Origin of the sequence: Acinetobacter sp. ACZLY 512 (genome assembly GCF_023614015.1) — a bacterium.
Classification (GTDB): Bacteria; Pseudomonadota; Gammaproteobacteria; order Pseudomonadales; family Moraxellaceae; genus Acinetobacter; species Acinetobacter soli.
Window position 1 is genome coordinate 115,344 of sequence record NZ_JAKIVI010000008.1, and the last position, 53,731, is coordinate 169,074.

At 42.8% G+C, this 53,731-nt stretch carries 51 protein-coding genes, 6 tRNA genes, 1 other RNA gene and 1 riboswitch (1 of these 59 running past the window's edge); of the genes, 29 read left to right on the top strand and 29 right to left on the bottom strand.

Going from position 1 to position 53,731, the window contains the following annotated elements:
• The 5 genes from L2096_RS10410 to rpoD form a co-directional block, all read right to left on the bottom strand.
• Window positions 1-1,068, bottom strand: the 5' portion of a protein-coding gene (locus L2096_RS10410; protein ID WP_151746561.1) for an iron-containing alcohol dehydrogenase. Its footprint begins 117 nt before the window's first position; the window shows 1,068 of its 1,185 coding nt (coding positions 1-1,068); its start codon is at window positions 1,066-1,068; the stop codon falls past the left edge of the window.
• 1 nt (window position 1,069) lies between these two features.
• Window positions 1,070-1,603, bottom strand: a complete 534-nt coding sequence (locus tag L2096_RS10415; protein WP_004941050.1) for a hypothetical protein — start codon at window positions 1,601-1,603, stop codon at window positions 1,070-1,072.
• Between the two features lie 76 nt (window positions 1,604-1,679).
• Window positions 1,680-2,339 carry a lipoyl(octanoyl) transferase LipB gene (gene lipB, locus L2096_RS10420; protein WP_104124873.1) on the bottom strand — a complete coding sequence of 220 codons (660 nt, stop codon included), beginning with the start codon at window positions 2,337-2,339 and terminating at the stop codon, window positions 1,680-1,682.
• 86 nt (window positions 2,340-2,425) lie between these two features.
• Window positions 2,426-2,713 carry a YbeD family protein gene (locus L2096_RS10425; RefSeq protein ID WP_119026072.1) on the bottom strand — a complete coding sequence of 96 codons (288 nt, stop codon included), beginning with the start codon at window positions 2,711-2,713 and terminating at the stop codon, window positions 2,426-2,428.
• 104 nt (window positions 2,714-2,817) lie between these two features.
• Window positions 2,818-4,704 carry an RNA polymerase sigma factor RpoD gene (rpoD, locus tag L2096_RS10430; protein ID WP_004941043.1) on the bottom strand — a complete coding sequence of 629 codons (1,887 nt, stop codon included), beginning with the start codon at window positions 4,702-4,704 and terminating at the stop codon, window positions 2,818-2,820.
• Window positions 4,705-5,068: 364 nt separating this feature from the next.
• On the opposite strand from rpoD, the gene L2096_RS10435 reads away from it, so the two are divergent.
• Both L2096_RS10435 and L2096_RS10440 read left to right on the top strand, forming a co-directional pair.
• Window positions 5,069-5,281, top strand: coding sequence for a PA3496 family putative envelope integrity protein (locus L2096_RS10435; protein ID WP_004941040.1), 213 nt, complete (start codon window positions 5,069-5,071; stop codon window positions 5,279-5,281).
• 73 nt (window positions 5,282-5,354) lie between these two features.
• Window positions 5,355-5,879, top strand: a complete 525-nt coding sequence (locus L2096_RS10440) for a YecA/YgfB family protein (protein WP_004941036.1) — start codon at window positions 5,355-5,357, stop codon at window positions 5,877-5,879.
• Window positions 5,880-5,990: 111 nt separating this feature from the next.
• Here L2096_RS10440 and tmpT read toward each other — a convergent pair whose 3' ends face one another.
• Together tmpT and L2096_RS10450 are read right to left on the bottom strand one after the other, a co-directional pair.
• On the bottom strand, window positions 5,991-6,638 hold the full coding sequence (tmpT, locus tag L2096_RS10445; protein ID WP_151746563.1) for a thiopurine S-methyltransferase: 648 nt from the start codon (window positions 6,636-6,638) through the stop codon (window positions 5,991-5,993).
• Window positions 6,639-6,675: 37 nt separating this feature from the next.
• On the bottom strand, window positions 6,676-7,152 hold the full coding sequence (locus L2096_RS10450; RefSeq protein WP_088459613.1) for a DUF2938 family protein: 477 nt from the start codon (window positions 7,150-7,152) through the stop codon (window positions 6,676-6,678).
• A 64-nt stretch (window positions 7,153-7,216) separates the two neighbouring features.
• On the opposite strand from L2096_RS10450, the gene L2096_RS10455 reads away from it, so the two are divergent.
• Window positions 7,217-7,627, top strand: a complete 411-nt coding sequence (locus L2096_RS10455; protein ID WP_004941025.1) for a MerR family transcriptional regulator — start codon at window positions 7,217-7,219, stop codon at window positions 7,625-7,627.
• Window positions 7,628-7,652: 25 nt separating this feature from the next.
• On the opposite strand, the gene L2096_RS10460 is transcribed toward L2096_RS10455, so the two are convergent.
• Window positions 7,653-8,258, bottom strand: a complete 606-nt coding sequence (locus tag L2096_RS10460) for a DedA family protein (RefSeq protein WP_151746564.1) — start codon at window positions 8,256-8,258, stop codon at window positions 7,653-7,655.
• Between the two features lie 294 nt (window positions 8,259-8,552).
• On the opposite strand from L2096_RS10460, the gene L2096_RS10465 reads away from it, so the two are divergent.
• Complete coding sequence (locus L2096_RS10465; RefSeq protein ID WP_250365374.1) at window positions 8,553-9,104, top strand: GNAT family N-acetyltransferase; 552 nt, start codon at window positions 8,553-8,555, stop codon at window positions 9,102-9,104.
• A 48-nt stretch (window positions 9,105-9,152) separates the two neighbouring features.
• Here the strand turns inward: L2096_RS10465 and trhO are convergent, their stop codons facing one another.
• Window positions 9,153-10,085 (bottom strand): oxygen-dependent tRNA uridine(34) hydroxylase TrhO, encoded by a 933-nt coding sequence (gene trhO, locus L2096_RS10470; protein WP_004943210.1) that lies wholly within the window; start codon window positions 10,083-10,085, stop codon window positions 9,153-9,155.
• A 275-nt stretch (window positions 10,086-10,360) separates the two neighbouring features.
• Between trhO and L2096_RS10475 the strand changes: the two genes are divergently transcribed.
• Complete coding sequence (locus tag L2096_RS10475) at window positions 10,361-10,849, top strand: DUF1289 domain-containing protein (RefSeq protein WP_250365375.1); 489 nt, start codon at window positions 10,361-10,363, stop codon at window positions 10,847-10,849.
• 39 nt (window positions 10,850-10,888) lie between these two features.
• Here L2096_RS10475 and ribB read toward each other — a convergent pair whose 3' ends face one another.
• From ribB to L2096_RS10535, 12 genes are all read right to left on the bottom strand, one after another.
• Entirely contained in the window at window positions 10,889-11,548 is a 660-nt protein-coding gene (ribB, locus tag L2096_RS10480) for a 3,4-dihydroxy-2-butanone-4-phosphate synthase (RefSeq protein ID WP_111812160.1), read from the bottom strand.
• 98 nt (window positions 11,549-11,646) lie between these two features.
• Window positions 11,647-11,793, bottom strand: a riboswitch (FMN riboswitch).
• Between the two features lie 143 nt (window positions 11,794-11,936).
• Window positions 11,937-12,317 (bottom strand): aspartate 1-decarboxylase, encoded by a 381-nt coding sequence (gene panD / locus L2096_RS10485; RefSeq protein WP_004941003.1) that lies wholly within the window; start codon window positions 12,315-12,317, stop codon window positions 11,937-11,939.
• A gap of 136 nt (window positions 12,318-12,453) precedes the next feature.
• Entirely contained in the window at window positions 12,454-13,035 is a 582-nt protein-coding gene (pth, locus tag L2096_RS10490; protein WP_004941001.1) for an aminoacyl-tRNA hydrolase, read from the bottom strand.
• Between the two features lie 19 nt (window positions 13,036-13,054).
• The gene (rplY, locus tag L2096_RS10495; protein ID WP_004941000.1) at window positions 13,055-13,351 is read right to left on the bottom strand and encodes a 50S ribosomal protein L25; all 297 of its coding nucleotides are present in this window, start codon (window positions 13,349-13,351) and stop codon (window positions 13,055-13,057) included.
• A gap of 96 nt (window positions 13,352-13,447) precedes the next feature.
• Entirely contained in the window at window positions 13,448-14,401 is a 954-nt protein-coding gene (locus tag L2096_RS10500; RefSeq protein ID WP_004929444.1) for a ribose-phosphate pyrophosphokinase, read from the bottom strand.
• A gap of 37 nt (window positions 14,402-14,438) precedes the next feature.
• A tRNA-Gln gene (locus tag L2096_RS10505) sits at window positions 14,439-14,513 on the bottom strand.
• 91 nt (window positions 14,514-14,604) lie between these two features.
• A tRNA-Gln gene (locus L2096_RS10510) sits at window positions 14,605-14,679 on the bottom strand.
• 17 nt (window positions 14,680-14,696) lie between these two features.
• A tRNA-Gln gene (locus tag L2096_RS10515) sits at window positions 14,697-14,771 on the bottom strand.
• A gap of 23 nt (window positions 14,772-14,794) precedes the next feature.
• Window positions 14,795-14,869, bottom strand: a tRNA-Gln gene (locus L2096_RS10520).
• Window positions 14,870-14,882: 13 nt separating this feature from the next.
• Window positions 14,883-15,704: a 4-(cytidine 5'-diphospho)-2-C-methyl-D-erythritol kinase gene (gene ispE / locus L2096_RS10525; RefSeq protein ID WP_250365376.1), complete on the bottom strand. Its 822-nt coding sequence runs from the start codon at window positions 15,702-15,704 to the stop codon at window positions 14,883-14,885.
• Window positions 15,705-15,717: 13 nt separating this feature from the next.
• Entirely contained in the window at window positions 15,718-16,299 is a 582-nt protein-coding gene (lolB, locus tag L2096_RS10530; protein ID WP_025094365.1) for a lipoprotein insertase outer membrane protein LolB, read from the bottom strand.
• 3 nt (window positions 16,300-16,302) lie between these two features.
• Window positions 16,303-18,006 (bottom strand): tetratricopeptide repeat protein, encoded by a 1,704-nt coding sequence (locus tag L2096_RS10535; RefSeq protein ID WP_212515021.1) that lies wholly within the window; start codon window positions 18,004-18,006, stop codon window positions 16,303-16,305.
• A gap of 87 nt (window positions 18,007-18,093) precedes the next feature.
• Here L2096_RS10535 and hemA point away from each other — a divergent pair, with 87 nt between their 5' ends.
• On the top strand, window positions 18,094-19,386 hold the full coding sequence (hemA, locus tag L2096_RS10540; RefSeq protein WP_004940989.1) for a glutamyl-tRNA reductase: 1,293 nt from the start codon (window positions 18,094-18,096) through the stop codon (window positions 19,384-19,386).
• A gap of 6 nt (window positions 19,387-19,392) precedes the next feature.
• Here the strand turns inward: hemA and L2096_RS10545 are convergent, their stop codons facing one another.
• Together L2096_RS10545 and L2096_RS10550 are read right to left on the bottom strand one after the other, a co-directional pair.
• Window positions 19,393-21,279 (bottom strand): DNA primase, encoded by a 1,887-nt coding sequence (locus tag L2096_RS10545; protein ID WP_025094362.1) that lies wholly within the window; start codon window positions 21,277-21,279, stop codon window positions 19,393-19,395.
• 148 nt (window positions 21,280-21,427) lie between these two features.
• Complete coding sequence (locus L2096_RS10550) at window positions 21,428-22,477, bottom strand: outer membrane protein assembly factor BamD (RefSeq protein ID WP_250365377.1); 1,050 nt, start codon at window positions 22,475-22,477, stop codon at window positions 21,428-21,430.
• A 72-nt stretch (window positions 22,478-22,549) separates the two neighbouring features.
• Here L2096_RS10550 and rluD point away from each other — a divergent pair, with 72 nt between their 5' ends.
• The 3 genes from rluD to L2096_RS10565 are packed head-to-tail and all read left to right on the top strand — an operon-like array spanning window position 22,550 to window position 24,957.
• Entirely contained in the window at window positions 22,550-23,602 is a 1,053-nt protein-coding gene (rluD, locus tag L2096_RS10555; protein WP_025094360.1) for a 23S rRNA pseudouridine(1911/1915/1917) synthase RluD, read from the top strand.
• A 22-nt stretch (window positions 23,603-23,624) separates the two neighbouring features.
• Window positions 23,625-24,365: a peptidoglycan editing factor PgeF gene (gene pgeF / locus L2096_RS10560; RefSeq protein ID WP_004940977.1), complete on the top strand. Its 741-nt coding sequence runs from the start codon at window positions 23,625-23,627 to the stop codon at window positions 24,363-24,365.
• A gap of 40 nt (window positions 24,366-24,405) precedes the next feature.
• Window positions 24,406-24,957: a flavodoxin family protein gene (locus L2096_RS10565; RefSeq protein ID WP_004940973.1), complete on the top strand. Its 552-nt coding sequence runs from the start codon at window positions 24,406-24,408 to the stop codon at window positions 24,955-24,957.
• A gap of 36 nt (window positions 24,958-24,993) precedes the next feature.
• Here L2096_RS10565 and smpB read toward each other — a convergent pair whose 3' ends face one another.
• Window positions 24,994-25,470 (bottom strand): SsrA-binding protein SmpB, encoded by a 477-nt coding sequence (smpB, locus tag L2096_RS10570; protein WP_004940972.1) that lies wholly within the window; start codon window positions 25,468-25,470, stop codon window positions 24,994-24,996.
• A gap of 141 nt (window positions 25,471-25,611) precedes the next feature.
• Here smpB and coaD point away from each other — a divergent pair, with 141 nt between their 5' ends.
• The 6 genes from coaD to L2096_RS10600 all read left to right on the top strand — a co-directional run bounded on the left by coaD (window position 25,612) and on the right by L2096_RS10600 (window position 28,541).
• Window positions 25,612-26,103 carry a pantetheine-phosphate adenylyltransferase gene (gene coaD / locus L2096_RS10575; RefSeq protein WP_004940969.1) on the top strand — a complete coding sequence of 164 codons (492 nt, stop codon included), beginning with the start codon at window positions 25,612-25,614 and terminating at the stop codon, window positions 26,101-26,103.
• A gap of 1 nt (window position 26,104) precedes the next feature.
• Window positions 26,105-26,368 (top strand): YfhL family 4Fe-4S dicluster ferredoxin, encoded by a 264-nt coding sequence (locus L2096_RS10580; RefSeq protein ID WP_025094358.1) that lies wholly within the window; start codon window positions 26,105-26,107, stop codon window positions 26,366-26,368.
• A gap of 27 nt (window positions 26,369-26,395) precedes the next feature.
• An RNA gene (rnpB, locus tag L2096_RS10585) (RNase P RNA component class A) lies at window positions 26,396-26,751 on the top strand.
• Between the two features lie 63 nt (window positions 26,752-26,814).
• Window positions 26,815-26,891: transfer RNA gene (locus L2096_RS10590), tRNA-Met, on the top strand.
• Between the two features lie 249 nt (window positions 26,892-27,140).
• Window positions 27,141-27,217, top strand: a tRNA-Met gene (locus tag L2096_RS10595).
• Window positions 27,218-27,362: 145 nt separating this feature from the next.
• On the top strand, window positions 27,363-28,541 hold the full coding sequence (locus L2096_RS10600) for a porin (RefSeq protein WP_250365378.1): 1,179 nt from the start codon (window positions 27,363-27,365) through the stop codon (window positions 28,539-28,541).
• Window positions 28,542-28,582: 41 nt separating this feature from the next.
• Here the strand turns inward: L2096_RS10600 and L2096_RS10605 are convergent, their stop codons facing one another.
• Window positions 28,583-29,617, bottom strand: a complete 1,035-nt coding sequence (locus L2096_RS10605; protein ID WP_250365379.1) for a hypothetical protein — start codon at window positions 29,615-29,617, stop codon at window positions 28,583-28,585.
• The gene (locus L2096_RS10610; protein WP_004943175.1) at window positions 29,610-31,235 is read right to left on the bottom strand and encodes an NAD+ synthase; all 1,626 of its coding nucleotides are present in this window, start codon (window positions 31,233-31,235) and stop codon (window positions 29,610-29,612) included. Before L2096_RS10610 ends, L2096_RS10605 begins: the two co-directional genes overlap by 8 nt.
• A 272-nt stretch (window positions 31,236-31,507) precedes the next feature.
• Between L2096_RS10610 and L2096_RS10615 the strand changes: the two genes are divergently transcribed.
• Window positions 31,508-31,963, top strand: coding sequence for a type IV secretion protein Rhs (locus L2096_RS10615; protein ID WP_250365380.1), 456 nt, complete (start codon window positions 31,508-31,510; stop codon window positions 31,961-31,963).
• 51 nt (window positions 31,964-32,014) lie between these two features.
• On the opposite strand, the gene gltA is transcribed toward L2096_RS10615, so the two are convergent.
• Window positions 32,015-33,289: a citrate synthase gene (gene gltA, locus L2096_RS10620; protein WP_004940950.1), complete on the bottom strand. Its 1,275-nt coding sequence runs from the start codon at window positions 33,287-33,289 to the stop codon at window positions 32,015-32,017.
• 1,041 nt (window positions 33,290-34,330) lie between these two features.
• On the opposite strand from gltA, the gene sdhC reads away from it, so the two are divergent.
• From sdhC to sucD, 9 genes are all read left to right on the top strand, one after another.
• A complete protein-coding gene (gene sdhC / locus L2096_RS10625; RefSeq protein WP_088459624.1) occupies window positions 34,331-34,732 on the top strand; it encodes a succinate dehydrogenase, cytochrome b556 subunit in 402 nt (133 codons plus the stop codon).
• Complete coding sequence (gene sdhD / locus L2096_RS10630) at window positions 34,732-35,097, top strand: succinate dehydrogenase, hydrophobic membrane anchor protein (protein ID WP_004940945.1); 366 nt, start codon at window positions 34,732-34,734, stop codon at window positions 35,095-35,097. Before sdhC ends, sdhD begins: the two co-directional genes overlap by 1 nt.
• Window positions 35,098-35,109: 12 nt before the next feature.
• Window positions 35,110-37,005: a succinate dehydrogenase flavoprotein subunit gene (gene sdhA / locus L2096_RS10635; protein WP_004940941.1), complete on the top strand. Its 1,896-nt coding sequence runs from the start codon at window positions 35,110-35,112 to the stop codon at window positions 37,003-37,005.
• Window positions 37,006-37,019: 14 nt separating this feature from the next.
• Window positions 37,020-37,730 (top strand): succinate dehydrogenase iron-sulfur subunit, encoded by a 711-nt coding sequence (locus L2096_RS10640; protein ID WP_004940938.1) that lies wholly within the window; start codon window positions 37,020-37,022, stop codon window positions 37,728-37,730.
• A gap of 558 nt (window positions 37,731-38,288) precedes the next feature.
• Entirely contained in the window at window positions 38,289-41,129 is a 2,841-nt protein-coding gene (locus L2096_RS10645) for a 2-oxoglutarate dehydrogenase E1 component (protein WP_004943169.1), read from the top strand.
• Window positions 41,129-42,346, top strand: coding sequence for a 2-oxoglutarate dehydrogenase complex dihydrolipoyllysine-residue succinyltransferase (gene odhB, locus L2096_RS10650; protein ID WP_004940933.1), 1,218 nt, complete (start codon window positions 41,129-41,131; stop codon window positions 42,344-42,346). The genes L2096_RS10645 and odhB overlap by 1 nt, the downstream gene beginning before the upstream one ends.
• A gap of 57 nt (window positions 42,347-42,403) precedes the next feature.
• Window positions 42,404-43,837 carry a dihydrolipoyl dehydrogenase gene (gene lpdA, locus L2096_RS10655; protein WP_004940928.1) on the top strand — a complete coding sequence of 478 codons (1,434 nt, stop codon included), beginning with the start codon at window positions 42,404-42,406 and terminating at the stop codon, window positions 43,835-43,837.
• Between the two features lie 174 nt (window positions 43,838-44,011).
• Entirely contained in the window at window positions 44,012-45,178 is a 1,167-nt protein-coding gene (gene sucC, locus L2096_RS10660; RefSeq protein ID WP_004940924.1) for an ADP-forming succinate--CoA ligase subunit beta, read from the top strand.
• Window positions 45,179-45,190: 12 nt separating this feature from the next.
• Entirely contained in the window at window positions 45,191-46,081 is an 891-nt protein-coding gene (gene sucD / locus L2096_RS10665; RefSeq protein ID WP_004940921.1) for a succinate--CoA ligase subunit alpha, read from the top strand.
• 561 nt (window positions 46,082-46,642) lie between these two features.
• On the opposite strand, the gene trpS is transcribed toward sucD, so the two are convergent.
• On the bottom strand, window positions 46,643-47,656 hold the full coding sequence (gene trpS, locus L2096_RS10670) for a tryptophan--tRNA ligase (RefSeq protein ID WP_119026061.1): 1,014 nt from the start codon (window positions 47,654-47,656) through the stop codon (window positions 46,643-46,645).
• Window positions 47,657-47,862: 206 nt separating this feature from the next.
• Between trpS and L2096_RS10675 the strand changes: the two genes are divergently transcribed.
• Both L2096_RS10675 and ypfJ read left to right on the top strand, forming a co-directional pair.
• On the top strand, window positions 47,863-48,783 hold the full coding sequence (locus tag L2096_RS10675) for a DUF808 domain-containing protein (RefSeq protein WP_004940916.1): 921 nt from the start codon (window positions 47,863-47,865) through the stop codon (window positions 48,781-48,783).
• A gap of 17 nt (window positions 48,784-48,800) precedes the next feature.
• Window positions 48,801-49,703, top strand: coding sequence for a KPN_02809 family neutral zinc metallopeptidase (ypfJ, locus tag L2096_RS10680; protein WP_250365381.1), 903 nt, complete (start codon window positions 48,801-48,803; stop codon window positions 49,701-49,703).
• 23 nt (window positions 49,704-49,726) lie between these two features.
• On the opposite strand, the gene L2096_RS10685 is transcribed toward ypfJ, so the two are convergent.
• The gene (locus L2096_RS10685; protein ID WP_004943159.1) at window positions 49,727-50,284 is read right to left on the bottom strand and encodes a hypothetical protein; all 558 of its coding nucleotides are present in this window, start codon (window positions 50,282-50,284) and stop codon (window positions 49,727-49,729) included.
• A 198-nt stretch (window positions 50,285-50,482) separates the two neighbouring features.
• Here L2096_RS10685 and L2096_RS10690 point away from each other — a divergent pair, with 198 nt between their 5' ends.
• Together L2096_RS10690 and L2096_RS10695 are read left to right on the top strand one after the other, a co-directional pair.
• Window positions 50,483-51,982: a cation:proton antiporter gene (locus tag L2096_RS10690; protein ID WP_004943155.1), complete on the top strand. Its 1,500-nt coding sequence runs from the start codon at window positions 50,483-50,485 to the stop codon at window positions 51,980-51,982.
• Window positions 51,983-52,477: 495 nt separating this feature from the next.
• A partial coding sequence (locus tag L2096_RS10695; RefSeq protein WP_250365382.1) for a BapA/Bap/LapF family prefix-like domain-containing protein occupies window positions 52,478-53,731 on the top strand: 1,254 nt, incomplete at its 3' end.

The window sequence follows — 53,731 nt, forward strand, 5'->3', positions numbered from 1 at the left end:
TATCTTGCCTGTTTCACGTAAGGTACGTGGCAGTTTGGTCATGCTGAATAAACGATCACGCATGGCCAAAATGGTGGAAATGGCCTTGTCTGCACGTTGATTGGCTGGAGTCTGAGCGTATATATCAGCGCCAGCCAGTGGCAGCAAGAGGTCGGCAATTTTTGGACCATTCACGTCTTTGTTGTATTCAAGCACGTACGGTAAGAATAGATTCATACATAAACCGTGCGGCAAATGCGCAACTGCACCCAAAGCATGACCGAGTGAATGCACCAGACCGACCATCGAATTTGAAAAAGCAATGCCGGCCATGGTAGAGGCTTGTGCCAGTTCAAGACGGCCTTGGGCATCGTTTGGATTTTCAATGACTTGAAACAGATGCTCGCTGATTTTTTTAATTCCGGCGCTGGCGTAAGCATCGCTAATTGGATTTGCGGCTAGGCAGGTATAGGCTTCGACACAGTGGGTTAAAGCATCCATGCCAGTCATTGCAGTGAGATGAGCGGGTAACGTTAGGGTCATGCGCGGATCTAAAATGGCAGCATGTGGCATCAAATAGTTCGAAGCAAAGGCCATTTTGACATTTTTTTCCGTATCTGACACAACGGCCACCATAGTGGCCTCAGAGCCTGTACCTGAGGTGGTCGGAATAACAAAAAACGGCTTTAACGGTTTAGGTAGATTGTGGGCACCTGAATATTTTAAGAGATCATCACCGCCCTCAGAAACCAGAATATTGGTGGCTTTCGAGGTATCAATCACGGAGCCGCCACCAATGGCAATAATGGCATCACAGCCATGCTCACGATACAACTCTGCTGCACGTCGAACCGTTTGCAGGCTAGAGTCGGGTGGAACATCATCAAAAATATAACCAATTACCGTATCGGTTGAGCCAAATGCTGCTTCGATGGGTTCGAGTAACTTGTTGGCACGCACGCCTTTGTCGGTAATGATAAAGGCTTTTTTTGCGCCCAAGGTAGCCAGTTCAAACGGAATATGTTCAAGCGCGGCATGGCCAGCAATCACTTTGACAGGACAGAAAAACTCATAGTAAGGCTTGGCCATGTTAAATACTCCGTTTTAAGTATGATTGTGCGACTTTAAGATAAATATGGGCGGCGCCGGTCAATTTGTCCTTCAATGCCAGCTCGCTTGGGTACTCTTTTACTGCAAGTGAAGCCACGACTTTAGGTAAAATCAAGGCTTCCATTTTATTTAGACACCGTACCAGACGAATTGCATACGACAGATCACCATCAGCAATCATACGGTCATTGGCAAATGCCTGTGCGGTACTTTCCTGAAAAGAAAATACTAAAAAAGCATGACTTAAATGCTTAAAGGTAATGGTGAGATCGGGTTTGATGTCGGTATTGGAAAGTAACTGAAGGCGTTTATCTGGTGTTACACGCGCCACGAAAGCTGGACCATGTGGAAAAACGTTCATCGACAAAACAAAATTGGCTGGAAACTTGGCAACTTCCTGTTGAATCTCTTGATCGACTTCACTTGCCATGGCAAGCCCGCGCCCAATCACATCCATCATGAGTTTGACGTAGCTCAGCTGTAATGCAGGTTTAACGGCTTTTATTGGAATCACTCTACTTTCCCTTTGCAGTTTCTAATTTTATTTAGAGTATTTACTCTAATTGATTTTTTGATGATCGAAAAGTGATTTATCGTGTGATGACTTGTACGTCACTAAAATCTTCGCGGGATTTAAAATAGTTCACTACCTGATCGCATAACTGTTCAAAGCTAGGATACGCAGCCAGTAAGTCACATAACCGCACCATTTCGAGCCCAGCATAACCACAAGGATTAATACTTTGAAAGCCACTCAGGTCGCAATCGATATTTAAAGCCAGCCCATGATAACTGCGTCCGCGACGAATTTTAAACCCCAGTGAACCAATTTTACGGCCTGCAACATACACACCCGGGGCATCAGCTTTGGCATAAGCTTCAATGCCATAAGCTTGAAGCAGATCAATCATGAGTTGTTCAGCAAAAGAAACCAGCGTTCGGACATTCCATTTCAAACGGTTCAGATCAAATAAAAAGTAGATCACCATTTGTCCCGGACCATGCCACGTAACCTGACCGCCTCGATCAGATTGAACTACAGGAATGTCGGTTTGCAGCAAGATATGTTCTGGCTTTCCAGCTTGACCTTGAGTTAAAACAGGCTGATGTTGCAAAATCCACAATTGATCGGGAGTATCGGCATCTCGCTCATTGGTGAGGGTTTTCATTTCATCAAACAGATCGGCATAGGGATGCAACTGGGTGTATTGTCGAATGACGAGTGTAGGTTTTAAAACAGTATCATTCACAGATCGTATCTCTTCGTGTTTGAAGTGAAAGCAGAAATTAGATAGGCAAATAAAGAAAAACACGCCACAGGGCGTGTTTTAAAAGCTTAAAGTGCAGTACGAATCAGTGGGCAAGCCGCCAAATCTGCATACAGTGCGTGCACTTGTTCAAGTTCTTCAAAGCGTAATTGCGCTGTTAAAGAATGATATTTTCCTGTACGTGATGGTTGCACCTTGATTGATGCAGCATCAAATTCAGGAAAGTGCTTCTGCAAAATATCAACAACAGCTATGCGAAGCTCATCTCCTGCATTACCAATCAATTTGATTGGATAATCCATTGGAAAAACCCAAAGATGTTCTTGTAATTCACGAGAAGGAGTGCGGTCTAACATATCAGTCTCCATAGTTAATGCCTGCGAAGATGCAGGCATTAAAGTATTTGGATCTTAAATGGGGGCAGTCACCTGAGTATCAAGTGACTACGGATCAGCAGTGCTTAGTCATTTTCAAGGAATGAACGTAAGTGTTCAGAACGTGAAGGATGACGCAATTTGCGCAGTGCTTTCGCCTCAATCTGACGGATACGTTCACGTGTCACATCAAATTGTTTACCCACTTCTTCTAGCGTATGATCCGTTGGCATGTCGATACCAAAGCGCATTTTCAAGACTTTTGCTTCACGTTCAGTCAAGTTTTCAAGCACTTCACGTGTTGCTTCTTTTAAGCCTTCCGAGGTTGCCGCATCAACTGGTGAAGTGATGTTTGAATCCTCGATAAAATCACCCAAATGCGAATCTTCGTCATCACCGATTGGTGTCTCCATCGAAATCGGTTCTTTGGCGATTTTAAGCACTTTACGGACTTTTACTTCGTCCATTTCCAAACGTTCACCCAGTTCTTCAGGTGTCGGTTCACGGCCCATTTCTTGCAGAAGCTGGCGAGATACACGGTTGATCTTGTTAATGGTTTCAATCATGTGTACCGGAATACGGATGGTACGTGCTTGGTCGGCGATCGAACGAGTAATGGCCTGACGAATCCACCATGTTGCATAGGTCGAAAATTTATAACCACGACGGTATTCAAATTTATCAACTGCTTTCATCAAGCCGATGTTACCTTCTTGAATGAGATCAAGGAATTGCAAACCACGGTTGGTGTACTTTTTCGCAATTGAAATGACCAGACGCAAGTTGGCTTCAACCATTTCTTTCTTGGCACGACGTGCTTTGGCTTCACCAACAGCCATACGTTTAGCAATTTCTTTGATCTCGCGAACGTTTAGATCCAGATCTTTCTCGATTTCAGCAATTTTTTGCTGGAAAGCCAAGATGTCTGGGCGCACCTTTTCAAGATGGCCTTTGGTTTCGGCTGGTGCTTTTGCAATCTGTTCTTCAAGCCAACTTGGGTTTGACTCTTGTCCCGGGAATGTAGTACGGAACTGGGTACGATCCATGCGACCACGGCGGACAGCATAACGCATCACTTCACGTTCGTTAGAACGAATCTGCTCGTGTGTACCGCGAATCATCTCAGAGATAATATCAAACAGGCGAGGCGTGAACTTAAACATCATGAACACAGTGGCCAAAGACTCAAGTGCAGCTTTGGCTTCGTCGCTGTTACGGCCATGTTTGGCAATCACAGATTTGGTGTTGTTCCACGCAGCTTCGAGTTCTTCAAAGCGAACTTTTGCAATTTCTGGATCTGGGCCTGAATCACCTTCTGAGTCGTCATCGCTTTCAGACTCTTCCTCTTCTTCATCCTCGTCATCGAGCTTGACCTCTTTGGTCGATTTAGTCGATGCATCATCGTCTTGATCAATCTCGGCTTCTTCTTCCAGAACTTCTGGAATCTCTTCGTCTGATTCAGGATCAAGATAACCAGACAAAATGTCGGCTAGACGGCGTTCGCCAGTCACATAATCATTATATTCTTGTAATACAACTTCAACGGCATTTGGCCAGTAAGCAATCGAATGAAGAACGTCACGAATACCTTCTTCAATACGTTTTGCAATGCTGATTTCGCCTTCGCGCGTTAAGAGTTCAACCGTTCCCATTTCACGCATGTACATACGTACAGGGTCTGTTGTACGGCCCGGTTCATTTTCCACAGACGCAAGTACAGCTGCAGCTTCTTCTTCTGCAACTTCATCGGCTTCTGTCGAATCACCGAACATCGTATCATCAGATTCAGGTGCACGTTCATGCACAGGAATACCAACGTCTTGAAGCATCTGGATAATGTCTTCAATCTGTTCGCTTTCTGTGATTGAGTCTGGGAGATGATCGTTAACCTCAGCGTAGGTTAAGTAACCTTGTTCTTTGCCTCGGCTAATCAGAGCCGCTACTTGAGAAGTAGGGGAATGCATATCGCTCATCTTTGCTTACTCTTCGTTGAATCTGTGGCAGTAAAAAACCGTGCATGATAGCACAATTCGCTATAAATGTTTTCAATTTGATCGATCAGATATAAATGAAAAAAATCTTTGATTTCACAGCTATTTTTTGAATATTGGGACAAAACGAATGTTTTTCAAGTGCAATGCCTGTTTATTTTTTCTTCCTGCTTCGCACATGATTCTCAACACTATCAAGACTTTTCTGAATATACAATTTTTTTGACGAAAAAAAATTCAAAAACCCTGAATTTATGAAAAAAAATAAATAAAACTTGACAAGGATTTTAAAGGGCGATAAATAGCGCCTAGAACATTCACATTTTTTCATTATGAGGTAGTTTTAGTGTCTTCTACAGATTTTGAATTAGATGATAACTACGGTGATGATGATGATGTTAGTTTTGATGAAGCATCAGGCAAAATCAGTGCCAAAGAATCATTAGAAAAGCGTCGTTTGATTGACGATCTACTCGCGCAGCGTCGATTGGAGCGTGAGCTGAAAGATTTTGATTATGATCTTGATGATGATGATCTTGATGACGACGACGAAGACTAACATAAATCAGATGTAGTCCATCTACGGCTGAAAATGATATGCTACAGCCTATTTTTATGAAATTGGATACACAATGAGTACTTTGAATTTAGACCTATTGAGCGATTATCTTGACGGTGACCAAAACGAATACGGTCTGGATTTTGCAGCTACTCATGGTTTTTTGTGTGCCATTGCGGTTGGACCACAGTTTGACCGCTGGTTAAATGAATTGTTTGAAGGCAATCAGAAAAGTGTGCCAACAGCAATCATTGAACAGATCAACATTTGGCTTGATCAGATTCGCCAAAATCTGGCTAATGAAGAAGGAATCGAGTTTCCTTTTGAAATTGAAGAAGCCGACACCGAGTCAAGTTTGGGCGACTGGAGCGTTGGTTTTGTCGATGCGATGTTTCTCAACGAAGATGCATGGTTTACACCAGAGCATGAAGAGCAATTGGTCGATTTGACTTTGCCGATTATGGTGTTCAGTGGCATTGATGAAGAAGATCCACAAATGGAATCGTTCCGTCGTAATGGTCAGTTGATGGATGAGCTGGCAGAAGAAATTCCAGAGAACCTAAACGAATTGTATTTGATGTACCATACACCCAACTAAAACGTTTTCGTGCTGCTTTTCGTCAAGTAGTTAAACGCAATGTTTGGCTTATTGGTTTAAAGCTGCGACTTGAACACACAAAAAACACCTCTAAAGAGGTGTTTTTTATTTTCATTTAGCGCGTAAATACCAGATTTTTTCTTGCGCTTGTCGTCCTTTGTGTTGTTCTGATAATTCCACATGCGCCAGTTGTCGAATTGAATATTGCGATGCATAAAGCTGTTCAATTTCTCCTGCCTCTACCGAGAAAGGCGGGCCTTGAAAACTGTCTTGATCATACTGGTAACTCACCAGAAGCTGCACTGCGCCTTGAGTTATATCGATCAGATGCTGTGCGTAGCGGGCACGCATTTCAGGCGGTAATGCAATTAAGGCTGCGCGGTCATAAATTGCATCGATCTGCCCAATCTCTACATTGGATACATCGAAAAAATCACCAACAAAAAGATCGATTTCTGGATGATGATAGTGAACACATGCTTTAAGCTGTTTTTGTTCAAATACAATGCCCAGATCATCTTTCAACTGTTGCATCAAAGCATGAATTGCAACAGGACTCAGCTCAATCGCCACCACGCGAAAACCTTGCATGAGCAACCAGCCTATATCCAAAGTTTTCCCACTTAAAGGCACCAAAATACGAGCATGTGGCTGAAGTGTTAAAGTAGGTAAATACTGAATTAAGTAATCATTGGGCTGTGGCTGATGAAAACCAATTCGATTTTCTTGCCAGCGTTGATGCCAAAAATCTTGTTGCATGCCACTATCCTTTATTTAAAGTATAAGTTGTAACGAGTTAAACCACGTTATTGAATAGATGAATTGCTAAATATAGTCCTATACCAAATACACCATGAGCAAAAACACTTTTAAGTCGCGCTTGCCACGCAGAGGGCACTCGTCGCGCAGCAATTCCAAATCCGAAACAAGGCTGCATTATAAAAAAGGGTATAAGCACGGTGAATAAACCAAATCCCACAGCACAAAAGAACAGAGGTTGCTGTTCGCTAGGGATTGCTAAATAATAAAGACCAGCAAAGCCTACACCAATCATATAATGTGCGAGCCAGCCCACCCATTTTTCATGGGTAAGTCGAGCTGAGTTAATGATATTACGATGACAAAAAAATCCTTTTGGCATAGATAAAAGCCACCGACCAACCAATGAATAGTCCAGCGATTGCACTCCAAACCAAAACTTTAACGCTACGCTAGAAAGATCCATAAAGATTGTTGCAGCCACACCGATCCAGAAAATATATACCACTTCCATTATTGCTTTAGCCTGATAAAGTAAGATACTACAGTCTACAAATTGAAGTGAACTTCAAGTCAAGATGAATGAGATCACGATTTCAACGCTTGTCCGTCAGACCGGATTAACAAGCTCAGCGCTGCGATATTATGAACGCATGGGCTTAATTCGTTCTATTGGGCGTAAAGGTTTGCAACGCGTCTTTTCTGAGCAGGTGTTAGAACAACTCGCTTTGATTGAATTAGGTAAAAAAGCAGGATTTAGTATTGCTGAAATTAAAGCCATGTTGGGGCGGCCAGATTCACAGGTAGATAAATTAAAACTTGAGGAAAAAGCACAGGAACTGGAGCAGAAAATAAGAGAACTTGAATCGCTCAGAAAAATGCTAAACCATGCCACGCAGTGTAGTTTTATCAATCCGTTGGAGTGCCCAAAGTTCAAGCGCATCATGGCATTGTCCAAAGCTGGATCAGTTTTAATCACTAAAGATTAAGATATCGAAGTGAAATAAACTATATTTAAGCTTTGTGTTTGAAGAATTTTCTATACAACCACATCAAACCTAACACTGCAACAATTGCCAAAATGACATATCCCACACGATGCATGATTGCAAACATGAGTGCTTGATTTTCACCAAAGTAAAAGCCCACACAAGCTAAAAATGTGGTCCAGATCAGTGTACCCAAGCTACTGTAGAGCATAAATTTCCAAAAGGGCATATGACTCATGCCAGCCGGAATACTAATGAGGGAGCGAACAGCCGGAATCATGCGTCCGAAAAAGACAATTCTGTGACCATAATGCTCAAACCATTCAAGTGCCTTGTGTACGTCTTTGCGCTTAATGAATAGATATTTGCCATAACGGTCTACAAGTTTAAATAAAGATTCTTGAGAAATCTTACGACCCAAAGCATACAAAACGGCTGCGGCAACAATCGAACCAAAGCTGCCAGCAACAATCACACCGACAATCTGTAACTGACCACGTGAGGCGGTATAGCCTGCACTGGGCATAATAATTTCAGAGGGAATAGGAGGGAAAACATTGTCTAGAAACATTAAGAAGGCGATACCCAAATAGCCTAAACGTTCAATAATCTGTATGACCCAATTTTCCATAGAATTGAATTGGTAAATAAAAAGATAGTAATGACAGTGCTTTGGATTTCAAAGATTTGTTATGTAAATTTATACATCGGCCTGATAAGATGCTCAAAAATGCTGAGGCGTAATTTACGATCGAGTGTCGTATCAAGCGTACTGTCAGCAGTAAATCCTGCTGTCAAATTGTAAATATTGCGCTATTTGTTGGGTGAATCGTATAAGGTAAAACGGTAAAACCACCATATAAACTTTTGTTTTAATCCAAATGAAAAAACCAATTAAAAAGTCAAATGATCTAAAGGCATCAGCATGCAAAAAATAGAAATAACGCAAGCAACTCCGCAAGATTTAGATTGGATCGTCGCGCTTTACCAAGCCAATACCAAACAACAGCTTCAGCAGCCAGTGCAGGGCTTTGTGCAGGATAATCCGCATTTTGAGCAGTTGGCACAAAAATGGATTGAGTCTTCATCGATTTATAAAGCTGAAATTGGGCAGCAGCCTGCAGGTTTTCTGGTACTTCAGCAGATGCATTCAATGAATGGCCCTGAAATTATTCAGTATATTCATCAACATGCCGATATCTTGGTGTTGAATGAACGCCATCTGGCCGATATGCGTTATGCCACGTATGGACCCATTTTAGTTCATCATGATTATCGGGGCATGGGTGTTGCTAAGCGCTTATATGATCAGGCGATCCAAGATTTAAAACAGCAATCTTTTGATGCCTTGATTGCTTTTATTGATTTTGAAAATTCTACCTCGCTAAAAGTACATATCGACGGATTGGGCATGCGTATTATCGATAAAGTTGTACTTGCTTCAGGTCAGTTTTATATCATTGGTCAGGTCGTATAGAAACAAAAAAGCCGAAACAGTGTTTCGGCTTTATGATGTATTGATGAATTAAAGACGTTTACGTTTCGCGGCTGCAATTTGTGATTGACGCATACGGAAACCTTCTTTTTGTTTTTCTGTGGTTTTGTCTATGCAGTATACACACGATACGCCGTGTTCATAACTTGGAAGCGCCACCTCTTCAGGTGTGAGCGGCCAGCCACATGCATGGCATTTTACATTTTGGCCTTCTTCGACACCGTGAGTGACTGCTGTACGGCCATCAAACACGAAACATTCACCTTCCCACATGCTTTCTTCGGCAGGTGTTTCCTCTAAGTACTTTAAAATGCCGCCTTTAAGGTGATACACCTCTTCAAAACCTTCTTGGAGCAATAAGGAGGTTGATTTTTCACAGCGAATCCCGCCCGTACAAAACATCGCAATCTTTTTATCTTTATGCTGTTCCAGATTCTTTTTCACATAATCTGGAAACTCACGGAAAGTTTCTGTTTTAGGATCGATCGCGCCTTTAAATGTCCCGGCCTTGTACTCATAATCATTTCGGGTATCAATCAGAATAACATCGTCACGACGGATCAAATCATTCCACTCTTTTGGATCTAAATAATGTCCAACCAGATCACGTGGCTTCACTTCCACACCCAAAGTTACAATTTCTTGTTTGAGTTTGATTTTCATTTTTCGAAATGGCTTGTCTGAGCTATGCGATTCTTTGTATTCCATCGCATTGAAGCCTTCATTCAATAAAAACTGACGAATAGTATCAATTGCGTGGCGATCACCTGCAACGGTACCGTTAATGCCTTCACTCGCTACGATTAGAGTTCCACACAGATTGATGGTTTTGACCAGATCAAGAAGACGTTGTTGCAAATCTGCAGCATCGGCTACTTCTTTAAATTGGTACAACGCGGCAACCACCCAATCATTGGTCGCTTGCTGTTCTACAGGTGCAAGCTGTTCTACAGTAGCGTTCATGGAAAACTCCAAACATAGATAACAAAAATTTAGGCGCATATTCTAGCTCGAATTTTTCCAATTGGCGAGAATTCAATACATTTTATAGGGATTTATTTGTCTAAGATGGAATATGTAAAAATGCCTAAGTTTTATTCAAAATCACAGGATGGATTTTAAAGTTTAAAGACTAAATATTGTGTTTTTTTAGATAAAGCATACAATATATAGTAGTTTTTGGCGTTTATGAATCATCCTATAAACGCGTATTGTAATTAATCGATAGGGAGATAAGTGTGACGCAAGATCGACGCATTACCACTTTGACGCCTTGTGCGGGGCGCTGTTCGACGACGTTTGGAGATAACGTCTGCCGTGGTTGTCGTCGTTTTAGCCATGAAATTATTCATTGGAACAGTTACACCCCAGAGCAGCAATTAAGCATCTGGACACGTCTAGACATTCAGTTAGATCAGATTCTAATTCCGATGCTCCCTCATGCCAATCTGGCGCAAGCTTTCGCGTTTCTCAAATTAAAGCGCGTACGTCTGTTTGAGCATGCATCTACTGGCCGCACTTTGTATCATGCCTTGAAAGTGTGCGAAAAAAATATCTATCTGGCCGATGAAAGTGGTCTAGGGATTCAAAGTCACCAAGTCAAACCGCTCTGGCAAGAGTTTGAACGTCGCATTTTATCCTTGGCTCAGGCCAGCTATGATTTTGCATGGTTACGTGCCGATGGCATGAAACAACACTTACTCGAAACGGTAGAAAACGACTTTTAAAAAAAGCCCGATGACGGGCTTTTTTTTGATCTGATGATCTTAAATTTGATGCTTTAGGCGATACTGCACCAATTCTTCAATGGTAATTACGGTCAAATGATGAGTTTGTGCATAGGCCAACACCTGAATACCTGCTGCCATTGTGCCATCTGGATTGGTCAATTCACATAACACGCCCGAAGGTTTTAAGCCTGCCAAACGCGCCAGATCAATTGTGGCTTCGGTATGACCACGGCGAGCCAATACGCCACCATCACGCGCGCGCAAAGGGAAGACATGGCCTGGACGATTTAGATCACTGGCGACCGCACCATCTTTAATGGCAGCTTGAATGGTGGTAACACGGTCTTTGGCTGAAACGCCTGTGGTGACGCCATGTGCAGCCTCAATTGTGACGGTAAAGGCGGTATGAAACTGGCTGGAATTGTTTTGTACCATAGGAGGCAGCTCCAGATGATCGGCCAGTTGTTCTGAGAGGCAAAAACACACAATGCCTGAACCGTCTCGAATCATACGCGCCATGGTCTCTACATTGAGAGTTTCGGCTGCCACAATCAGATCGGCTTCATTTTCACGATCAAAATCGTCCATCACCAATACCGGTTTTCCGGCACGCATATCTTCAAGTGCTTGCTGAATACGTTGTTCGGCTGGAGAGAGGGCAGAGAAGAAAATTTCGGGTTGAATCAAACTAGACATATGAAATGCTCACGTAATGGACTGTACGGTTAAACATTTCAGGACTGATGAGAAATGGGGGCGCAGCAATACCACCCCAAAATGGTGGTATCGTAAAACGTCGTCTTCTTTCATCCGGACTATACCGTCGGCTCTGGAATTACACCAGATCTGCGCTGAAAGCATGACTCACTTTGCTGCGCTCGCGGGCTTGCTCGTGCTGAGCTTACCGCCGGTGGGGAATTGCACCCCGCCCTGAAGCGATGTGTGAATAGTATAGCGTTTTTTGCATGATTTCCGAGAGCCTTTTTTAGAACAATCAGTTCTATGCATAGTGTAAATTTTGCTTTGCCAAGCGGTACAAACACAAAAAAGCCCGCAGATTGCGGGCCTTTGAGCGTACAGTCATTTAAGCGACTTGTACCGGAATGCAGTTTGCCGTGTGGTTGACGGTATTATCTGGATTTGCATACACTAAACGCGGTTTGTGCGCATTTGCTTCCACTTCGGTAAAGTCACCAAAGGTTGCAATAATAACTAGATCACCTACATCTGCCTGATGTGCAGCGCCACCATTCACCGAAATAATGCCTGAACGTTCTTCACCACGAATGGCATAAGTGGTAAAGCGTTTGCCATTGGTGACATTCCAGACATGAATTTCTTCATATTCACGTATCCCTGCCAAATCCATCAAGACACCATCAATCGCACAAGAGCCTTCATAATGAAGTTCGGCATGTGTGACTACGGCACGGTGAATTTTGCATTTTAATAATCGAGATAGCATGGCCAGCGTCTCCTGAGTTGACATAAGCGTCTGATCTTGTCCTTGAATCGGCACACGTTCACATCATTGTGAGCGAGTATGCGCATTTTGCTCTGATTCAAATCGCATGGCAAGCCTGATTGTTCAACAATTTATGCTAATTTGGCTTATATGCATTAATTTGGTTCATGGCTTGAGAGATTTGGCCGTCGACCAACAGTCTTAACTTTGACAAGGCATGATGAATGGCATCGTCCATAAGGCTCTGTTCGCTTTGTGGTGCTTTACCCAAAACGTGCCCAGAAACGCGATCTTTCGATCCAGGATGACCGATTCCAATTCTTAAGCGGTGAAAGTTTGGCCCAATATGCGGCACAATATCACGTAAACCATTATGACCACCGTGTCCGCCGCCTGTTTTTAAGCGAATCACACCTGGGTCCATATCTAGTTCGTCATGCGCAATCAGAATAGATTCAGGGGGAATTTGATAAAACTTTGAAAAAGGAACAACACTTTGTCCCGAACGATTCATGAAGGTCGTTGGAATTAAAAGACGAACATCGTGTCCTTCAATTTGGCCCCGTCCTGTATATCCATGAAACTTTGGATCTTTTTTTAATGTAATGTGATACTGATCTGCAAGTTGCTCAACAAACCAGAATCCTGCATTATGACGGGTCTGGGCGTATTCCGTTCCCGGATTACCCAGACCAACAATTAGCGAAATCTTAGACACTAATTTACGCCTTGAACACTTATGCGCGTTTGAAGTCAGCGTGCATAGGCGTGTTTTTAGCAGGGTGACGTTGTAACGCTTGGATTTTCACGTTTTCAACTTTGTCACCAAGTTTGATTTCAACAACTTCTTCAAAGAAAGCGTTGTTATCAAGCGCTTTAACAAGTTCACGAAGTTCGATTGTTACTGCTACAGGCTCAGCTTCACCACCATAGATGATTGCTGGAACAAGCGCTTCGCGACGAAGGCGGCGGCTCGCACCTTTCCCTTGCTTGTCTTCGTTACGCGCAGTAGCGTTAAGTACAAAATTTGCCATGAGATAAATCCTCATTAAAGTAAAATAAACTAAACTTGCGACCAGTTTAGTGATAGAAAACCCCAGCCAAGGCCAGGGTTTGAAAAATTCGGGCTATTATAGATAACTATCAAACATCGCGCTAATAGATTCTTCGTTATTAATACGACGAATTGTTTCAGCGACCATGCTTGCTACAGATACTTGGCGGATTTTGCCTAAATTCAATGCTTCAGGAGAAAGCGGAATGGTGTCAGTGACTACCAATTCGTCAAGCACAGAATTTTGCAAGTTTTCTAATGCCTTACCTGATAAAACAGGGTGAGTGGCATAAGCAACAACGCGACGAGCACCAAATTGTTTCAGTGCATCGGCAGCTTTGCAAAGTGTACCGGCAGTATCAACCATATCGTCAACAATGACACAGTCACGATCTTTCACATCACCAATCAAATGCATCACTTGTGATTCATTTGCTTTTTGACGACGTTTGTCGATGATTGCAAGGTCGATATCACCCATTTGTTTTGCAACAGCGCGTGCACGTACCACACCACCAACGTCAGGTGAAACCACCATCAAGTTGTCATGCGATTGCTGACGCAAATCTGCAAGCAGGGCAGGCGTACCGTAGATGTTGTCGACAGGGATATCGAAGAAGCCTTGGATCTGGTCAGCATGAAGGTCGATCATGACAACACGGTCTACACCCACAGTGGTTAGCATATCTGCAACAACTTTTGCGGTAATAGGAACACGTGCTGAACGCGGACGACGATCTTGACGAGCATAGCCAAAATACGGAATAACAGCGGTAATACGACCAGCGCTAGCGCGACGTAATGCATCTGCCATCACCAAGATTTCCATCAGGTTATCATTGGTTGGAGCACATGTAGGCTGTACGATGAAAACGTCTTTACCACGAACATTTTCAGTAATTTCTACTGAAATTTCCCCATCAGAAAAGTGACCGACTGAAGCAGCACCGAGAGGAATATGTAAATGGCTTACGACTTTCTGGGCGAACTGTGGATGAGCATTTCCACTAAAAACGACAAGATTGGGCATGAAGCACCCTTGGCGGTTGGCATGTAATGAATTTGGATGGCAGGGGCGGCTGGATTCGAACCAACGGATGGCGAGATCAAAACCCGCTGCCTTACCACTTGGCGACGCCCCTAATGCGGCAGAACTTTAATATTTTTGCCCGCTAATGTCAAGGAAATTGAGTATTAACGTGACAGTAAATTCAGTCTGACTTTATAAAGATATGGCAGGGGCGGCTGGATTCGAACCAACGGATGGCGAGATCAAAACCCGCTGCCTTACCACTTGGCGACGCCCCTAAAGTTGAAATCTGTAATGGCAGGGGCGGCTGGATTCGAACCAACGGATGGCGAGATCAAAACCCGCTGCCTTACCACTTGGCGACGCCCCTATTACAGAATTCTCAGGTGAAGATGGCAGGGGCGGCTGGATTCGAACCAACGGATGGCGAGATCAAAACCCGCTGCCTTACCACTTGGCGACGCCCCTAAATATCATTCTTTTACAAACATAAAGGAGATTGTTTTAACCCGTGAACCACATAAGCTTTACATGGGGCATGAGTAACAATTTCGTTCACATTCATATCGGAAGTGACCTCAGTAAAAACACAGGCACCTGTTCCTGTAAGCTGTGCAGAACCGAACTGATCGAGATACTGCATCGCTTCTTCTACTTCTGGATATAGGCTTCTAGCAAGTGCTTCAAAGTTATTTCCAAAATCAGAAGGCTTCATCTGATAGGCGCAAAATGTAGTGCGCTTAGAATCTCTTGTCAATGTTTTTTGCGAAAAAAGCAGTTGAGTGCTGATAAAACAGTCAGGTTTTAAAATAATGTATTGTTTTTGATCTAAATCTACAAAAGTAAGCTTTTCTCCGACTCCTTCGGCCCATGCATTTTTTCCATAAACAAAAATCGGGACATCTGCACCCAGACTTAAACCTAAATCTGCCAATTGATCAATTGTTAGGCTGCATTCCCAAAGGCTATTGAGTACCCGTAAGGTGGTGGCTGCATTGGATGATCCGCCACCTAGCCCTGCACCCATGGGAATATTTTTTTCTATCAAGATGTGTAAGCCACAGTATTTTGTTGCATATGGTTTGAGCAGTTGTGCGGCCCGGTAGATTAAATTTTGTGTCAGATCGACCTGCGCAATTCCCTCAATTTCAATTTCATGCTTGTCGTTTAATGGCGTAAAGGTGAGCCAATCATACAAATCAATCAGTTGAAAAATGCTTTGCAATTCATGATAGCCGTCGCTGCGACGGCCCGTGATATGTAAAAACAGATTCAGTTTTGCAGGTGAAGGAACGCGCATCATAAGGGGATTTGACTTAACGATTTTGAATAAGCATTGTAATACGATTTTCCTGATTATCGGCAAGCGCTTGCTTTAAAATCAGTTTGTTGGGAAGTTTTTGTTGATCGTTATAACTTAATGACACATCCCAACCATCTTCAACAATATTGGTTACACGGCCATTTTGATCTTGTGTCGTCTTTGCAGACATTGTGGCAGGTCGGGCTTGTACCCAGTTCACCAAATGCGTAATCGGAGCTTGCCAGCCAGTTGCACGCTGTAACAGCTCTTCAGGCGTTTGGGCAGTAATCAAGCCAGTTTTGGCGCTGTTTAAGCTCACTTGTCCGGGTTTGCCTGTAATTTGAGTTTTACCAACCCCTAAAATACCGCTGAGCTCAATATCAAATTGATCTTGATGCTGAGACCAAGTAAAAAAGGCGCTGCCAGACTGTTTTGGGGTGCGAACACCAATTTTACCTTGTAAATCAAATTCATTAAGCTGTTCAGTTTGATTCTGAGTAGCCGGTGATTGCGATTTGACGATGTGCTGACAACCGGTAAAAAATAACGCGCTCGAGCAGCATAGGGCAAGGGAAAGACGAGATGTGGTAAGCATAAATTAACTCTTTTTAGTTGCTGTCGGTAAAATTAGCGCATCGAGTTGCTTTAATTGTGGATCATTTGCATTTTTTTCTTTGAGCTGTTGTAAAACTTGGCTAAATTCGGTCAGATTGCCTTGCATGTATAGGGCTTTGGCCAGCCGTACACCAATATTCACATTCTGGCTTATTGCATACGCCTTGCCTAGAGATTCAATCGCTGCATTGAAATCATTTTGCAAAAAGGCGATATATCCCAAGGTATCTAAAATTGAGGCTTGTTCGGGAGCATATTCAAGGGCGAGTTGAGCATACTGACGAGCTTCATCTAAGCGTCGGTTCTGTAACGCCAGTGTATAAGCATAAGCATTCAGATAGGTCGGGCTATTTGGCTCGATGAGCAGCAACTGTTTTAATGTGCGATCCAGCTTGTCGCGATCTGAGAAAGGATCCAGCATCAGCACTTCGGCATAGATCAGTTCAGGATCATCCGAAATATTTTTAATGGCTTCATCGAGCAAGCGCAATGCGGCTTTCTTGTTGCCCATTTTCTTTAAAATTTCGGCCTGTGCCTGATATAAAAAACTGGCATGCTGCGGATAATTGACCCGCTCTTGGGTTAAAAAACGTAAGGCATCGTTTAGATTACCCTGTTTTTCAAAAATCGACACCAGATTACGCCTAGACACCACATACAAGCTGCCATCGACCAAACGATAATACGCTTTTGCTGTTTCAAAGTGCTGCTTGCGCTCTGCATTGACGGCCAAATAATAATAGGCGTCATTCTGATATTTTGCAGAGTAACGTAAATCGACCAGATATTGCTCGGCTTTCTCGTAATATTTTAAATCGATACTGGTAAGGCCGGCAATAAACTTGGCATCTTCATTGTCAGGCCACATTTTGATAATGTCTTCGAGCTTTTTTAGCGCCAGTTGTGGCTCACTATGCCGAATAAGAAAGCGCGCTTCAGCCAGTCGAACATCTAGGTTGTCTCGATGACGACGACTGGATTTTGCCAGCCATTTCTGTGTTTCTTCAATTTCGCCTAGGCTGGTCAGCAAATTGGCTTTCATTAAAATAAAGCCCGTGACCTTCGGACGCTTTTTTAGGGCCTTGTTGGTGTTGTTAAGCGCATCCTCTAAATGCCCATTTTGTGCCTCAAAGCCTGCAATCATGACCAAAATCGAAGGGTTTTCTTTCTCTTTACTGGTTTTGAGTGTAGCCAATAAATTTTCCCGATCTTCTTTGGATTCGGGTGCAATACCGGCAAGAATTTGTTCCAGATCGGCATTGGGGTCGATGGTTAAAATTTTATCCAGTGTATTGGCAGCCAGTTTGTATTCATGCGCACGCAGCGCAATATGTGCCAGATAAAAGAGTGCAGGCACATCTTCAGGCTCTTGAACCACCCAATGTGTTGCAATATCCAGAGCGGCTTTTAAATCGTTGTATTCGAGTGCAATATCGAGTGCACGCTGTTTAATGGTGGTTGAATTACTTTTTATTGCGAGTACAGTGTAGTTATGAATGGCGGTTGGAATATCATCATAAGCCAAGGCAAATTCGGCAATCATGCTTTGTTTAAGCGCATCGGTATTTAATGCGGCTGGATGAAATTCATCCACAGCTTGTCCGTGTGCTGTCGAAGCCATGCTACCGAGCAACAAGAATGTGGTAGAATATTGTCTAATGGATGTACCGTTTAACCGGTTATTCATTTGTCGCAATTTTTAGTAATCCAAGTAATGCTTTTTATGACACCGATATTGCACAATAGCATAAATTTAGCGAAATGATGATCTGATATGTCTTTCTTTGCATTGGGTGTCAACCATCAAACAGCTTCAGTCGAGTTGAGAGAACAAGTCGCGTTTAACGCAGAACGTTTACGCGATTTGTTGACTCAACAGCATCGTCATGCCGATTTAAACGATATGGTTGTGGTGTCTACCTGCAATCGTACCGAAGTCTATGCCATGACTGAGCATGCCGATCTGATTTTGAACTGGTTGGCCGAAACCAATGGTATTGAGATAAAACAGTTACTTCATCATGTTTATCGTTACCAAGATGCGCAGGCGGTCACACATTTAATGCGTGTAGCCAGTGGACTCGATTCGCTTATGTTGGGCGAGCCTCAAATTTTGGGGCAAGTCAAAAGTGCACTGGCTTTGTCTAAAGACGCACAAACCGTTTCTTCCGACTTAAACCGCATTTTTGAATACGCATTTTATGCAGCCAAGCGTGTTCGCTCCGAAACAGCGGTCGGTAGCCATGCTGTATCGATGGGTTATGCGGTTGCGCAATTGGCCTTACAGGTGTTTAGTCAACCAGAAAAGCTTACCGTCATGATGGTTGCTGCTGGTGAAATGAACACTTTGGTGGCCAAACATCTGGCCGAAATGGGTGTGGCAAAGGTCATCATCTGTAACCGTAGTCAAGCGCGGGCAGAGCAGTTATCGCAAGAAATTGCCCATCAGGTAGAAGTCGAGATCATTGCATTTGATCAACTGGCCGACAATTTACACCGTGCTGATGTGGTGTCGAGTTGTACCGGAAGTTTACACCAGGTCATTTTTTATCAAGATATCAAGGCTGCACTCAAAAAGCGTCGCTATAACCAGATGTTACTGGTCGATTTGGCTGTTCCGCGCGATATCGATCCGAAAGTCGAAACGCTAGACGGCGTATATCTGTATGGTGTAGATGACTTACAAAGCGTAATTGATGAAAATTTGGCGCAGCGGCGTCAGGCGGCAGTTGAAGCCGAAGTCATGGTGAGTCAACTGGCCAGTCAATTGCTCACCCAGCAAAAAATTCTGCAAGCAGGCAGTACAATTCATGCTTATCGTGCGCACAGTGAGCAGCAACAACAGCTTGAGTTAGGCAAAGCCTTAGCTGCCTTGCAAAAAGGCCAAGCGCCTGAAGAAGTGATGACGCAACTGGCGCATCGTTTGACCAAAAAGCTCATGCACCCCACATCGATATTGCTGCGCGAAGCGGCGCAACATGAACATCCAGACTATTTTGAGTGGATGAAAAATCAGCTCAATGATGTGTTTGAGCATGAGCGCAAGCCAAAAAATACAGCAGACTAAGTATTGTTAAGACAATAAACGTAAACTGATTTGCTTGGTCAATTCGTTCAGTTGCTGACGCAAATTACGCGATTCGATGAGCGAAATAGGCGTTTTGAGTTTCATTCTTAAATATTTTTCTTGTAAACCCAGTGCATATTCTTTGGCCAGTTTGTCGGCAGTTTCTGGTGCATGCATCAGATTTTGAAGGTTCGTTCGCTCCAAAATATCTGCAATTTCATGTCGATATAAATTGCATGCGCCCAAAATATAGTAGGTCGCGAGCTCTTGGTCGTCTGGCAACTCTTCAAAAACACGATCTAGCACCGATAAAATCTTGGCCAGAAGTTGATCTGGCGCGATCACGGCGCGTAAGGCCTCAAAATGAATATACAGATATGGATGTTGAATCAGCAGTGCAATCGCCAAGTCTTCATCTTTGGTCTGAATATTAAAGGACAACGATGCATCATGACTGACTTGCGGAGTAAACTTGCGCCCCAGTCCTAACTTTTCTCGAAACGACTGCGTTAACAAATAACGATATGAGCCTTGTTTAGGCAATAAATCGGTCAACTCGCGGAGTTCTCCCATGACCTGACTTTTTCCTTCAGGCGTTGAAATATCGTGCTGCTGAGTGAGGTGTGCAAAAATGAAATCAGACAGTAATGGCGCCTGCTCAAGCAAGCGTTGAAAATGCTCGAGTCCTTCACGCCGAATGAGTGAATCTGGGTCATGTTCTTTGGGCAATACAAAAAACTTGAGTTCCCGCCCATCATTTAAAGAGGGCAATGCAATTTCCAAGGTTCGACGTGCGGCTTTTTGACCGGCCGCATCGCCATCGAAAGCCACGGTAATGCGCGAGTTTTGCTTGAATAGCGTATTCAGGTGATCGACATTACTGGCCGTGCCTAACGTTGCTACGGCTCCATATACACCATACTGCTGCAACGCAATGACGTCCATATAGCCTTCAACCATCAGCCAGTCTCTGGCTTTAAGCTTGCGCCCTTCATACAGTCCGTAAAGCAGCTGATTTTTATGAAAGACATCCGAATCGGGGGAATTGATGTATTTGGGTTTGATTTCGTCGTTGAGTGCACGGCCACCAAAGCCTACCACACGACCTTTATGATCACGAATCGGAAAAATAACCCGTTCACGCAGGAGATCAAAGTCACGCCCACTGTCGCTAGAACGAATCAGCCCGACTTGCTTTAAGCCTTCTACGTCGTAAGGAAAGGCTTTTTCCAAATGCTGCCAGTCTTCGGGAGCATAGCCCAAACGCCAAAACTGAATCGTTTCTGCAGTGAGTCCACGCTGTTTAAAATATTGCTGGGCTTTAATGCTATTTGGAAGTTGTCGTTCATAAAATTGCGCCACGTTTTCCAGCAAATCATATAAATTGCCTTCTTGTGGAATATCATCATCAAAAGATTGATAATTTTGTTCAAACTGCGCAAATGGATCATCCATAAACACTGGCGCTTCGAGTGCCTGTGATGCATCGGATGTTTCATTTGAGTTCGTCTCTGGTATCGACGTTTGAGCTGGTACTGGTGCGATTGGCTGCGGTTTTTGTGTAGCGCGTTTATAAGAGAGTTTCTTGCTTTCAAAATTGTCTTTAGGGAGTTCTACGCCCGATTTGCTCGATAACTCTTGCATGACATCGATAAAGTTGCGCCCGTCGATGTCCATTAAAAAACGAATTGCATTACCGTTGGCCTGACAACCAAAGCAATGGTAATAGCCCTTGTCACGATAAACATGAAAAGAAGGAGTTTTTTCTTGGTGGAATGGACAGCAACCAGAGTAGGAGCGCCCTGATTTTTTGAGTTTTACGCGTTGGCCAATCAATTCTACCAGATCGGTTCGGTCTAGAATTTGATCAATGGTATGTTGAGGAATGGCCATAACAGAAAGAATCCCGAGCACATGCAAAAAAAGCTTCAATCAAATAGTGTAGCTGAAGCAAACAAAAAAAAGAATTTTGATCGTAAGTAAAAATGAAAGGGCAAGTCCATGCTTGCCCTTTTCAATGTGCTTTTAACCAACCGATACATTATTTTGCAGCATTTGCTTCAGTTGTACTTGGTACGGTTTGTGTCGCTTGTACTGGTGGTTTTGGCATCTCGGTAGTGCTGGTATCAACGGTTTTTTGTTTATCGAGTAAACCAAAGCTTAAACGATTGGTCCAGCTCCGTTTTTCTGTGCTTTCTACGTTGCTTGAAGTGGTTTCTGCGTTTGCATTGGCTTTGGCTTCACGACCAAAAATACCCAATGTTGCGCGGTTAACCCAGCTCGCATCGTGACGAGATGCCGCAAGATCTACTGTTCCGTTCGCACGAACCAAGTTCGGGTAGTTCAGTTTTAACAGATTAACGTACTGTTCTGAGGTGGCCTTATCGCCAATTTCATTGTAGGCATAAGCCAGAGTAGCCAACGCTTCAGGTGTTTGAGGGGTTTGAGGATAATGCTCTACCACCCACTGCGCACGATCAATGGCTGCAATCCAGGCTTTACGTTTAATATTAAAACGTGCCACATTCATTTCGCTTTCAGCCAGCTCTTGCCCGATAAACTTCATGCGCTGTGCTGCATCGACCGAATATTGACTACTTGGGAAACGGCGAATTAAATCGACAAAGTTTTGATAAGCCAACTTCATGTAGCTGGTGTCACGGTGTGACTGCTGTAAAGAAGTATAGCGCATCAAGCTGTCGTAGTTTAATTCCATGTTGGCAACGCCACGAATATAGTACGCATAATCCACGTTTGGATGCTGTGGATTCAGGCGAATAAATCGATCGGCTTGCGTGACCACGGTTTCAAATTCTTTTTGCTGGAATTTTACATACAGAAGATCGAGTTGTGCTTGTGCCGAAGATTGACCTGTTGGATAGTAGGTATCAATTGCTTCTAATGATTTTGCCGCTTCAGAATATTGACCGCGATCAAGCGCTTGCTGCGCTTTTTGCATGTAAATTTGTTCACTTGACTGAGGGCCTGTATCGACTACTTCTTTTTTGGGATTACTGCTACAGCCCACCATTGCAGCCGCTACGCCAAGAGAAAGGGCAAGCATGGTAATCTTATAATTTGGTAGCGACATAAAAACTCCTCTGTTTAATACGGGCAATGAGCTACAATTGCGCTATTAAATCACTTTTATCTGAAAGAGCAAATGACTTCAGCACAATCTTCGAATCCTAATCTCTCCGAAACAGACTTCAACTTACTCGAAGATTCTGAGGATGCAGATAACCATACTTCTGAGCCAACTGCAACACGTTTATCGTTGCAAGTTCAACTTGATCTTGAATACTTGGGTCAACGTATTGATCAAGTGGCGGCATCGGTGTGGAGTGACTTTTCACGCGAGAAATTAAAACAGTGGATGAAAGACGGTCACTTGTTGGTAAATGGTGAAATTGTAAAGCCCAAATATCGCTGTGAAGGCAATGAGCTACTGACTTTGAATGTAGAGCTTGAGGCACAGACCACCAGTAAGCCTGAAGACATTCCGCTGGAAATTGTTTATGAAGACAATGATATTCTGGTCATCAACAAGCCTGCCGGAATGGTGGTGCATCCGGGTGCGGGCAATCATACGGGAACTTTGGTAAACGCGCTCTTGTATCATTATCCAAAAGCAGCCGAGCTCACCCGTGCCGGATTGGTACATCGAATCGATAAAGACACCAGTGGCCTTTTGGTGGTGGCTAAAAATCTTGAATCACAATTTTCTTTGAGCAAACAATTGGCAGATAAATCGGTATATCGAATTTATGACCTGATTGTATACGGCAACATTGTGGCGGGTGGCACTATTGATGAGCCGATTAAACGCCATCCGGTCGATCGTATCAAAATGACCATCTTGCCTGGTGGTCGCGATGCCGTAACACACTATAATGTTAAAGAACGTTTTCAGCATTTCACGCGTATTCAGGCGCAGCTTGAAACAGGCCGAACGCATCAGATTCGCGTGCACTTTAGCTACATTGGGCATGGTTTAGTTGGCGATCCGGTGTATATGAGTCGTGTACGCGTACCGGCAGGAGCCAGCGAGCGCTTAAATATCACTTTGCGTACGTTTAAACGCCAAGCGTTACATGCAGCCAAATTGGGGCTGGTACATCCGAAAACTCAACAGGAAATGATGTTTGAAGCGCCATGGCCAGAGGATTTCACCCATCTGGTTGAGGTATTACGTCAAGACAACGCTGCTTATTAATCCAAAATTACAGGATCGTCGCATGGACTTTGTAAAAGGTTTACCCGCTGGAGTATATGTGGGGCAGACCACCCTCATGCATCCTCAAGCGAAGCCGAGTTTGACTCCCGAGCTTGAGGGCTTTAATTTGGCCTTGCATGTTCACGATGATCCGTATCGTGTGCAGCAGCACCGAATGAGCCTACTGAATGAGTTAAGCGCTTATGGCGTGAAGCAACTGACGTGGATGACCCAAACCCACAGTACGATTTGCCACACTGTCAATCAAGCACTTAGTTTTGATGCATTAACTGGCGATGCACTGATTACCCAAAGTAAGGCACAGGCGCTCATGATCATGACCGCAGACTGTCTGCCTGTGGTGTTGGTGAATCGTGCAGGGACTGAGGTGGCTAATTTGCATGCCGGCTGGCGTGGTCTTGCAGATGGCATTATTGAAAATACCATCGAGTCGATGCAAAGTGGTCCTGCCTATGCATGGTTAGGTGCAGCGATCAGTCAGCCGTGCTTTGAGGTTGGTTCAGAAGTACAGCAGATCTTTTGTGCCAAATACCCCGATCTCGTCACCGCGTTTGAAGAAGGTAAACAGCCCGGTAAATTTCAAGCCGATTTGTATGCAATTGCACGCTATATTTTGCAGCAATCTGGTGTAGAAACGATTTTGGGTGGCAATCAATGTTCGTATCGTCAAGCGCAGCATTACTTTTCGCATCGGCGAGATCCGAAAACTGGGCGTATGGCGACATTCGTGTTCATGCAGTAAAACTGCTAAACTTTCATTAACTTGGTGATTAAAGCATCTTATGTCGCAGATCAGAAAATCTCTCTCAATCGTTTATCATAGTCCTTATGGTCATACAGCTAAGGTCGCGGCATATATTGCGCAAGGTGCCAAAAAAATGGGCATTGAAGTACATCTGATGCCGATTGAGCATATCGACTGGGATTTACTTGATGCCTCGCAAGGAATTATCTTTGGCTCACCCACTTATATGGGAAGTGTTTCGGCAGATTTTAAAAGGTTTATGGACAGTAGCTCCAAACGTTGGAGAGACCGGATCTGGCAAGGTAAACTTGCCGCAGGTTTTGCCAATTCTGGCGGCTTAAGCGGTGATAAGCTCTCGGTGCTACAACAGATTCATCTGTTTGCCATGCAGCACGGCATGTTGTGGTCGGGTTTACCTTTGATGAGCACCGGGCACAACCAAGATGATTTAAACCGACTGGCCAGCAGTTTAGGGCTTATGACCCAGTCCGATAATGCGCCTGTAGACATTACGCCACCACAAGGTGATTTAGACACTGCCATCTGGTTTGGTGAGTATATTGGTGGATTATTGTATCGTTTGCATTGAATCCAGAGCTAAAAAAAGCCTCAATTGAGGCTTTTTTTATTTGTGCATTAAACGTGCTTTGTCACGTTGCCAGTCACGATCTTTTTCTGTGGCACGCTTGTCATGTAATTGCTTACCTTTCACCAGCGCAATTTCAAGTTTGACCAAGTGGCCTTTCCAGTAACAGGCGAGGGGAACGCACGAATAACCTTTTTGATTGACAGCACCCATGAGTTGATCAATTTGACGCCGTGACAGTAACAGTTTACGCGTACGTGTCGCTTCAGGAACAACATGGCTGGATGCGGTTAAAAGAGGCTGAATTTGGGCACCAAACAGATAGGCTTCACCATTTTTAAAGATGATATAGCTTTCCGTCAGGCTCATACGACCTGCGCGCAAGGATTTCACTTCCCAGCCTTGCAAAGACATACCCGCTTCAAATTTTTCTTCAATAAAATAATCGTGACGCGCGCGTTTATTTTGCGCAATGGTCCCGCCATTATTTTTTTTAACTACTACTGCTTTCGCCATAATCTTAAAATTCCAAAGTTATGCCTATTGTGCCCTAAACCGCGACTGAGGTGAAGTTTTTTCATTTTAATGGAGTGACTTCGCTATGAAATCAAGATTTGCTAGAATTAAGACTTACAAAATAAACTAGAGTAAAAACGGATGTCTAAAACACGTGTAATCTATCCAGGCACATTTGATCCTATCACCAATGGTCATGTAGATTTAGTCACCCGTGCATCCCGAATGTTTGATGAAGTCGTGGTCGCAATTGCGATTGGACACCATAAAAAACCGCTTTTTAGTCTTGATGAGCGAGTACGTTTAGCCAAATCCTCTCTGAGTCATCTACATAATGTAGAATTTGTTGGCTTTGATGGATTACTGGTCAACTTTTTTCGTGAGCAAAACGCTACTGCGGTATTACGAGGTTTGCGTGCCGTTTCAGATTTTGAGTACGAATTTCAGTTGGCCAACATGAACCGACAGCTTGATCATCATTTTGAAGCGGTATTTTTAACGCCTTCAGAACAATACTCGTTTATTTCATCGACTCTGGTGCGTGAAATTGCTCGCCTACGAGGCGATGTCGCCAAGTTTGTGCCTCAGGCTGTGGTTGAGGCATTTGAACAAAAACATCAGCAAGGTTGGTAACGTGTCACTTTTTATCACCGAAGAATGCATCAATTGTGATGTCTGTGAGCCGGTTTGCCCCAATGAGGCAATCTATATGGGTGAATTGATTTATGAGATTCATCCCGATTTATGTACCGAATGCGTTGGACATTTTGATCAGCCGCAGTGTCAGCTTTTTTGTCCTGTCGATTGTATTCCAAAAGATCCGAATCATGTCGAGACACAAGATCAGCTCATGCAGAAGTATCAAAAACTAATTGATCAAAAAAGCACGAGCAATTAAATCAAATCTTTGATACTATGCGCACACGAAGTGGACTGGACGGTCGCTGCTGTGGAGGTCTTCGTGACTGAAACAGGGGAGGAAAGTCCGGGCTTCATAGGGCAGGGTGCCAGGTAACGCCTGGGCGGCGCAAGCCGACGGAAAGTGCAGCAGAGAGTAGACCGCCTCATTCGTGAGGTAAGGGTGAAAGGGTGCGGTAAGAGCGCACCGCGTGTCTGGTAACAGTTCACGGCATGGTAAACCCCACCAGAAGCAAGACCAAATAGGAATCCTGAGGTACGGCCCGTACTGGATTCGGGTAGGTCGCTTGAGCGTATGAGTGATTGTACGCCTAGAGGAATGATCGTCCTCGACAGAACCCGGCTTACAGGTCCACTTCACCAAATTTTATGTAAATTATGCTTGACGTATCTTGAATTAATGAAGATAATGCGCGCACAGTTTTCGGCTATGTAGCTCAGTTGGTTAGAGCACCGCACTCATAATGCGGGGGTCACAGGTTCAAGTCCCGTCATAGCCACCATTTTATAGACCATGCTCCTGCATGGTCTTTTTTTTGCTTATTGTTTTTGAATCGTAGCATTATTCTTTTTAGATATTCAGATCTGATGCACCATCGTGCGGTTGTTGATGAATGCATAAAATGTTAGGGTATCTACAAAATTGTCATAAATTTGTACGATTTAGCATGATTTGAGTGTTTGGTGAACAGCTGAAAACAAAATCTATTGACGGCCAAGAAGGTTCTATAGATAATGCGCTCACAGTTTACGGCTATGTAGCTCAGTTGGTTAGAGCACCGCACTCATAATGCGGGGGTCACAGGTTCAAGTCCCGTCATAGCCACCATTTTCAAAGATCATGTACATTACGTGATCTTTTTTTTTATCTATCTTTTTTAGATTTTTATTTCACACTCAAGTTCACTGTTTTAGTTTTCTAATTCCAACCGAACTTATGCATTTTCATCACCCACTCAAAAGGATGTTATGGCATGAATAAGTCATTATTACTACTCACAACAACAATTGCATTTACCCCAGTGGTATATGCACAAGATCTAAGCTGGGGCGATCCAAAGGCCGAAGCGGGGCAAGTAAAAGTGTCTGGTGCTATCCGTACGCGCTATCTGAGCAAAGATTTTCAAGATGAAGCCAATGAGGGTTCAAATAACAACTGGCGTCTTGCAGATATCAAGCTCAATTTAAACTATGAAAATCCAAAATGGCTGGCAGCGCTCGATGCGCGTTGCTATGAATACGATGAACTTTGTGATGCTGTTTTTTTGAGTGATGCGTGGGTCGGATATAAGATTTCAGATCAGCAACGGGTGAGCGTTGGATTGCAACCTGTTGAGTTTGGCTTCGGACGCTTCTGGGGCAGCAGTTATTACGAAACCCTCATGAATACAGTCGGTTTTGAGGATATTTCAGCGCTTGGGCTACGTTATCAAATCAACCAGAATGATTACAGTTTAAGTTTGGGTTTTTATCCAACAGATGGTGGAAATTATAAGGGGACGTCAAAAGATTCAAGCCGCTACAGCCCGGCATTTGTCGAGGCAGATGATTTAACAACGGGAACGTATTTAAAAGAAAGAAATATCTGGATTGGTCGGTTATCTAAAAAATTTGAGGTAACGCCGATTGATGGACTGAGTACCGAGATTGGTACTTCATTCTGGCATTCTGAACTGAAAAACAAAAAAAACGGTCAAGACGGCTCACGTAACAGTTGGAATGTCTTTACACAGACGCAGTACAATGCTTGGCAGTGGATGTTACTTGCCGGATCACAATCCATTCAAAACCGCGACACTGAGTTTCCTGACTTTTCAACCTTGGGTGCTTTTGATTTTCCTTATCAGGTGGCCAATAAGACCGACTATGTGGTCAATGAAATCAATTACAGTGTGGCAAAGCCCTTTTATGAGCTTAAGAATATTAAGCCATATTTCTCGTATAGTCGTTTATTTAAAGATCAGACGGGCTATGAAGACTCAGAACGTATCATTGCAGGTGTTGCATTTAACTACAAAAAGATTGGGATTCAAGGTGAATACATCTGGAGTAAAAATGATCCGATGGTCGGTGCCAGCAGTAATGGATTGGCACAGGGCGATGGCAATGGATGGGACCGCATGCTGTATTTAGCACTGGGTTATTATTTCTAAATGAAAAAGCCCAAATCGTTAGCTACGGTTTGGGCTTTGTTTTATGACTGATGTTGTTCAATCAGGCTTAAGGTTTCGCTACGCGCATAAAATGGTGATAAAACATTCACCAAAAGCGGTTCAAGTAATCCTTCCTGATCTAGAACTCGAATAAGTTTGGGGTAAAACCGCTGTACTTCAGTATAAATATCCTGTTCGTCTAACCCAATGCCGTAAAATAAATCCTGCAACGTATCATCACGATAAAATTCATAAAATACTTCGACACCCCGCAACACGAGATTTTGAATGAAAGGCTGCTGGCGCAGTTCTTTCCAGTATTCATAAACCAGTACAAAAAACTCTTCAATATCTAGAGGATTAATTTTAGAGATGTACTCGTAAACAGTTTTGTCTTTTACGTCGTCCCAGAGTGTACGCAATAAATCTTCAAGATCATCATTGGATAAGACACTTAGTTCTGCCAATTGCTGCTGAATCAAGCGAGCCAAGTAGTCTTCAATTTTTTGCTCAATTCGTTGCTGATGTTTGTGTGAAAAGGATTTTAGATTTTGCTGCCAACGCGCATGTAAAGTAGTGCTAGATTCGTTGCCCGATGCCGGCTGCAAAAACCTAGGCAATTTATGATGTATTGCGCTGGTGGCGATGAAGTGACACAGTTGCTCAATGGCTGGGCTGTGACGTAAGAAGGTATTGAAGTAAAGCCGAATATTGTCTAATTCTAAAAACTTGGCTAACCAGATATCAAACTGTTGATCCGAGACCAAATCATTCAAAGTTGATGGTGATTTAAGTGCGCTAAGATAAATCTGCTTAGAAATTTCACCAATGAATTCGAGTAAATCTGCACCCAACTGCATCTCAAATGCATAGCGCCGAACCACCATTTCAAGTTGTTGCATATCGATGACTTGATGGAGTTTGAGCTGTTGGAGAGACTGAAAAATCAAATGCGAGAGATGTTGTAGATACTCCGAAGAGTGCTCAGCACAGAGCTGAGACTTGAAATAATGCACCTGCTCAAGCAAAAGTGCTTGAGCAAGCTGCGCGCTAGACGATGTCTGATCCTTAGTCATCTGGTCTCCAGCCATTTACGATAGGGTAGCGGCGCTCACGGCTAAAGGCACGTGAACTAATTCGAGGGCCAATTGCACCTTGGCGACGCTTGTATTCATTACGATCAACGAGACGAATCACTTTTTCAACTACGTCTTTCTCAAAGCCTTTGGCAATAATATCGGCCTGACTTTGATCTTCTTCGATATAAGCGTAAAGAATCGCATCCAGAATATCATAAGGCGGCAATGAATCTTGATCTTTCTGATCTGGACGTAATTCTGCCGATGGCGGGCGAGTAATGACACGTTCAGGAATTACAGGCGTATCACCAAGCGTGTTGCGATATTTTGCCAGCTCAAACACGATGGTTTTGTACACGTCTTTAAGTACAGAAAAACCTCCCACCATATCGCCGTAAAGTGTGCAGTAACCCACTGAAATTTCAGACTTATTACCAGTTGAAAGCACCAGATTACCAAACTTGTTAGACAACCCCATCAACAGCGTGCCACGTGCACGTGCCTGTAGGTTTTCTTCCGTCGCATCTGCCGGTGTGTTGCCAAAAAATGGATATAGCGTTTGCATGAAGCTATTTACAATCGGATGGATTTCAGCGATCCCGAAGGTAACGCCCATACGTCGCGCTTGCTCGGTCGCATCTTCCACACTGATTTGAGCCGTATAGGTATAAGGCATCATGACTGCTTGAACCTTATCGGCACCAATTGCATCGGCTGCAATCGCTAGGGTGAGTGCTGAGTCAATACCGCCAGACAAACCTAATATCACACCCGGGAAACCAGAACGTTGTACATAGTCACGCGTGGCCATCACCAAACTTTGATAAATTTCCGCCATGGTATCGAGTGCAGGCGTCACTTCAGTGGTTTTGTACTGCTTATTTTCGATATCATATTCAGCATAGTACAGCGCTTCCTTAAAGCTCGGTGCCTGTACAGCCACAGTTCCGGTGTGATTGATGACAAAGCTGGTGCCATCAAAAATGAGATCATCTTGCCCGCCTACCTGATTGAGATAAACCAGATTGACATTGAGCTGCTTAGAGAGTTCAGTCAAAGTCTGAACACGATGCTGCGGCTTACCCACCTCATATGGTGATGCATTGAGCACTAAAACTGTTTCTACATTGAGCTGCGTGAGCTGTTGAACCGTATTGAGCGACCAAATATCTTCACAAATCAAGACACCAAATCTATGCCCTAAATACTCAAACACAAGGTGTTGATGCCCAGGGTTGAAATAGCGCTTTTCATCAAAAACGCCATAGTTGGGTAAATTATGCTTGTTATAGATTCCGAGCACGACACCATCTTTCATGACAGCAGCAGAATTATAACGATGTCCTTCTTCGGTTTGATGTACAAATCCAAACACCATTACAATGTCTTTTACTTCTTTAAGTTGCTGAAATGCCTGATGCATTCGTTTACCAAGATTTGGACGTAGCAGCAAGTCTTCGGCTGGATAGCCGATGATGGAGAGTTCTGGAAAAATAATTAAATCAGCATGTTGTTTTTTAGCTTCATTTGCTTGCTCAATCATTTTTTGAGCATTTGAATCAATATTGCCAATATGCGGTGAAAATTGAGCAAGGGCAATTTTAAAACTTTTCATTCAAACCTAATCCTAGATCGATAGCACAGATATACGCCATTCGTTGCTTTTGTCATTTTCTTTTTACAACGGGGTGACGCATGGGATAACACAAAAAAGTCAATCGAATTGAAAAACAGTGCAAGACAGATAATATATACTAATCAAAGCTTTTTCTGCGCAAAAATAACAAGAATTATCTATTTTAATCGATTTTTTATTTGTTGTAATTTGGCTGTATCTATAGCCGACATCGATTACACTCAAATTAATCTTCAATCAATAAAAAGATCATGCTACAAAATTTTCTCATCCTCAGAAGACGAAAGCTGACCTCGGGTGAAATATCACTTGCACGCGAAATTTTTAGCTCGCATCTCAATTATGATTCGATCTTTATTTGTGCACATCGTTTGGTATTGAAGCACTATGCAATCAGTCCCAATGGGCATATTTATTTTAATGTGATCGACTGGTGCGAAGATTTTTCGACGCAATCGATTGAAAAGCAATCTTGGCTCATTCATGAATTGGTACATGTATGGCAAGTACAGCAGGGCATTAAGCTGATTCGAAAGGCTATTTTTGAGCGCCAGTATCATTATGTGCTTAAGCGCGGTAAAACTTTTTTAGAGTTTGGTGTTGAGCAGCAGGCGCAAATGGTTCAAGACTACTTTCTCAAAAAACATCGTCAACAATCTTGTGATGATCTGGCTGCCTGTATTCCGTTTATTGCTTCCCAGCAATAAAAAAGACCGCTAAATGCGGTCTTTTTTATTGGTATAACGCTTAGGCAGCGATTAACGCTGGATGTCGCGTTTGGTTTCGCCAGTATAAAGCTGACGAGGACGACCAATTTTGTACGGAGCACTGTGCATTTCTAACCAGTGGCTGATCCAGCCAACAGTACGTGCAAGTGCAAAGATCACGGTAAACATTTCTGTTGGGATACCAATCGCTTTGAGAATGATACCTGAGTAGAAGTCTACGTTTGGATACAAGTTACGCTTGATGAAGTATTCATCAGACAACGCAATACGCTCAAGTTCCATCGCAAGTTCAAGTTGTGGATCGTTGATGCCAAGCGCAGCAAGAACTTCATCACACGTTTCTTTCATCACTTTCGCGCGTGGATCGAAGTTTTTATACACACGGTGACCAAAGCCCATGAGTTTCACTTCTTTGGTCTTCACTTTTTCCATGAAGCCAGCAACGTTTTCAACTGTACCGATCTCGTCGAGCATCTTCAGAACAGCTTCGTTTGCACCGCCGTGAGCAGGGCCCCAAAGCGCTGAAATACCCGCTGCGATACATGCATATGGATTCGCGCCAGTTGAGCCTGCCAAACGTACAGTTGACGTTGATGCATTTTGCTCATGATCCGCATGAAGCGTGAAAATACGATCCATTGCTTTAGCTAGAATCGGATCTACTTTGTAATCACGATCTGCAGGTGTCGCAAACATCATATGCAGGAAGTTTTCTGCATAGCCCAAGTCATTGCGAGGGTAGATGAAAGGTTGACCCACCGTGTATTTGTAGCTCCACGCTGCAAGCGTCGGAATTTTTGCGATCAAGCGGATAGCAGTAATTTCACGATGATTCACATCTTCGATGTTTAACTGGTTGTGATAGAACGCAGATAAAGCACCAACCACACCAACCATGATTGCCATTGGGTGCGCATCACGACGGAAACCATTAAAGAAACGGCTTACTTGGTCGTGAACCATAGTGTGGTTACGCACCTTCGCGTCAAATTCTTCTTTTTGCTCTTTGGTTGGGAGTTCACCATTTAAAAGCAAATAACATGTTTCGAGATAATCCGCCTGAGTTGCAAGCTGATCGATTGGGTAGCCGCGGTGTAATAACACACCTTCGTTCCCGTCGATGAAGGTAATCTTCGATTCACAAGAAGCGGTCGCCATGAAACCAGGATCAAACGTAAAATGACCTGCGGCCAATACATCCTTAACGTCGATTACATCTGGGCCTAATGTGCCGCTGTAAATTGGTAATTCAATTTCTTTGCCATCAAGCTTTAGTACGGCTTTCTTGCCAGTTGCTTCAGACATTCAATAGATCTCCTGTCCTGGTGAATGTTGATCTGAATCGAAGTATTAATCTTTTAATGCACGAATCAGACGGGTCAAAAATTGTTACTAAGATTAGTGTGAACTGAAATTTTGTCAATTATACTAATGGATAAAAAAGTAGCGTCACCACAAGTATTTAGTTTAACTGTTAAGGGTTAAAAAAATGAATAAAATCACAGTATCGACGCGCTATGATAAGTCAAATTTATGACGCCGTGCAGAAAAAAATTGGGTCTAAAATCTAAATTGTAAACAAATTTTTAGAGCAATTAATCCATCTGGCTATTGGTAGATTATGCCAACGCATTATGAAAATGGCTTAAAACCCATAACTTACCGAGTATTTACCTCGAATGAGTTAATCGGTTTCATGCTTTAAAACAGATAGGCCAGTATTTCCAAAATTGATTCAACTGGTTAAAAAATAGCTAATTGAACTCATCATCCACCTCAAAATTTGTACTTTTCAGAACGTGTAGGGCGGTTAATAAGATTATTTTTGTGTGAATTTAAATCAAATTTGATTGTGTAGCTGAAGTTATTCACAAAGTAAGTAGTTCTTTATAATAGCGATATAAGGTGGCAAAGAATATAAAAGCAGCACGATATTTTATAAAAAAATATAAGCCTTATGATTTAAAGCGGATTCAGAATAAGCTTAAACCTTGAATTGCAATCTGTGTAAGCAAAGAGTTCAGTTGTATTTAATATCTTTGGTCTAATTCTCATATGATGAAGATCATAAAGCCAATTAAAGCTGGTTTTTTTAAAATAGTATATAAAAATAGAGACATACGAGTTTTTAATCTAATTAACGATGATTATGTGACCAATCCGTATAGGTAAATGATTCTTATTTGCTTAATTTTATATGAAAAAGAGGTTTTTCATTGTTTGTAATTTGATTTTTGACGTTTTATAATTCAAGAGTCGTTTATTAAGTAGGCATTTGCTTGCCTTCAATGCCAGCTTTCCTTCGAATTAATTCAAACAAACTCCAGCTGGAGTTTTTACTACAGGATGCCCGCTGTGAAAAGCAACAGACCTGTCAATTTGTCCATGGGTCAGGTGTTAGCGGTAAACTTACGCTCACCCGTGGCTATTGCATCAATCTTACACCGTCTCTCTGGTGTCATCGTATTTCTATTAATTCCCGTTCTATTATGGATTTTGGATAAATCCTTAGCATCACCAGAAGGATTTGAATACGTAAAAACAGTTATCTTCGGAAATATTTTAGTACGATTCATCGTATGGGTATTTGTAGCAGGTTTAATTTATCACTTCATTGCTGGTGTTAAACACTTGCTTGCTGATCTTGGCTTTGCAGAAGAGCTTCAAAGTGGGCGAACTGCCGCTACAGTTGCATTGATCTTATCTGTGATTGGTATCATCGCAGCCTTCGTATGGATTATGTTCTAATGAAAAGTGCTACAGGATTAACAGGTTCAGGTTCTCGCGATTGGTTTGTCCAGCGTATTAGTGCTGTTGTTTTAGCCGTATATACAGTCGTGATCATGGGTTGGATTTTGTTTCATGGTGGCTTTAACTATGAGCAATGGTCTGGCTTCATGATGACTTTACCAATGAAGATTTTGTCTTTGTTGGCTGTATTGTCATTGGCAGCACACGCTTGGATTGGTATGTGGCAAGTATTTACTGACTATGTAACGACTCGTCAAATGGGTCCTTCAGCTTCAGGTTTACGTCTGGTTCTAACAACGGCTGTCATTATTGCCGTGTTTGTATTTGTAATCTGGGGTATCCAGATTTTCTGGGCGAATTGATAGGAAGACATCATGGGCGCGATAAACCCTAAAGAAGATTATTCAAATATCCAAAACCTCACCTTTGATGCTGTCATCGTTGGTGGTGGTGGTTCTGGTATGCGTGCAGCGTATCAACTTGCACAAGCGGGTTTAAAAGTTGCTGTTTTAACTAAAGTATTCCCAACACGTTCGCACACGGTTGCCGCGCAAGGTGGTATCGGTGCATCGTTAGGCAACATGCAAGAAGATAACTGGCACTATCACTTTTACGACACCGTAAAAGGCTCTGACTGGTTAGGTGATCAAGACGCGATCGAATATATGACGCGTGAAGCACCTAAAGTGGTGTACGAGCTTGAACACATGGGTATGCCGTTTGACCGTAACGAAGATGGAACGATTTATCAGCGTCCATTTGGTGGTCACTCTGCAAACTATGGTGCAAAAGCAGTACCACGTGCCTGTGCAGCCGCTGACCGTACAGGTCATGCGCTTTTACATACGTTGTATCAAAGCAACGTAAAAATGGGCACACAGTTCTTTGTTGAATGGATTGCGCTTGACCTGATCCGTAACAATGAAGGTGATGTACTTGGTGTAACCGCTTACGATCAAGAAACAGGTAATATTGCCGTATTTCAAGCCAAAGCAACTTTGTTTGCTACGGGTGGTGCAGGCCGAGTTTACCGTGCATCAACCAACGCTTACATTAATACAGGCGATGGTCTGGGTATGGCAGCGCGTGCAGGTATTCCATTACAAGATATGGAATTCTGGCAATTTCACCCAACGGGTGTTGCCGGAGCTGGCGTACTGTTGACAGAAGGTTGTCGTGGTGAAGGTGGTATTTTGCGTAACAAGGACGGCGAACCGTTCATGGAGCGCTATGCACCAACATTGAAAGACTTGGCACCGCGTGACTTCGTATCACGTTCAATGGACCAAGAGATCAAAGAAGGGCGTGGCTGTGGCCCTAAAGGCGACTACATTCTTCTTGATATGACGCACTTGGGTGCAGAAACCATCATGAAGCGTTTACCGTCTGTTTTTGAGATTGGTAAAAAGTTTGCAAACGTTGACTGTACCAAAGAGCCAATTCCTGTTGTACCTACAATTCACTACCAAATGGGTGGTATCCCGACCAATATCCATGGTCAGGTTGTAGTGCCGCATGGTGTGGAAGAAGGCGAGTTTACTGCACACTACGACAAAGACACTAAACAATATACCTACCAAGGTACGCGCGATTATGTAAAACCGGTTAAAGGTTTTTATGCAATCGGTGAGTGTTCGTGTGTGTCTGTTCACGGTGCGAACCGTTTAGGAACCAACTCATTGCTTGATTTGGTGGTATTTGGTAAGGCGGCTGGTGAACATATCATTGATTATGTGACCAAGCACCATGGTGATGATTATGCACCATTACCAAATGACGTACTTGAAAACACATTGGCACGTATTCGTAAACTAGATGATTCAACTTCTGGTGAGAATGCACAAGAAATTGCCGATACAATCCGTGACATCGTACAGGATCATGCTGGTGTATTCCGTACTCAAGCTTTGCTTGACAAGGGTGTACAAGAAATCCTTGCGATGGAATCTCGTGTACGTAACATTCATTTGAAAGACAAATCAAGAGTATTTAACACCGCGCGTGTTGAAGCGCTTGAAGTTGAAAACTTGTATGAAGTTGCGAAAGCTACATTAATTTCTGCTGCTGCACGTAAAGAATGTCGTGGTGCGCATACAGTGGTTGACTACGAGTTGGCTCCTGATCACCCAACGTATTCATATGGCCGCCGTGACGATGAATGGATGAAACACACATTGTGGTATTCATCGGATAACCGTCTTGAGTACAAGCCAGTTCGTTTCAATCCGTTAACGGTTGAAGCAATTGAACCTAAACCACGTACATTCTAATCGGGAGACTAAAGATGAGTAGAGGTACTCGTACATTCGAAATCTACCGCTATGATCCTGATAAGGATAAAGCGCCGTACATGCAAACTTTCACGCTCGAGTTAACCGACAAGCACCGTATGTTGCTTGATGCGTTACTTGCACTGAAAGTACAGGATGAAACCTTGACATTCCGCCGTTCATGCCGAGAAGGTATTTGTGGTTCTGATGGTGTGAATATCAATGGTAAAAATGGTCTGGCGTGTTTGTGGAACCTTAACGATTTGCCTGAAAAAATCGTAATTCGTCCTCTACCAGGCTTACCAGTGATTAAGGATTTGGTTGTAGACATGAACCAGTTCTACGATCAATACAACAAGATCCAGCCATTCCTGATTAACAATCAGCCAGCGCCACCAAAAGAGCGTTTACAGTCTCAAGCGGACCGTGAGCATCTTGACGGCCTGTATGAATGTATCTTGTGTGCGTGTTGTTCGACATCATGCCCATCGTTCTGGTGGAACCCAGACAAATTCTTGGGTCCATCTGCGCTACTAAACGCTTATCGCTTTATTATCGATTCGCGTGATACCGCTACTCAAGAACGTTTGGCACGTTTGGATGACCCATTCTCATTGTTCCGTTGTAAAGGAATCATGAACTGTGTATCTGTTTGCCCGAAAGGTTTGAACCCAACAAAAGCAATTGGTCACATTCGTAACATGCTTCTCGATCAAGCAGGTTAATTCCGTTAAAAAAAGCGCACATATTTATGTGCGCTTTTTTTATTAAAAATAAATGGGACTAATGTCTAAATTGCATCTAAAATGTATATCAAGCACCATAGGTTATCAGCTAAAATAGCCAATGTATTTTGTCAATTTATAAGAGGTATATGTCAAAAAAATCAATTCGTGTAAGCAGAACATGATACGATTTGAAACGAAATTTTATGCCCACAAAGTGCATAATAGGCCATATACACGAAGCACGATTTTTGATTGTGCTTAATTTTTATGTAGAAGAGTTATTTTAGAAAAGCCAAATAGCGGTAAGATTTTGTTTTTCTAAGATGATTTGCAAAAATTGCTCGGCGTCGCCGAGTATACAGATGATAAATGATGCCAATGACGGCGTTGTTTTTCATTGATTATGTCAAGGAAACTTGATGTGGTCATAACGCCCCCTTTGGTCTCAGCGCCAGAATGGGTTTGTAATGCCATTTTACAATTTGGCGTTATCAATCATGGGTCTGTTTAAAAAAGCAACCCGTAATGTTTTTGCAATAGGAAATGGGTCCACAAATGCAAGATGTTGCTGACGCTTTGCGTCTTGACACTGAACTTTCCGCTGATAGCGCAGCGTATATTGAACAGCTTTACGAGCAATACCTGACCTCCCCAACCTCTGTGACAGAGGACTGGCGCCAATACTTCGATAAATTCCCAAAAGGTGATCAACCACACAGCAATGTGCGTGAGCAGTTCTTATTACTTGGACGTAATTCGAGCCGTGTACAAGCAGTTGTACAGAGTTCGGTAAGCAGTGATCATGAGCGTCGTCAGATTGGTGTCTTACAACTCATCGCAGCATATCGTAACCGTGGTCATCAAAAAGCAAAACTCGATCCACTAGGTCTTGCAAAACGCGAAGACGTTCCAGATCTTGATTTATCTGCTCATGGTTTAACGAAGTCTGATCTTGATACGATATTCAATACCAGTAATCTTGCTATTGGTAAAACTGAAGCTACTCTCGGTGAAATGATCGATGCAATGGAAGCCATTTATTGTGGTTCTATTGGTGCAGAATACATGCATATTGTCGACACCAAAGAAAAACGCTGGATTCAACAACGTTTAGAGAGTGCGCGTGGTCAGTTCAATTTTACCAATGACCAGAAAAAAGGACTACTGGAGCGCTTAACTGCTGCGGAAGGCCTTGAAAAGTTTTTGGGTAACAAATACGTCGGCGCTAAGCGCTTTGGTGTAGAAGGTGGTGAAGCCTTCATCCCGATGATGAACGAAATTATTCAGCGTGCAGGCTCTGTGGGCTGTAAAGAAGTTGTGATTGGTATGCCACACCGTGGTCGTCTCAACCTTCTTGTAAATATTATGGGTAAAAACCCAGCTGATCTTTTTGGTGAGTTTGAAGGTAAATCAATTCATAAAAAAGGTTCGGGTGACGTAAAATACCACCAAGGCTTCTCATCAAATGTCATGACGTCAGGTGGCGAAGTACATTTGGCATTGGCATTTAACCCGTCGCATCTTGAAATTGTTGGACCAGTGGTTGAAGGTTCGGTTCGTGCACGCCAAGTTCGTCGTAAAGACATCGGTGGTGATGACGTTCTTCCGGTGATCGTTCACGGTGACGCTGCATTTGCAGGTCAGGGTGTTAACCAAGAAACCTTCCAAATGTCGCAAACTCGCGGTTATACGGTTGGTGGTACGGTTCATATCGTCATCAATAACCAAGTGGGTTTCACCACTTCAGATCCACGCGATGCTCGCTCAACTGAATACTGTACCGATATCGCGAAAATGGTTCAGTCACCAATTTTCCATGTAAATGGTGATGATCCTGAAGCGGTCGCGTTTATTGCACAGTTGGCCCATGATTTCCGTCATACTTTCCGTAAAGACGTTGTTATTGATTTGTTCTGTTACCGTCGTCGCGGCCACAATGAAGCAGATGAGCCATCTGCAACTCAGCCGTTGATGTATCAGGTGATCAATAAAAAGCCAACTACTCGTACGCTTTATGCCGACAAATTGGTACAAGAAAAAGTACTCGATCGTGCAGAAGCGGACAAACTGATTGAAGACTACCGCGCTGATTTAGAAGCGGGTAATCACGTTGCGAATGCGCTGGTACTTGAGCCAAACACCAAGATGTTTGTCGATTGGAAACCGTATTTGGGCCATGACTATACAGACGTTTGGGATACCACAACCGATATCAATCGCTTAAAAGCGCTTGGTGAAGGAATGCGTAAGCTACCTGAAGGTTTTGTGATGCAACGCCAAGTGCAAAAAGTCATTGACGACCGTTTGAAAATGCAAACGGGTGAAATGCCATTAAACTGGGGTGCTGCTGAAACACTGGCCTACGCAACACTTGTTGATGAAGGTTACTTGGTTCGTATTACTGGTGAAGATGTTGGCCGTGGTACGTTCTCGCATCGTCATGCGAAATTGCATAACCAAGTCGACGGTTCAACTTATATTCCGCTTTGTCATGTGAAGGAAAATCAGCCACGCTTTGCGTTGTATGATTCTTTATTGTCTGAAGAAGCCGTTCTTGCATTTGAATATGGCTATGCGACAACTATTCCAAATAGCTTGATCATCTGGGAAGCTCAGTTTGGTGACTTCGCTAACTGTGCGCAAGTTGTGATTGATCAATTCATTGCATCTGGTGAAACCAAGTGGGAGCGTGTGTGTGGTCTGACCATGTTGCTACCTCATGGCTTTGAAGGTCAGGGGCCAGAGCATTCATCTGCACGTCTTGAGCGCTTCTTGCAGCTTTGTGCAGAAGACAACATGCAAGTGATCACACCGACCACACCAGCGCAGATTTTCCATGCGTTGCGTCGTCAGGCAGTTCGTCCAATTCGTAAGCCAATGATTGTAATGTCACCTAAGTCGTTGCTTCGTCATAAACTTGCAACATCAACACTCGATGAGCTTGCGAACGGCACATTCCAAACCGTGATTGATGAAGTTGATCAAATCAATAAAGCAGATGTTACCCGTCTAGTTTTGTGTGGCGGTAAGGTCTACTACGATTTGCTTGAAAAACGTCGTGAGCTTGAGTTAAACAACGTTGCGTTGGTTCGTATCGAACAGCTCTATCCGTACCCAGAAAAACGCTTGGAAGAAGTGCTTGCAGCTTATCCAAATGTTAAAGATGTGGTGTGGTGTCAAGAAGAGCCGAAGAACCAAGGTGCTTGGTTGTTTATCGCGCCGCGTCTATATGACGACATCTTGAAATCTGGAAAACAAATCCGCATCAGCTATGCAGGTCGTGAAGCATCGGCTGCACCAGCATGTGGTTCACCATACTTGCACGCAAAACAACAAGCTCAGCTCATTCATGATGCATTAGCAATCGAAGCTGAACAATCAGGAGAGACAAAATAATGGCAACCGAAATTAAAGCACCGGTATTCCCAGAGTCAGTTGCAGACGGAACCATTGCAACTTGGCATAAAAAAGTTGGGGAAGCAGTATCACGTGATGAAGTCATTTGTGATATTGAAACTGATAAAGTTGTTTTAGAAGTGGTTGCTCCAGCTGATGGTCAACTTGTTTCTATCGTGAAAGATGAAGGCGAAACAGTTTTATCTGACGAAGTAATTGCACAGTTCCAAGAAGGTGCAGTTTCTGGCGCCAATGAAACTCAATCAGTTCAAAGCGATTCAAAAGTAGAACAAGCAGCATCTAAAACTGAAGCGGGTGCGGCACCAGTTGTAGAACGTGCACAACCTGTATCTGATCAAGCACCAGCTGTGCGTAAAGCATTGACTGAAACAGGCATCAGTGCAGCAGACGTTCAAGGTACAGGCCGTGGTGGTCGTATCACTAAAGAAGACGTGACCAATCACCAAGCAAAACCAGCAGCACCTGCTGCTGCACCGCTTAGCGTTGCGGTCGGTGAGCGTATCGAAAAGCGTGTTCCAATGACACGTCTGCGTAAGCGCGTAGCCGAGCGTCTTCTTGCTGCAACTCAAGAAACCGCAATGTTAACTACGTTTAACGAAGTGAACATGAAACCAATCATGGAAATGCGTGCACAGTACAAAGATGCGTTTGAAAAACGTCATGGTGCGCGTCTTGGCTTTATGTCTTTCTTCGTGAAAGCTGCGACTGAAGCATTGAAACGTTATCCAGCTGTAAATGCGTCTATCGATGGCGATGATATTGTTTACCATGGCTATTACGACATCGGCGTTGCTGTTTCTTCTGACCGTGGTCTTGTGGTTCCAGTACTTCGTGATACTGACCGTATGAACTATGCTGAAGTTGAAAACGGTATCCGTGACTATGCTTACAAGGCACGTGATGGCAAATTGGGTATTGAAGACATGACAGGCGGTACATTCACCATTACTAATGGTGGTACGTTCGGTTCATTGCTTTCTACACCAATCTTGAATACACCACAAACTGCAATTTTGGGCATGCATAAGATCCAAGAGCGTCCAATGGCAGTGAATGGTCAGGTTGAAATTTTACCAATGATGTATCTTGCACTTTCTTATGACCACCGTTTAATCGATGGTAAAGAAGCTGTTGGTTTCTTGGTAACCATCAAAGAGCTTCTTGAAGAGCCTGCAAAACTTATCCTTGATCTTTAATTTAGTCCGTATAAACACCCAAGTTGAGTCATTTCGCTTGGGTTCATGGAGATAAAAATGTCTCAACAGTTTGATCTTGTTGTAATTGGCGGTGGACCTGGTGGCTATGAAGCGGCAATTCGCGCTGCTCAGCTTGGCTTTAAAGTTGCGTGTATTGAAAAGCGTATCCATAAAGGCAAGCCATCTTTAGGTGGTACTTGCTTAAACGTGGGCTGTATCCCGTCTAAAGCACTTTTAGACTCAGCGCATCGCTTTGAAGATACCGCACATCACCTAGATGACCACGGTATTACAACAGGTGAAGTCAAAATTGACATCGCAAAAATGTTGGCACGTAAAGATAAAGTTGTCGAAAACTTAACGGGCGGTGTGGCTCAGTTATTAAAAGGCAATGGTATCGAGTGGTTACAAGGGACAGGTAAACTCCTTGCAGGTAAAAAAGTTGAGTTTGTGCCATTTGAAGGCGAAACTCAGGTTTTAGAGCCGAAATACGTGATTCTTGCTTCTGGTTCAGTACCAGTAAATATTCCGGTAGCACCAGTCGATCAAGACTTGATTGTTGACTCAACTGGCGCACTCGAGTTTGCTGAAGTGCCTAAGCGTTTAGGTGTGATTGGCGCGGGTGTAATTGGTCTCGAGCTTGGTTCTGTATGGCGTCGTTTGGGGGCTGAAGTTGTTGTGTTTGAAGCATTGGATACATTCCTTCCAATGGCAGATAAGGCACTTGCTAAAGACTTCCAAAAAATCTTGACCAAACAAGGTCTTGATATTCGCATTGGTGCAAAAGTTGCTGCGACTGAAGTAAATGGTCGTGAAGTGACTGTGAAATACAATCAAGGCGGCGAAGACAAAGAACAAGTATTCGACAAGCTTATCGTTTGTGTTGGCCGTAAGCCATATGCAGAAGGTTTGTTGGCTGAAGATGCGGGTATCAAGTTGACTGAACGTGGTTTCATTGAAGTCAACGACCACTGCGCAACATCTCTTGAAGGTGTTTATGCAATTGGTGACCTTGTACGTGGTCCTATGCTTGCGCATAAAGCCATGGAAGAAGGTGTAATGGCGGTTGAGCGTATTCACGGTCATGCAGCACAAGTGAACTACGATACAATTATCAGCGTTATTTATACGCATCCTGAAGCAGCTTGGGTTGGCTTAACTGAAGAAGCAGCGAAAGAAAAAGGTCATGACGTTAAAACGGGTCAATTCCCATTTGCAGTCAATGGCCGTGCTTTAGCAGCAGGTGAAGCAGCAGGTTTTGTGAAGTTTGTGGCTGATGCAAAAACCGACCGTTTGTTGGGTATGCACGTGATTGGACCAGGTGCATCTGACATTGTTCACCAAGGTATGATTGCACTTGAGTTTGTTTCTTCTGTAGAAGATTTACAATTAATGACATTTGGTCATCCAACCTATTCTGAAGTGGTACATGAAGCCGCTTTAGCGGTTGATGGTCGTGCCATTCACGCAATTCAACGCAAACGTAAGTAAGATTGAAAAGAGCGGTTTAGACCGCTCTTTTTTGTTTAAGATGGTTGTTTATATTTGAATAATCATCTAAAAATAAGTACAAATGAAATTGAAAAAATGATCTGTATTTACTGAGACGGATGTTTAAGTACAGGTTAGTTATAACAAGGGCAAAAGTCGTAAAAAGGTAACTAAATGAATTTACATGAGTATCAAGCCAAAACATTGTTGAAAAAATATGGCGTGTCAGTCCAAGAAGGAATTTTGGCACGAAATGCAGAAGAAGCAGTTGCTGCATTTGAACAATTAGGTGGCAAGTTTGCCGTGATGAAAGCCCAAGTACATGCGGGTGGCCGCGGTAAAGCTGGTGGTGTAAAGGTAGTTAAATCGAAAGAAGAAGCTGCAGACTACGCCAACCAGTTGATTGGTACGAATCTTGTCACGTATCAAACCGATGCCAACGGCCAGCCGGTCAACAGTGTCTTGATCTGCGAAGATGTGTATCCAGTTGAACGTGAGCTATACCTAGGTGCTGTGGTGGATCGTTCAAGCCGTCGCGTAACTTTTATGGCTTCAACCGAAGGTGGCGTTGAAATCGAGAAAGTAGCTGAAGAAACGCCAGAAAAAATTATTAAAGTCGAAGTAGATCCACTTGTAGGTTTACAACCGTTTCAAGCGCGTGAAGTTGCATTTGCATTACAACTTAAAGACAAACAGGTCAGCCAGTTTGTGAAGCTAATGACAGGTGCTTATCAAGCATTTGTAGAAAATGATTTTGCCCTATTTGAAATTAATCCACTCTCAGTTCGTGAAAACGGCGATATCCTTGCGGTCGATGCTAAAATTGGCATCGATTCAAATGCCTTGTATCGTTTGCCAGAGCTTGCAGCAGCACGTGATAAATCACAAGAAAATGAGCGCGAATTAAAAGCGTCTGAGTTTGAACTGAACTATGTCGCACTTGAAGGTAATATTGGCTGTATGGTCAATGGTGCAGGGCTTGCAATGGCCACAATGGACATTATCAAACTGTACGGCGGTCAACCTGCAAACTTCCTTGATGTAGGCGGTGGTGCAACCAAAGAGCGCGTGATTGAAGCCTTTAAGCTCATTTTGGCTGATACCTCTGTTCAAGGTGTCTTAATCAATATCTTTGGTGGAATTGTACGTTGCGACATGATTGCCGAAGCCATTATTGCAGCCGTTCAAGAGGTGAATGTAACCGTTCCTGTCGTGGTTCGTCTAGAAGGCAACAACGCAGAATTGGGTGCAAAAATTCTCGACGAATCGGGTTTAAAACTGACATCTGCCAACGGATTATCGGATGCGGCAGAGAAAATTGTTGCTGCGGTAAAAGGTTAAGGGAGTATAAAAATGAGCGTATTAATTAATAAAGACACAAAAGTATTGGTTCAAGGTTTTACGGGTAAAAACGGCACATTTCATTCAGCCCAAGCGCTAGATTACGGCACGAAAGTCGTGGGTGGGGTAACGCCAGGCAAAGGTGGAACTACTCATCTGGACTTGCCAGTATTTAATACCATGAAAGATGCGGTTCGTGAAACTCATGCTGATGCATCGGTTATTTATGTTCCGGCGCCTTTTGTTTTAGACTCCATTGTTGAAGCGGTCGATTCAGGTGTGAGTCTGATTGTTGTGATCACTGAAGGTGTGCCAACCCTAGATATGCTCAAAGCCAAGCGTTACCTTGAAACCTACGGTAATGGTGTGCGTTTAGTTGGACCAAACTGCCCAGGTGTGATTACTCCAGGCGAATGTAAAATCGGAATTATGCCGGGTCATATTCATCAACCGGGTCGTATTGGAATTATTTCTCGTTCGGGTACTTTGACTTATGAGGCTGTGGCGCAAACCACAAAACTCGGTTTAGGTCAGTCTACTTGTATCGGAATTGGGGGTGATCCAATTCCAGGAATGAACCAAATCGATGCGTTGAAACTTTTCCAAGATGACCCAGATACCGATGCGATCATTATGATTGGTGAAATTGGTGGCTCTGCGGAAGAAGAAGCAGCTGAATACATCCAATCGAATGTGAGTAAGCCAGTTGTTGGATACATTGCTGGTGTGACTGCACCAAAAGGCAAACGTATGGGGCATGCAGGCGCAATTATTTCGGGCGGTAAAGGGACAGCAGAAGAGAAATTTGCTGCATTTGAACGTGCAGGCATGGCGTATACGCGTAGCCCGGCCGAACTCGGCTCGACAATGCACAAGGTCCTTAAGGAAAAAGGCTTGGTATAAATTTTAAGCTTTATCCAATAAAAACCCTTCAGAACATCTGAAGGGTTTTTTATGGAAAAATCATTCGATATATCGGGTTTTAAGTTCGTATCTAAAAAGAAAAATTCAATATCTTCCATCAAGTACTAGCTTAGATGAAAAGTCTGATGATGTATGTCCTTGAGTGAAGACTACTGTTGCAAATTTTTAATAAGATCGTTTAATTTGATTTGTTTAGTTATTCTTAAACTCGTTATAAGCTGACGCTATAATGATAGTAATAAAATTAAAAAACAGCACTATAAAATGAGACGCAAAAAAAAGCGTAATGATTGGGGTGATCATTACGCAGAACAACGAATCTGTAATAACAGTTTCGGTTAAGGAGAAGAGTTATGAACTTGGGGGAGTGCATAACCTATAAATCTAATATACTCAAGGTCTACTCAGAGTTCATTGGTATTCACGTTAACATGTGTTAAATCACGTTAAATAATCGATCAAAATGTAGGCTTACTTTCGACCAAAGTCGTACTGTCTCTGAATAAGACAGTACTTCAATGGTATTTCGATCATGATCGATTAGAACTTGAATAAGCCAAGCCCATCTTTTACTTCATCCAGTGTGGTTTGGGTAATGTTCTGACATTTGATTGTACCTTCGCGCAAGATATCCATAATGTAATCTGGATCTTTAGCCAACGCTTCACGACGTTCACGGATAGGTGAAATCAATTCTTTTAAAATACCTTCAAGGCGTTTTTTTACAGTTCCATCACCGAGACCACCACGGCGATAGTGAGCCTTTAAAGCCTCAACTTCTTCTTTGTCTGGATCAAATGCATCTAGATATGCAAATACAATGTTGCCCTCGACCTGACCTGGATCTTCAATGCGTAAGTGATTTGGATCGGTATACATTGCATTGACGGCTTTTTTAATATCTTTATCACTTGCATTTAATACAATGGTATTGCCAAGAGATTTCGACATTTTTGCCTTACCATCAAATCCAGGTAAACGTCCTGTATTTGAAAGTAGAGCTTTACATTCAGGAAGCAAATCTTGACCAATCTGACGATTCACACGGCGTACCAATTCATTGGTCTGTTCAATCATTGGAATTTGGTCTTCACCCACCGGAACGACGGTCGCTTTAAAGGCAGTAATATCGGCTGCTTGTGCCACTGGATAGCATAAAAAACCTGCTGGAATATCACGCTCAAACCCACGCATCTGAATTTCAGATTTAATAGTCGGGTTACGCTCAAGACGTGCAACAGTCACAAAGTTAAGGTACAACATGGTCAGTTCATTCAGTGCTGGCAAGCATGATTGAACACAGATCGTGGTTTTAGTTGGATCGATGCCCACAGCCAAATAATCCAGTGCCACTTCAAGAATATTACGGCGTACTTTGTCTGGATTGTCTGCATTGTCTGTTAGGGCTTGAGCGTCTGCCAACAAGATATGCTGATGATGACTATCTTGTAAACCGACACGAGAACGTAAAGAACCGACAAAATGTCCGAGATGCAATTGTCCAGTCGGACGGTCACCTGTCAAAATAATAGGTCGTTGATCAACACTGCTCATTATATAGTCCACTACTAAATGGGTTTATTCAGAGGCTAAGCCGCTGCAATATAAAAGAATGGGGTTATTGTACGGGAAATAAAAATAAATCGTCAGCAATCCACGGTACTTTTCATAAAATAATCCTGTCAATCTATCGGTTAAAATTACAGAAATTCAAAAAAATCGTCTTACAATAGAGAGATAAAAATCAATTCGGATAAAAAATGGCAACTGGCTTACTTGTACTTCTCGATGATATTGCAACGATTTTGGATGATGTTGCCCTCATGAGTAAAATGGCAGCGAAAAAAACCGCTGGCGTACTGGGAGATGATCTGGCGTTAAATGCCCAGCAAGTAACAGGTGTTCGCGCCGAGCGTGAAATACCGGTGGTATGGGGCGTAGCAAAAGGCTCTTTTATTAATAAACTGATTTTGGTGCCACTGGCATTATTAATTTCGGTGGTCGCACCTTGGCTCATTAATCCGTTACTCATGATTGGTGGTTTATTTTTATGTTATGAAGGGATTGAAAAAGTCATTCATAGTTTGTTTTCAAAAAAAGCACACGCTGAAAAACACACAGATCCACAACAACAAAACGATGAAACTGATTTAGCTGCTTTTGAAAAACAAAAAATAAAAGGTGCCATTCGCACCGATTTTATTCTTTCTGCCGAAATTGTGGTGATTTCATTAGGTACTGTTGCCGCAGCAGCATTTATGACCAAAGTTATGGTACTCAGTATTATCGCAATTGTAATGACTGTGGGTGTTTATGGTTTTGTTGCCATGATTGTAAAAATTGATGATTTGGGCTTGTACTGGACCAAGCAAAGTTCGTCTTTTAAACAAAAACTTGGGAATGCGTTGTTGGTATTTGCACCTTGGTTAATGAAAGCCCTGTCTGTGGTTGGAACGATTGCGATGTTTTTAGTGGGAGGTGGCATTATTGCGCATACGATTCCACTGATTCATCACTTTAGCGAAGAAACCAGTGATCATTTAGAAATGATTCCCACAGTTGGGAATATTATTGGTGCGATTACCCCAACATTGATTAATTTTGGAATAGGTATGCTGGCAGGTTTGATCGTGTTTATGATCGTAACCGTATTTCAAAAAATGAAAGCGAAAGCCGCGTAAACGATTGGAGATGATCTATGCGTTGGAAAGGTCGACGAGTCAGTAGCAATGTGGAAGATCGCCGTGGAAGTAGTGGTGCTAAAGTGGGTGGCATCAGTATCGTCGGTTTGGTGGTGGCATTTGTGGCATGGAAATTTTTTGGTGTCGATCCGCAACAAGCCTATCAGGCAACTCAGCAGATAACAGCCGCACAAAGTCAGACGGGTACAGCACCAGAGCAATTATCTGCTGAACAAAAAGAAGCCTCAGATTTTGTAGGAACAATTTTGGCAGACACAGAAGACACTTGGACGCCCATCTTCCAACAGCTGGGGCAAAGCTATGTTGCGCCAAAATTAGTGTTGTTTAATGGCCGCGTTCAATCTGCCTGTGGTACTGCGGAGTCGGCGATGGGGCCTTTTTATTGTCCAAGTGATCAAAAAGTTTATATCGATACACAGTTCTTTAAAGAGATGCGCCAACAAATGGGCATATCAGGCGATAAAAATCAGACTGAACTGAGCAGACAAGATCAGGCAGGCGATTTTGCTCAGGCCTATGTCGTGGCACATGAGGTGGGACATCATATTCAAAATTTATTGGGTATATCCTCTCAGGTACAACGTGCGCAAGCACAGGCCAATCGTATTCAAGCCAATCAACTTTCTGTACGTCTTGAACTACAGGCCGACTGCTTTGCCGGAATATGGGCCAATCGAAATCAAGAACGCACGCAATTTTTAGAGGCTGGAGATGTTGAAGAAGCCATGGATGCAGCACAAAAAATTGGAGATGATTATCTTCAGAAGCGTGCAACAGGGCAGGTGGTCCCCGATAGTTTTACCCATGGTACCAGTCAACAGCGCATGCATTGGTTCGAAACTGGATTAAAAAGTGGTGACTTGAATCAGTGTGATACATTCAATAGTCGTTCAATTTAAAAAAGAAGGCGACACCTTCTTTTTTATTTTTTAAGAAACTGCTTGAAGTTGCGAAGAATTCGGTAACTACAATATAAAGCGATCAAGGCAAAAATACCGACGCCAAAAAGTACATATTTTAAATTGCTAATGTCTTGAGCATACAATGACTTGATGTCTTGCTCAGACCAAGTGTAAGAGCCAGGCATATTGGTCTGGGTATCCATATAACGTATTTTCTCAAGATAACTATGTGTACCAAAGGTTTGAAACGTTGCATCCTGAATTACACGTGTCCCAATTTCGTTATAGCGGTCTGTACATAAGGTTGCAAGATAATGTTCGCAATTCAATTTCGCGATATATCCGCGATCTTGTAGCACAATATAAAAAGCTTGGTTGGGCTTTTTATTGTTACTCAATAGACGATAAGTATGTGTCGCATCACTTTGAATCTGTGAAATCTGTTTGTGGGTATATTCATCCTCGGCATTCCAGATTTCCTTTGCCTTACTATAAAAGGTTAAGATGAGTGCCGCCGTAATTAAAAAAATACAGGTAGCTGAGACAAGCCGAACAACAGTTTTAATCGATTGATGCATGTGCGAGGACTTCCTTTTGAACGCCATTAAAATAACTGATTTGATTCAATTCACAAAGAAGTTTTCTACTTAAGCTTAAGTGTTTGATAAAATTAAACATTATGGTTTTTTGTTAATAAAGTTAATTTTTGGCAATATCCAAAGTAAATTTAAGTAAAATTACAGATCTGTTTATTTATATGATCCATAAGGATATTTATGGGTAGTTTTTTTCTCCTTCAAGTTCTCACGGTTATTTTTGCGCTGTCGATTGCAACCACAATTTTTAATAAGCGTATTTTAAATTTCCCTCAGGCGATTGGTGTGCCGATTGTTTCGGCCGTTTTAGTTTTTATTTTGCAATGGGGAGCCAGCCTGTTAAATGGCAACCAGTTTATTACCATTAATATTCATAATATTGAAAATGCAGTAAAAAGCATTGATTTTTATGATTTCCTAATCAATGGTGTGATTTGTTTTATTTTAACCTCCTCAGCACTCAAATTTAAAATTTCAGATTTGCGCAATCATTGGAAGCCAATCGGCATCTTGGCCACTATTGCGTTGGTGCTCTGTGCTGTCTTGTTCGCAGGTTTATTGTTTGGTTTTCAATACTTGATTGGAAATCCTGTTCCAATTCTGGTTTTACTGTTACTTGGTTCTGCATTGGGAGCAACAGATCCGATTGGTATCAAAGGGGTATTAAGTTCAGTTCGCGCCCCGCATCACCTGATTGTTAAACTTGAAGGTGAGTCACTCTTTAATGACGCCATGTGTATCGCCGTGTTTATGACCCTTTTAAATGTACTCAAAGGGGAGCACTTTAGCTTGGTGGGCACAATCGAAAACTTTCTTTACGAAATCGTGGTCGCTGTGATTATTGGTTGGGCATTTGGTGTCGGAATTTTACGTCTGTTGCGTGGTAAGCACGAGATGGAATCTTTAATTCTGACGACAGCGTTATTGGCAAGTGGTGCCTATTTGGTGTCATTGTTCGCACATGCATCGGCACCGATTGCTTGTGTGATTGGCGGCTTGATTGTTGGAAATAAGTGGAAAGAAATTTTACAAGATCGTGAAATTCGAGAAGTGAACCACTTCTGGCACACCGTAGAAGGCATTATTAACTCATTTTTATTTACTTTGATTGGTCTTGAGCTTTTTATTCTAGATTTAAGTACAAGCATGATCTTGGGTGGAATCTTCGCCTTTATCGCCTTACATATTTCGCGCTTTGTCGCAAATTTTCTCTCGTTTTCTTTTTTCCCGTCATTTAAGCATAAGAGTTACAACGGCAGTCTGGCAATTTTATCGTGGGGTGGTGTTCGAGGTGGAATTTCATTGGCCTTGATTCTTGCGGTCGCCAACGTACCTGAGCTACGAGATTACAGCAGTATTTTAATTGGGTATACCTTTATTAGTGTGCTGATGTCGGGAGTGGTTTGTGGACTTGGTTTACCTGCTGTGATGAATGCATTTTATTATAATCCTAATGAAGAAACTCAAGGATTTAAAGGCTGGTATCAACGTATGTGCCACAAAATGAACCGCAAAGGGTATAAGTATATTGTAGGAGAGGATGCATATGGCAACGAAACAATCACCATTTACGACATGGATAAACTAACCGATCAGAAAGCCGAAGATGGTATTGCGACGGTTCATAATCCCACAAAAGTACAAGAAGCGAAAAGACTGGAGAATCCGAATAATTTTTAAATATATCGAGTATTCATAATTTGATCATTCGATTGTTTAATAGAATTTATGAATAACTATAGTTTAAATAAAAATATACATCATGTTATTCAATGATCTAAAAATTGTGATTGAGCTGATTGAACTCGGTTCTTTCACACTTTTTTAATCATTTACTGAGTCTAAAGTGGTTGCCCAAGTTTTCTATAAGATTCTTGTATCAGAGATTTGTATCAAAATTGTTCGATAGTGGAATTTTTTTTATAAAAAAAATATATAAATCAATTAGTTAAAATAAAAAATTTACTATAAGGTAAATATAAGCATAATTTATGTGAACTGGTTATCACTTTTTTTTGTTTTTTGAGCTGTTTTTGTATTTATTTTTTTCTTTTTTGAATGTTTAATGGTATGGATTACGTGCAAAAATCATAAAAGATGGTTGTTTTGAGTAAGCCATCACAGTGTGGGGAAGCACATTAAAAAAATATAAAGCATACGAGAGAGATGAAAGCCATGCCAAACATACAAATTATCGCTAAAGAATCGCATGCCGTATTGGCAGATATCACAGGAAACTCCGCCAAACTCACAGAAGCATCTGTCGTATTGGTTAAGGTTTCAGCAGATGATGTTCAGGAAGTAACCCGTGATGGTACCAGTGCTATCATTAAGCTCAAGAATGGCGAAGTCATCGTTATTGACGACTTTTTCAGTACGGAAGGTCCTACAGACAACAGCCTAGTTTTTCAAGATGATTCTAATAAACTGATCTGGGTACAATTCACAGATGCACAAGGTGCCCTGCTTGAAAATGTGGCGTATCAACCAATCGATTCAATCGAGCCTTTATTATATGGTCACAGTGAAACAAGTCCATGGGCATGGGCAGCCGTTCCAGTAACTGCGGGTGGTATCTTATGGTGGGCGCACAATCGAGATAGTGATAACGATAACAATAACCCGCCTGTGGTTAACCCGCCTGCAACACCTACCACTCCAGCAACTGTCTTTGACGATAAAGAACCAATCACTGGCAATGTAAGCAACGGCAGCTCCACGAATGATGCATCTCCTTTAATTAGTGGTACAGGCACAGCTGGCACGACAATTACGGTATATGACGGCAATACTGTTTTGGGTACTACCACCGTAGGTTCAGACGGTAAATGGTCATTTACACCAACTACACCATTAACCGATGGCACGCATAGCATTACTTATACACTTAAAGATGCGGCGGGAAATGAAAGCGGTAAGAGCCCAGCAATTGACTTTACCGTGGATACCATCGCACCAGATACGCCAACAACTGCTCCAAATGCTACAGATGATGTTGCACCTGTCATTGGCCCAATTACTGCTGGCAGTTCGACTAATGACAATACTCCAACATTAACGGGTACAGGCACTGCGGGCGACATCATTACCGTCTATGATGGCGCTACTAAACTAGGTACAGCCACAGTGGGTTCTGATGGGAAATGGTCATTTACACCATCACCTGCGCTAGCAGATGGCTCACACAGTATTTCTTACACAGCAACAGATAAAGCGGGAAATGAAAGCGGCAAGAGTCCAGCAATTGACTTTACCGTAGATACCATCCCGCCATTGGCAAATGCAGTCACGGTGCTGGATCTATACGATGATGTGGGCGCGATTCAGGGCACCATCAGCAACAGTCCAGATAGTCTGACCGATGACACCCGTCCGGCATATTCAGGAACGGCAGATGCCTCGGTGGCGATCGTGAAAGTCTACGACAAT

Coding starts and splice junctions, on each gene's coding strand:
- L2096_RS10425 (WP_119026072.1), bottom strand. CDS start 2,713: ATGTTAGACCGCACTCCTTCTCGTGAATTACAAGAACATCTTTGGGTT.
- rpoD (WP_004941043.1), bottom strand. CDS start 4,704: ATGAGCGATATGCATTCCCCTACTTCTCAAGTAGCGGCTCTGATTAGC.
- L2096_RS10440 (WP_004941036.1), top strand. CDS start 5,355: ATGAGTACTTTGAATTTAGACCTATTGAGCGATTATCTTGACGGTGAC.
- tmpT (WP_151746563.1), bottom strand. CDS start 6,638: ATGCAACAAGATTTTTGGCATCAACGCTGGCAAGAAAATCGAATTGGT.
- L2096_RS10450 (WP_088459613.1), bottom strand. CDS start 7,152: ATGGAAGTGGTATATATTTTCTGGATCGGTGTGGCTGCAACAATCTTT.
- L2096_RS10455 (WP_004941025.1), top strand. CDS start 7,217: ATGAATGAGATCACGATTTCAACGCTTGTCCGTCAGACCGGATTAACA.
- L2096_RS10460 (WP_151746564.1), bottom strand. CDS start 8,258: ATGGAAAATTGGGTCATACAGATTATTGAACGTTTAGGCTATTTGGGT.
- L2096_RS10465 (WP_250365374.1), top strand. CDS start 8,553: ATGCAAAAAATAGAAATAACGCAAGCAACTCCGCAAGATTTAGATTGG.
- trhO (WP_004943210.1), bottom strand. CDS start 10,085: ATGAACGCTACTGTAGAACAGCTTGCACCTGTAGAACAGCAAGCGACC.
- ribB (WP_111812160.1), bottom strand. CDS start 11,548: ATGTCTAGTTTGATTCAACCCGAAATTTTCTTCTCTGCCCTCTCTCCA.
- panD (WP_004941003.1), bottom strand. CDS start 12,317: ATGCTATCTCGATTATTAAAATGCAAAATTCACCGTGCCGTAGTCACA.
- rplY (WP_004941000.1), bottom strand. CDS start 13,351: ATGGCAAATTTTGTACTTAACGCTACTGCGCGTAACGAAGACAAGCAA.
- L2096_RS10500 (WP_004929444.1), bottom strand. CDS start 14,401: ATGCCCAATCTTGTCGTTTTTAGTGGAAATGCTCATCCACAGTTCGCC.
- ispE (WP_250365376.1), bottom strand. CDS start 15,704: ATGATGCGCGTTCCTTCACCTGCAAAACTGAATCTGTTTTTACATATC.
- lolB (WP_025094365.1), bottom strand. CDS start 16,299: ATGCTTACCACATCTCGTCTTTCCCTTGCCCTATGCTGCTCGAGCGCG.
- L2096_RS10535 (WP_212515021.1), bottom strand. CDS start 18,006: ATGAATAACCGGTTAAACGGTACATCCATTAGACAATATTCTACCACA.
- hemA (WP_004940989.1), top strand. CDS start 18,094: ATGTCTTTCTTTGCATTGGGTGTCAACCATCAAACAGCTTCAGTCGAG.
- L2096_RS10545 (WP_025094362.1), bottom strand. CDS start 21,279: ATGGCCATTCCTCAACATACCATTGATCAAATTCTAGACCGAACCGAT.
- L2096_RS10550 (WP_250365377.1), bottom strand. CDS start 22,477: ATGTCGCTACCAAATTATAAGATTACCATGCTTGCCCTTTCTCTTGGC.
- rluD (WP_025094360.1), top strand. CDS start 22,550: ATGACTTCAGCACAATCTTCGAATCCTAATCTCTCCGAAACAGACTTC.
- pgeF (WP_004940977.1), top strand. CDS start 23,625: ATGGACTTTGTAAAAGGTTTACCCGCTGGAGTATATGTGGGGCAGACC.
- L2096_RS10565 (WP_004940973.1), top strand. CDS start 24,406: ATGTCGCAGATCAGAAAATCTCTCTCAATCGTTTATCATAGTCCTTAT.
- smpB (WP_004940972.1), bottom strand. CDS start 25,470: ATGGCGAAAGCAGTAGTAGTTAAAAAAAATAATGGCGGGACCATTGCG.
- coaD (WP_004940969.1), top strand. CDS start 25,612: ATGTCTAAAACACGTGTAATCTATCCAGGCACATTTGATCCTATCACC.
- L2096_RS10600 (WP_250365378.1), top strand. CDS start 27,363: ATGAATAAGTCATTATTACTACTCACAACAACAATTGCATTTACCCCA.
- L2096_RS10605 (WP_250365379.1), bottom strand. CDS start 29,617: ATGACTAAGGATCAGACATCGTCTAGCGCGCAGCTTGCTCAAGCACTT.
- L2096_RS10610 (WP_004943175.1), bottom strand. CDS start 31,235: ATGAAAAGTTTTAAAATTGCCCTTGCTCAATTTTCACCGCATATTGGC.
- L2096_RS10615 (WP_250365380.1), top strand. CDS start 31,508: ATGCTACAAAATTTTCTCATCCTCAGAAGACGAAAGCTGACCTCGGGT.
- gltA (WP_004940950.1), bottom strand. CDS start 33,289: ATGTCTGAAGCAACTGGCAAGAAAGCCGTACTAAAGCTTGATGGCAAA.
- sdhC (WP_088459624.1), top strand. CDS start 34,331: ATGCCCGCTGTGAAAAGCAACAGACCTGTCAATTTGTCCATGGGTCAG.
- sdhD (WP_004940945.1), top strand. CDS start 34,732: ATGAAAAGTGCTACAGGATTAACAGGTTCAGGTTCTCGCGATTGGTTT.
- sdhA (WP_004940941.1), top strand. CDS start 35,110: ATGGGCGCGATAAACCCTAAAGAAGATTATTCAAATATCCAAAACCTC.
- L2096_RS10640 (WP_004940938.1), top strand. CDS start 37,020: ATGAGTAGAGGTACTCGTACATTCGAAATCTACCGCTATGATCCTGAT.
- L2096_RS10645 (WP_004943169.1), top strand. CDS start 38,289: ATGCAAGATGTTGCTGACGCTTTGCGTCTTGACACTGAACTTTCCGCT.
- odhB (WP_004940933.1), top strand. CDS start 41,129: ATGGCAACCGAAATTAAAGCACCGGTATTCCCAGAGTCAGTTGCAGAC.
- lpdA (WP_004940928.1), top strand. CDS start 42,404: ATGTCTCAACAGTTTGATCTTGTTGTAATTGGCGGTGGACCTGGTGGC.
- sucC (WP_004940924.1), top strand. CDS start 44,012: ATGAATTTACATGAGTATCAAGCCAAAACATTGTTGAAAAAATATGGC.
- sucD (WP_004940921.1), top strand. CDS start 45,191: ATGAGCGTATTAATTAATAAAGACACAAAAGTATTGGTTCAAGGTTTT.
- trpS (WP_119026061.1), bottom strand. CDS start 47,656: ATGAGCAGTGTTGATCAACGACCTATTATTTTGACAGGTGACCGTCCG.
- L2096_RS10675 (WP_004940916.1), top strand. CDS start 47,863: ATGGCAACTGGCTTACTTGTACTTCTCGATGATATTGCAACGATTTTG.
- ypfJ (WP_250365381.1), top strand. CDS start 48,801: ATGCGTTGGAAAGGTCGACGAGTCAGTAGCAATGTGGAAGATCGCCGT.
- L2096_RS10685 (WP_004943159.1), bottom strand. CDS start 50,284: ATGCATCAATCGATTAAAACTGTTGTTCGGCTTGTCTCAGCTACCTGT.
- L2096_RS10690 (WP_004943155.1), top strand. CDS start 50,483: ATGGGTAGTTTTTTTCTCCTTCAAGTTCTCACGGTTATTTTTGCGCTG.